The sequence below is a fragment of the Rhodococcus wratislaviensis genome (genome assembly GCF_900455735.1).
In the GTDB taxonomy this organism is placed as follows: domain Bacteria; phylum Actinomycetota; class Actinomycetes; order Mycobacteriales; family Mycobacteriaceae; genus Rhodococcus_F; species Rhodococcus_F wratislaviensis.
Genome location: NZ_UAUI01000011.1, coordinates 458,547 through 514,194, shown reverse-complemented (window position 1 = coordinate 514,194; position 55,648 = coordinate 458,547). Strand labels below are relative to the sequence as shown.

Here is a 55,648-nt window from a genome sequence, read left to right as displayed (position 1 = left end):
ACTCGCCGATCCTCGTCCGTGAAGGCCGCGCCGACGACCCCGGCGACGTCCGTAAGTACCTGGACTCGATCGTCGGCGACAGCGTGCCGGCCGAGCGCCTCGACGCGTACATCGAGCAGGGGCCGGCCATGATGCGGTTCTTCGAACAGAACTGCCCGCATCTCCGGTTCTCTTGGTGCGAGGACTATTCCGACTACCACCCCGAGAACGTGGGCGGACGGCCGAAGGGGCGGACGGTCGAGCCGTTGCCGTTCGACATGAACCAGCTCGGCGCCGACGGCGACCTGCAGCGGCCGAACTCGCTCGCGATGCCGGGTGGGCTGTACATGACGTCCACCGAGTTCCGCCACCTCAACATGGTCTTCCGCACCTGGGCCGGACGCAGGACCGCGCTCGGTGTCGGCTGGCGGTCGGTCGTGGCGATGCTGCGGCGCAGGCGGATGGAGACCCTGGGGCAGGCCCTCGTCGGCCGGCTGCGGCTCACGCTCCAGGAGGCGGGGGTTCCGCTGTGGCTGAACTCCCCGCTGAAGGGTCTGATCACGGACGAATCAGGAGCTGTCACGGGCGCGGTCGTCGAGTCCGGGGGACGGGAACTGCGTATCCGCGCCCGCCGCGGCGTCATGATGGCCACCGGCGGATTCGAGCAGAGCGAGGAGATGCGGAAGCAGTACCTCCGGGAAGGCGGCAAGGACAACTACAGCGCCGGCTCACCCGACAACACCGGAGACGGAATCGTCGCGGGGGAGCAGGTCGGCGCCGCCGTCGATCTGATGGACGACGCCTGGTGGATGCCGTCGTTCCGGCGGCCGGACGGCGTCATGCACGTCCTCGTGTCGGAGCGCTCGATCCCGCCGTCGCTGATCGTCGACCAGCACGGCAAGAGGTTCACCAACGAGGCGTCCCCGTACGTGTCGTTCGTCCACGACCAGATCGCCGGTGGCCACGACCCCGTGTGGTTCGTGTTCGACTCGAAGGCCAAGAGCCGCTACCAGTTCGGTGGTGTGATGCCCGGGCAGAAGTTCCCCGCGGAATGGTTCGAGACGGGGCTGATGCAGCGAGCCGCATCCCTCGGCGAACTCGCGCAGAAGATGGGCGTTCCCGCGGACTCGCTGTCCGCGGAGATCACCCGGTTCAACGGTTTCGCTCGGGCGGGAGTCGACGCCGACTTCGGTCGCGGCGACAGCGCCTACGACCGGTACTACGGCGACCCGCGACTGCCCAACCCGACCATGGACGAGGTCGACAGGGCCCCGTACTACGCGGTGCGGATGGAAGCCGGCGACCTCGGCACCAAGGGCGGGCTCGTGTGCAACGAACACAGCCAGGTGTGCCGCAGCAGCGGCGAACCGATCCCCGGGCTCTACGCCACCGGCAACACGTCCGCGTCCGTGATGGGCAACGACTATGCCGGTGCGGGCGCGACGATCGGTCCCGCGATGGTGTTCGGCTGGGTCGGCGCTCGGCATGCGGCCGGGGCGGGGCCCCGCAATGTGACCGGGGCGGTGAGCTGAGTGCTTCCCGTCGAATGCCGGCGCTGCGGTAACGCGGTGCTCGTGGAGAAATACAGCGAGGCGCACACGAGCGTGCAGTGGCTGGGCGACGCCGAGCAGACCTGCCCGGAGTTCGCCCGGCGCGCGCAGGAGGGGGAGCACTCGATGTTCGTCCCCACCTGCGGTGCGCTCCGCGGATCGATCGACGATGCGGTGGAGGACGGGCGGGTGGGGCTCTCCCTGCGCAGTTACCCGACTCCCGGCCGCCTGGATTAGAGGGGACAACCGATGTCACGGATGGCAGGCAAGGTCGCCTTCATCACCGGTGCCGGGAACGGCATGGGACGCAGTCACGCGGTCCGGCTCGCGGAGGAGGGCGCCGATGTCGTCGTCGTCGATCTGCCGTCGGCCGAGGCGGATCTCGCCGAAACCGGAAGGCTGGTCGGCGGACTCGGCCGGCGGGCGGTCACCGCCCACGCCGATGTGCGCGACCCGTCCGCGTTGCGGGCGGCCGTCGATGCCGGAGTCGCGGAACTGGGCCCTCTCGACGTCGTCGTCGCGAACGCGGGTGTCTGCGACAACCCCGGCCCGGCGTGGACGATCGACGACGCGGTCTGGCACCGATCGCTCGATGTCAACCTCACCGGCGTCTGGAACACGGCGAAGGCCGCGGTGCCGGCGATGCGGGACGGCGGCGGTTCCGTCGTGATCGTCAGTTCGACCGCAGGCATCAAGGCGGTGGCCGGGGCCGCCCACTATTCGGCGTCCAAGACCGCTGTGGTCGGGCTGGCCCGGACCCTCGCCAACGAACTCGGACCGCAGTTCATCCGGGTGAACGTGCTGCATCCCGGTGCCGTCGGCACCCGCATGACCCTGAACCCGGAGACGATGGCACGGCTGCGGCCGGACCTCGAGAATCCGACCCCGGACGACGTCGTCCCCGTCCTCGCGGCGAACCACGTGCTGCCCGTTCCGTGGCTGGACTCGCGGGACGTCAGCAATGCGCTGCTGTTCCTGGCCTCGGACGAATCGCGATACATCACCGGCACACAACTCGTGGTCGACGCCGGACTGACCCAGAAGGTGTAGAGATGACAGGTCGAGTGAACGGAAGAGTCGTCCTGGTCACCGGTGCCGCACGCGGGATCGGCCGGGCGCAGGCGTTGCGGTTCGCACAGGAGGGTGCGGACGTCGTCGCCGTCGACTTGTGCGGCCCGGTCGGCACGGTGGTGACGCCACCGGCGAGCCCGGAGGATCTCGAGGAGACCGCGAAACTGGTCCGGGACACCGGCCGCCGGATCGTGACCGCGCAGGTGGACGTGCGTGACGGAACGCCGCTCGCCGAGGCGGTCACCGCGGCGGCCGGCGAGCTGGGCGGCCTGGACTTCGTGTGCGCCACGGCAGGCATCACATCCTCGGGTGCCGCGCTGGACCTCGACTCCGAGGCATGGCAGACGATGCTCGACGTCAATCTGACGGGGGTGTGGCAGACGTGCAGGGCGGCGGCCCCGCACCTGATCGAGCGGGGCGGCGGGGCGATGGTCCTGACGAGCTCCATCGCCGGTCTGCGCGGGCTCGTCGGCGTCGCCCACTACACCGCGGCCAAGCACGGGGTGGTGGGTCTGATGCGGTCGCTGGCCAACGAACTCGCGCCGCACCGGGTGCGGGTCAACAGCGTGCATCCCACGAACGTGGACACGGACATGATCCAGAACGACATGGTGCGGCGGGCGTTCCGGCCCGACCTCGAGCACCCCACCCGGGAAGAGTTCGCGGCGGCCGCCGTGACGATGAACATGCTGCCGATTCCGTGGATCGAGCCGGTCGACGTGGCCAACGCCGCACTGTTCCTGGCCTCGGACGAGGCGCGGTACATCACGTCCGTCGCCCTGCCGGTCGACGCGGGCAGCGTCAGCCGATGACCGCCTCGGGCAGCGTCGGCCGGTAATCCCCGAGTCCGCCCCCACGCCTGGCGATCCGTGGTAGAACAGGTGTCAGTTTCGGGGGCGGACGAAGGGTGAATTCCGTGGATCTCGAGGCCGTCGCCGCGATCAGCAGGCTCAAATACGCGTATCTGCGGGCCCTGGACACGAAATGCTGGGACGAGTTCGCCGACACGCTCCTTCCCGACGCGACCGCGAACTACGGTGAGCATCTCGCGTTCGAGTCGCGGGACGCGCTGGTCGACTTCATGAAGTCGAATCTGGGGCCGCAGACCATCACCGAACACCACTGCGGTCACCCGGAGATCGACGTCGACGGCGACACGGCGACCGGACGCTGGTACCTGTCCGACACCGTGCTGATCCCGGAACACGGCATGGTGCTGCGCGGGGCGGCGTTCTACTCCGACCGCTACGTCCGCGGACCGGACGGCCGATGGCGGATCGCCCACACCGGATACGAGCGCACCTACGAGGCGGTGATGTCGCTGTCCGACATTCCCAGCTTCCGGCTCACGTCCAACCGGTGGGCAGCGGACACGGAACCCGGCAAAGGAGACTCGTGATGGGAACGTTGGACGGCAAGGTCGCACTGATCACCGGCGCCGGTCAGGGCGTCGGCGCCGGTATGGCGTTCGCACTGGCCAAGGAGGGCGCCCGGATCGCGGTGGTCGGGCGAACGGAGGCGAAACTCGTCGACACGTGCACCGCCATCGCCGACTTCGGCGGCGACGCCGAGCCGATCGTCTGCGACGTCAGCAAACGCGATCAGCTGGGCCCGATGGTCGACCGGGTCGTGGACCGGTTCGGCGGCATCGACATCCTCGTCAACAATGCCAACGCGAGCGCGCTCGGACCGCTCCTCGACATCACTCCGAAACTATTGGACCGTGCCATGGCCGTCGGCCCGGTGGCGACCCTGTTCCTCATGCAGCTGTGCTACCCGCACCTGAAGGCGCGCGGCGGCGGCTCGATCATCAACCTCGTCAGTTCCTCGGCGGTGCGGTGGGACACCAGCGGATACGGGCTCTACGCGGCCACCAAGGAGGCGATGCGCTCGCTCACCCGGACCGCGGCCAGCGAATGGGGACCCGACGGAATCCGCGTCAACGCGATTGCGCCGCATGCACTGTCCCCAGGTCTGAAATGGTGGACGGAGAACAACCCCGAGGAGGCCGCCGAGTTCGTGAAGTCGATCCCGCTCGGCCGGATCGGTGATTGCGAGCAGGACATCGGGCGTGCCGTCGTCTTCCTCGTGGGCGCCGACGCCGGTTACCTGTCGGGTGCCACCATCCCGCTCGACGGTGGTCAGGCGCGCTGGAGCTGATCGCCGCCGATTGCCCCGAGCTTGCTCATTTCCCTCCCATCCGGTAGGAATTGCTTCGTGCATACGACTCACCTGGTGCGACGCCTCACCGTCGACCTGTGCCGTACGTGCGCCAACATCTGTTGTTGCTGATGGTCCGGCGCGCGTACCGCGTGCTGTCCACTCCTCGGTAGCCTCCGGCATCCGGTCATTCCTCACGCATTCTCCGCGTTCGCAGGTCCGGGCCGGTGCGCCCGTCTCCAGGCTCGATCACCTTCGCGGAAAGACACCATGAGCACTGCATTCGAAACCAGAACGGCGTCGCTGACGCTCGACAAGTTCGGCCCCCACTTCGGCGCCGAGATCATCGGCCTGGACCTCGCGTCCGCCACCGACGACGAGGTGGCCGCGATCCGTTCGGCGTTGACCGAACACAAGGTGCTGGTCCTGCGGGGTCAGTCACTCGACGACACGAGCCACATCGAGTTCGGTCGCCGTCTCGGCCGGCTGACCGCCGGGCACCCCGTCCACGACAGCGGCGACGTCGCGCAGGAGGTGTACGCACTCGACAGCCAGGACAACGGTTTCGCCGACGTGTGGCACACCGACGTGACGTTCATGAAGCGACCGCCGCTGGGGTCGATCCTCCGCCCCGTCGTCCTCCCACCGCACGGCGGCGACACCAACTGGGCCGACAGCCAACTGGCGTACGAGTCGCTGTCGCTGCCGATCCGACAGATGATCGATCAGCTGACCGCGGTGCACGACGGCAACCGCGAGTTCGGGTACTACCTCGCGCAGAAGCGGGGCGGCAAGGGAAACGTCTGGGACGGTGAGGAAGTCACCGCGCTCGTGCCCGTCGAGCATCCCGTCGTCCGGGTTCACCCGGAGACGGGACGCAAGGGCATCTTCGTGAACCCGGGCTTCACGTCCCACATCGCCGGAGTGTCCGAGGCGGAGAGCCGCGGAATCCTCGACTTCCTGTATGCGCACCTGACCAAACCCGAGCACATCGTGCGGCACCGCTGGCGTCTCGGCGACCTCGTGCTGTGGGACAACCGCAGCACCGCGCACTACGCCAACCGCGACTACGGAACCCAGCACCGCGTCATGCACCGCATCACGTTGGAAGGTGACGTGCCTTTCGGCCCGCAGTAGAGCAACCTCCGCATTCGCCGGGCGGGCGGAGTCCGCAGCGACTACCGTCACGATCCGTGACCCCGGCATCGGACATCTCACGACGCAAGTTCCTCGCCTCCGCCGCAGCGGCCGGCGGCGCCGCCTTCCTCAGCTCGTGGGCGGGCCCGGTGATCGACCGCGCCTACGCACAGGACCCGGGCGGTAGCGGGTCGCTGAACGACATCGAGCACTTCGTCTACCTCATGCAGGAGAACCGCTCGTTCGACCACTACTACGGCACGCTGTCGGGGGTGCGCGGCTTCGACGACCCGTCACCGGCGTGGCAGCAGTACGGTTGGACGCCGGGTGCCGGGCCCACCCCGACCGGGTTCCTCAACCCGTTCCGGCTCGACACCACGCAGGGCACGCACCTCGACGGCGAATGCATCAACGACCCCACCCATTCGTGGGGTCCGCAGCACGACGCGTGGAACGGCGGCGCGATGGACCGGTGGATGCCGGTGCACATCGCGCACGAGGGGCCGCTCAACGGCCCCGCGACGATGGGCTACTACACGCGAGCCGACATCCCGGTGCACTACGACCTCGCCGACGCCTTCACGATCTGCGATCACTACTTCTGCTCGGTTCTCGGACCGACGGACCCGAACCGGCTGTACTGGATGACGGGCACGATCGACCCGGACGGGCTGGCCGGCGGGCCGCTGGTCGAGACGCCGACGGTGATCCCCAAGTTCGTCTACTCGTGGCGCACCTATCCGGAGAACCTGCAGGAGGCCGGCGTCAGCTGGAAGGTGTACGCCAACAAGGACCTCGGCCCCGTGTCGAGTGTCGCGCTCGACGGGATGCTCGGCTGCTTCACGCAGTACAGCGACCCGAACTCGGAACTCGCTCGCCGCGGTCTCGATCCGACGTACCCCAACGACTTCCGGGCCGATGTCGCGAACGGCACCCTGCCCGCGGTGTCCTGGATCGTGCCCAACATCTTCACCTGTGAGCATCCGGCGCTGCCCCCGGCCGCGGGCGCGGTCGGGATCGTCGAGGTACTCGACATCCTCACGTCGAACCCGGCGATCTGGGAGAAGACGGCGCTGATCATCAGTTACGACGAGAACGGCGGCTTCTTCGACCACGTCACCCCGCCCACACCGCCGCCGGGCACCCCGGGCGAATATCTGACGGTTCCGCTGAACACGGTGTCGGAGAGCGAGAACAATCCGGGTCCGATCGGCCTCGGTTTCCGGGTGCCGTCGCTGATCGTCTCGCCGTACAGTCGCGGCGGCCTCGTCGCGTCCGACACGTTCGACCACACGTCGCAGCTCCGGCTGCTGGAGAAGCGGTTCGGCGTGCCCGTCCCCAATCTCACCGACTGGCGCCGCGGCGCCGTCGGCGACATGACGTCCGCGTTCGACTTCTCGTCCGCACCTAACGCCGGCGTTCCCGCGATGACCGACCCCGGGCCACGCCTGCAGGCGGCGATCGCGCAGTGCGGGCCGAACGTGGCCGCGGGGACGCTGAACGCCGGTGCACCCTACCCTGTCCCGCCGAATTCGATGCCCGCGCAGGAACAGTCCCCGCTGCGGCGTCGCCCCAGCGGGCTGATCATGTAGCGGCCTCTCCTCAGAGGCACACCGTCCGGCCCTCGTCGATCGACTGCAGGACGGCCAGTGCGGCGGTCACCGACCGCAGTCCGTCGTGTCCGGTCGCCACGGGCGTACCGTCTCCATTGACGGCGTCGACGAACGCCCGGATCCCCGGTGCGTACAGATTGTCGACGGGCTCGAGCGGGACGGTCGTGTCCTGACCGTCCGCAACGATCCGCAGCGTTCCGGTGGGATCCGGGCGCATGCAGTCGCCTGCGACGAGAGTGCCCGTGGTTCCGTGGATCTCGAAACCGGTCACGGCGCCCGGGACCGTGTACGCGTCGTGGAGGGAGAACAGGGTGGAACTGCCGAGGACGCCGCTCGTCATCACGGCGTCCGCCGGACCCTCGCTGAGTCCCTGGCACACCCCCACCGCCGTCACCGTGGTCGGTTCCATTCCGGTGACGAAGCGGAGCGTGTCGAGGTCGTGCACCGCGAGGTCGAGGACGACTCCGCCGCCGACCCCGTCGAGACGCCACCCGCGCAGGGCCTGGCGCAGCAGAATCGCGTTGCTGACGCGCACCGACAGGATGTCGCCGATCGCGCCCTCCGCCAGCATCTTTCGCGCCGCACGGTGAACGGGGTGATTGCGGAGATGATGGTTGGTCGCGAAGACCACCCCCGCTGCCGCGGCCGCGTCGACCATCTTCTGCGCCTGCGTGACGTCGAAGGAGAGCGGCTTCTCGCACAGCACGTGCAGACCCGCGTCGATCGCGGCCATGGCGTGGTCGAAGTGCTTGTCGTTGGTCGAGGAGATGTAGGCCGCCTGGACGTCTCCGTCCACCGCGTCGTGCAGGTCACCGGTGGCGGCCTCGATGTCGTGGGTCCGCCGGTAGTCCTCCGCGCGTGCCGCGTCGCCGCTGAGCACGACTGCCGCGGTCTGCCCGCACTCGCGCAACGCGGGGATCACGCGTGTGGCAGCGATGTTGCTCGCGCCCAGAATCGCCCACCTCATGAGCTTCGGTCCTTCCTCGGGCCGGTGGGTCCGGCCTTTCCTCGGCGGGACTGTACGCCGAGTTCCGAGAGCGCACTACTGTTCGATATGCGAACAGCACGGCGTGGGGTCCGAGCTCAGGGGCGGAGGGCGTCGACCTCTTCGCCGGAGGTCGAGGGGTCCGGCGTCTCGTCGACGGCCCCTCGCGTGCGCTGACGGTAGATCCCGATTCCGACCACGACCACGGCGAGTCCCATCGAGACGTACATCTGGCTCCTGGTCTCCGGCAGCACGAGCATGCCGACGCAGAGCGCGATGATGGCGGCGATGGTGCACCACGTCAGGTACGGGAACAGCCACATCTTCAGCGACAGGTCCTTGCCCTCCGCCTCGAGGCTGCGCCGCATGCGCAGCTGCGACACCGAGATCGCCAGCCACACGAACAGGGCGATCGCGCCCGAGGAGTTGACGAGGAACAGGAACACGGTGTCCGGGTACAGGTAGTTGAGGCCGACGGTCAGGAATCCCACGACCGTCGAGACGAGCACGGCCTGGCGTGGAACGCCGGACGATCCGATCTTCGACAACGAGGCCGGGGCGTCGCCGCGGCGGGAGAGCGAGAAGATCATCCGGCTCGCCGTGTACAGGCCGGAGTTCAGGCAGGACAGCACGGACGTGAGCACGACGACGTCCATGATGTTGCCGGCCGCGGGAATGCCGAAGGAGTCCATGACGGCGACATACGGGCTCAGCGCGACGGAGGCGTCGTCCCAGGGGAGCAGCGTCACGACGACGGCGATGGAGCCGATGTAGAAGATGAGGATCCGCCACACGACCGAGCGCACGGCGTTGCGCACGGCGGCCACGGGGTTCGCGGATTCGCCGGCGGCGATGGTCGCGATCTCGGCGCCGAAGAACGAGAACACGACGACGAGCACTGCCGCGAATACGGCACCTGCCCCGTTGGGGAAGAACCCGCCGTGACCGGTGAGGTTGGTGAGTCCGGGTGCTTCGACGCCGGGCAGGGCTCCGCAGATCGCGAGGACACCCAGCACCAGGAAGATGACGATCGCTGCGACCTTGATCGATGCGAACCAGAACTCGAACTCGCCGAACGACTTCACGGACGCGATGTTCGTCAGCGTGAGCAGCACCATCAGGATCAGTGCCCAACTCCACTGCGGGACGTCGGGGATCCAGCGGTTCATGATGACGGCACCGGCCGTCGCCTCGATGCCGAGGACGATGATCCAGAACCAGGCGTAGAGCCAGCCGATGCTGAAGCCGGCCCAGCGGCCGATCGCGCGGTCGGCGTACGCCGAGAACGATCCCGTCTCGGGGTTGGCGGTCGACATTTCGCCGAGCATGCGCATCACCAGGATGACGACGATGCCTGCGAGTGCGTATGCCACGAGAACGCCGGGGCCCGTCTCGCGGATCGCGACCCCGGAGCCCACGAAGAGGCCTGCGCCGATCACCCCCGCGATAGCGATCATCGAGAGGTGCCGCTTCTTCAGCGTGTGCTGAAGCTGCGGATCGGTGGTTCCAGACATGGAGAAATCCCTTCGGCGCTACTCCGGGTGTGATGTGCGTCGCTGATCCGGAAAGTGTGTACGAGCCGAGGGGGCCGGGGTACCGCCGATTCGGTGAAATTCGCGCGGCCGGGATAGACGAAACGGCAGTACCACGCATCTGCACGGTCTCGACTGTCTGCCTTGACAACGCGGAAACGCTATGGCTACCGTCACATTATTCAACCAGCGGACACGCGTTCGGTATGCGAACAGAGCGTGTCCGGCACCAACGTAGGACGGGACATCGGAATGAGCGATCACGCCTTCACCCCGGCAGCCGAGAAGCAGGCGCGACGAGCAGCGCTGAGCAGTTTCGTCGGCGCGGTCATCGACTGGTACGACTTCCTGCTCTACGGGTTGGTCGCGGCTCTGGTCTTCAACTCGGAGTTCTTCCCGAACGTCAGCCCGGCGATCGGCACGCTCGCCGCGTTCGCGACGTTCGGCGTCGGATTCCTGTTCCGGCCGCTCGGCGGCGTGGTGTTCGGCCACTACGGCGACCGCATCGGACGCAAGCGGATGCTGATCCTCACCGTGCTGATCATGGGCACGAGCACGGCCCTGATCGGACTGCTGCCGTCGTTCGGGTCGATCGGCTGGTGGGCACCGGTCCTGCTCGTCACACTGCGCGCCATCCAGGGCTTCGCCGTCGGCGGCGAGTGGGGTGGGGCCGCGCTGATGGCCGTCGAGAGCGCGCCGCCGAAGAAGAAGGCGTTCTACAGCAGCGGAGTGCAGGTCGGCTACTCGGTGGGGCTCATCCTCGCCACCGGATTCGTCATGCTCATGAGCAACCTGACCACCGAGGACGCATTCAGCCAGTGGGGTTGGCGGGTTCCGTTCGTCGCCAGCGTCGTCCTGGTCGGTATCGGTCTGTGGATCCGCGCCGGAGTCCAGGAGAGCCCCGAATTCGTCGAGAAGGTCGAGAAGATCGAGGAGGAGCAGACCGCGCAGGACAAGAAGCGGATTCCGCTCGTCGAGGCACTGCGCAACCACCCGAAGGCATTCCTCCAGATCATCGGTCTGCGGTTCGCCGAACTGTTCTCCATGTACATCGTGACCACGTTCGCGCTGAGCTACTCCACTCAGGAACTGGGGATGGAGCGCAACTTCATGCTCAACGTCGGCCTGCTCGTCGGTGCGGTGGGAATCGGCACCATCCCGCTGTTCGCGTGGCTGTCCGACAAGCACGGCCGGCGACGCGTCTACATCCTCGGCGCACTGATCGGCGCGGTGTGCGCGTTCCCGTTCTTCGTCTTCCTCGAGAACGGGTCGATGATCGGCACCGTCATCCTCGCCGTGCTCCTCGTCAACATCTCCCACGACATGGTCGTCAGCGTCCAGCAGCCGCTGTTCACCGAGATGTTCGGGGCCGAGTACCGGTACAGCGGCGCGGGCGTCGGGTACCAGGTGGCCAGCGCGATCGGCGGCGGCTTCACCCCGTTCATCGCGGCGGCCCTGGTCACCGCCAGCGGCGGGTCCTGGCACCTCGTGGCCGTGTACCTCGCCGGTGGTTGCATCGTCAGCGCGCTCATCGCCTGGCGACTGCAGCCCGATTCGAGTGCCGACACGTCGGATGCCGTCACTCGAGCCAAGCTCGAGAACGCGCACTGAATATTGCTGCCGCAGTTGGTGTGGCCCGGCAGTGGGGCTAAACAGAGCGGACGCGCCGCGTAGGCGGTCAGCCGAGGGACAGGTCGGAACCGATCCGCTCCGCGGTCGCGACAAGCTTCGGCACCACCGACACAGCGACGTCGTCCCGCGTGTACTGGGTGCCCTGCAGCGACGAGTTGAGGGCGGCGACCACGGCGCCCGTCCGATCCCGGATGGGAACGGCCGCGCCGCGGATGCCGATCTCGAGCTCGTTCTCCGACATCGACCAGCCGTCCGCGGCAACCTTCCGGACCTCGGCGCGCAATTGTTCGGCGTCGGAGATCGTGTGCTGGGTGAAGGACTGGAATTCGGTGGTCTTCAGGTAGTCGTCGAGCGCGTCGGCCGAAAGTCCCGCCAGCAGAACCCGTCCCGTCGATGTCGCGTACGCGGGGAACCGCATGCCCACCGTGATGGAGATGCGAATGATCCTCGGCGAGCGGACCCGCGCCACGTACACCACGTCGGGACCGTCGAGGATGGTGACGGAGATGGTCTCGCCCAGTTCCTTCGCGAGAGCCTCGATGTGCGGGTCGGCGACCTGCGGCAGTCGCAGCGCGGCGAGGTACGAGAAGCCGAACCGCAGCACCCGGGGTGTGAGCGAGAAGTTGCGTCCGTCGAGACGCAGGAAACCCTTGTCCACCAGGGTGAGCAGAATCCGGCGCGCCGTGGACCGGGTGATCCCGACAGCCTGCGCCACCTCACTCAGTGTGCGTTCCCGGTGCTGCTCGTCGAAGCATTCGAGAACGCTCAGGCCGCGGTCCAGGGACTCGAGGAAATACCGTTCCCCCGACGCGGGCTGCTCGGCCACCTCAGCAGCCACCTGTTTCACACACGCCGTCATGGTACCGGGCGACTAGGTGTGCCGGAGCCGGCCGAACGCCGCACCCAGTGACGGCAGTCCGCTCGTGTCGATGAGGAAATCGGTCTCGAGGCTGTCCCGGAGTTCGTCGACGGACGCCAGTTCGCGCCTCTCGGATGCACCGCCGAGGTGGTGCACCGTCAGTCGCGTACCGGCCAGGGCGTAGCGGCGGTCCTCCGTGGCCCGCGCCGCCATCAGTCCGGTCACGAAATGCGATCCGGGCCAGGTCGACAGGTACCAGTTGGGCGCCTCGTAGTCGACGGGGAACTGCCTGGTGAGATCGAACCGGTAGACGGTCCGCCACTCGTCGCCGACGAGCGCCTGCATCGCGTAATCGCCGTCGACGTCGACCAGCCGGAACGGTTCCAGCGGAGTGTCCTGCACGGTGCCCAGTTCGAGGCGCAACGTGGTGTTGAGGGTCATGCCGCCGAACCCGACGTCGATGAGCCGTCGCTCGCCTGCGACGTCGACGAGCAACAGCATGTGCGAGCGCGGAGTAACCGCATCGATCGGAGATCCCCACAGAACCCGCGCGGCGAGCGGCGTGACGTCGAATCCGATTTCGAGCAGGACCGCCCGCAGCAGGAGATTCTGTTCGAAGCAGTAACCGCCTCTTCGTGATTCGACCAATTTGTGTTGAAGCGAGGGCAGATCGAGCCGATTCGGTGTGCCGAGGAACGGGTCGAGGTTCTCGAACGGGATCGACCGGGCGTGATGTGCGGCAAGCTGGTTCAGTGTCGCGGTGGTCGCGGATCGGTCGCCGTCGTACCCGATCCGTTCGAAATACCGCTCGAGGTTCAGATCGCCCGCAGTGGCCATGGAGCACAGTGTAAGCGCGGCGAATGACCGATCAGGCGTCGTCGGGCGCGGTTGCCGCGAGGTAGGCGGCGCCGCGCGGCGAGATCCGGTACCCGACGTCGAGGCTGTGCGTCAACCCCAGGTTCTTCAGCTTCCGGACGTCCCGCTTGAACGGTTGCGTCTCACGGCCGAGGCTCTCCGCGAGATCGGGTGCGCGGCGGCCCGGGTTGTCGGCGACGAGCTGCAGAATCGTGCGCGTCCACGGGCCGTGACTGCTCCGCGTGTCCAGGCGCTCCAGACTCTGCCCGATCTCCGCGATCGTGTCGTCCGCGAGGTCGTCGTCGCTGCTCAGCACGACGCGGGGGTCCTCGCCGACCCACTCGAGTCCGATGCGATACACCGGCTGTCCGGGGGCGCCGCGCAGCGCGGCCAGCGCCTCGGCGACGGAGGCGGCACCGGCGCGGCGGGCGTCGTCCTCGGTGATTCCGTCCGGGTCGACAGTCGTGACCGAGCTGATCCGGACCATTCCCGAGACCGTGTGGAATTCCGAGCCCTCGAGCACCCGAGGTGCGGCCCAGCGGCGGAAGGCGACCGTGACGGTGCCGTCCGCCACCCCCTGCGCGACCTTCTGCGGAAGGATCACCCGCCGTCACCTCCTCATGTGAGTGGCGATGCGTGGTCGAGGATACTTTGCCACTCACCTGGGGGAGGATGGACAGGGTGCGGTCGTGCGACGGGAGGACACCCATGGGACGGCGACTTTTCTCGGCTGCGGCGTTGCTGGTGGTCGTCACGTGCGCGGCGGCATGCCAGTCCGAGGGGAGTTCCGCGCAGCCGTCGACGACCACCGCGGTCGCCGCACCGGCAGACACCGAGCCCACGGTGATCGCCGCCGACCTCGACGTGCCGTGGGGGATCGCGCTCCTGCCGGACGGGACGGCGCTGATCGCGGAACGGGACAGCGGCGCGATCCGGCACCGGCAGGCGAACGGGGACACGACCGTGATCGGTGAGGTGCCCGGTGTGGCGGCGCAGGGTGAATCGGGGCTGCTGGGGCTGGCCGTCTCACCGGCCTACGCAACGGACCAGACGATCTATGCGTACCTCACCACGAACGACGACAACCGGGTGGTCGCCCTGCGTTTCGACGGTCGCAGCCTCGGCGAGCCGGCCCCGATCCTGGCGGGGATCCCCGCCGGATCGATCCACGACGGCGGCCGGATCGCGTTCGGCCCGGACGACAAGCTGTACGTCGCCACCGGTGAAGCCGGCGACCGGCCACGCGCCCAGGACCCGTCCTCGCTCGGCGGCAAGATCCTGCGGATCAACCCCGACGGGTCCATCCCGGCCGACAATCCCACCCCCGGATCACCCGTGTGGTCGCTCGGCCACCGCAACGTGCAGGGCCTCGCGTGGGACGACGCGGGCCGGCTGTGGGCCACCGAGTTCGGGGCGAACACCTGGGACGAGGTGAACCTGATCGAACCCGGCGGCAACTACGGATGGCCGGAAGTCGAGGGGCAGTCGGACGAGGCGGGCTTCGTCGACCCGGTGGTCCAATGGTCCACCGGCGAGGCGTCCCCGTCCGGGCTCGCGTTCCAGGACGGTGCGCTGTGGGTCGCGGCGCTGCGCGGCGAACGGCTGTGGCGGATCCCGGTGGCCGGAGACGGCTCACTCGGCGAACCGCAGTCGCTGTTCGAAGGCGAGTACGGGCGACTGCGTACCGTCGTCGCGACACCCGACGGTGCCGTCTGGTTCAGCACCAGCAACCGCGACGGTCGCGGCGATCCGGCGGAGGGCGACGACCGCATCCTCATGCTGCGCCCGTGAGTACTTATTAACCGCCCGCGGTTAATAAGTACTCACGGGCGTGGAGCGCACCGGACGGTACGTGACGGTGGGGTGGCCGGTGACAGGATCTATGGTGACCCCCGCCCGCACCCGGTACACCTGTTCGACGAGGGCCTCGGTGATCACGTCGGCGGGACGGCCGGCGGCGACGATGCGGCCGGCCTCCAGCACCACCACGCGATCGCAGAACATCGCGGCGAGGTTGAGGTCGTGCAGGGCGATGTAGCTGGTGAGGGGCAGTTCGGCGACCAGGGACAGGATGTCGAGCTGATGGCGGATGTCGAGGTGGTTTGTCGGTTCGTCGAGTAGTAGTTCGTCCGGTTCCTGCGCGAGGGCCCGCGCGATCTGGGCGCGCTGCCGTTCACCGCCGGACAGGGTGTGCCACGGACGATGTGCTTTCGATGTCATGCCGGTGTGCTCGAGTGCGCGCTCGACAGCAACGGCGTCGGCGGTCTCGTCGCCGCTGAATACGCCGCGGTGCGGGATGCGCCCGAGCCGCACGATGTCGCCGGCGGTGATGTCGACCTCGGTGTCGGAATGCTGATCGACCATCGCCACCCGGCGGGCGATCTGCCGTCGCCGGAGGGTCCTGATGTCGGTGTCGTCGAGGAGGACCCTGCCGGTGTCGGGCTCGGCGATCCCGCTGAGCAGTCGCAGGAGCGAGGACTTGCCCGACCCGTTGGGGCCGAGAAGCCCGATGGTCTCACCTGCTGCCGGGTCGAGGGACACCCCGTCGAGCACGAGATGTCCGCCGCGGCTCCAGCCGACGTTCTTTGTGCGCAGGGTCATGGGCTGGTCCTCATGCGGAAGAGGATGACGGCGAACGCCGGGACGCCGATCAGGGCGGTGACGACACCGACCGGAACTTCCTGGGGCGCGAAGACTGTGCGGGCGATCGCGTCGACCCACACCATGAAGATGGCGCCGACCACCGCGGTGGTGGGCAGCAACCGGCTGTGCCGGGGGCCGACGAGGAATCGGGCGGCGTGCGGCAGGACCAGTCCCACGAACCCGATCGCGCCCGCCGCGCTGACGAGCGCCGCCGTGACCAGCGCGGTCACAGTGAGCAGCAGGAGGCGGATCCACCGCACGGACACTCCCAGTGAGGCGGCCGCGGTGTTCCCGAACGTGAACGCGTCCAGTGCCGAGGACGTGAGGAGGCAGACACCGATCCCGATCGCGGTGACGGCCCCGCAGAGCGCCACGTCGGCCCAGTCGGCCCCGGACAGCGAACCGAGCAGCCAGAACAGCACCCCGCGGGTCTGCTCGGCGTCGGCGGACGAGATCACGATGAACGACGTCAACGCGGAGAAGAGTTGCGTGCCGGCCACCCCGGCGAGCACCACCCGGGATGTGCCGCCGCCGGCACCGGTCGCCAGCAGTATCACCAGGGTGAACGAGAGCACCGCCCCGGCGAAGGCGCCCGCAGACAACGACACCGCCCCGGCGCCGAGACCGAGGACGACGACGAGCACCGCCCCGGTGGACGCGCCCGACGAGATGCCGAGCACGAACGGGTCGGCGAGCGGGTTGCGCAGCAGCGACTGCATGATCGTCCCGCACAATGCCAGGCCCGCGCCGCACACCGCCGCGAGGAGGGTCCGCGGCAGGCGCAGTTCCCACACGATGCCGTCCTTGATCCGGCTCACCCCCGAACTGCCCAGACCGAAGTGCTCGAGGACCACCGCGTACACGTCGCCCACCGACAGGCTCGCCGGACCGAGGGTGATGACGACCGCGATCGACGCCGCGAGCACCACCACACCGCCGAGGAGGAGCGCGGCGAGCAGCGACCTGGAGTCGAACCGTGTTGCCGCCAACGTCAGTTCGCCGGTCCCCACTGCTTCAGTGCGGCCGCCGTCTTCTCCACGCCGTCGACGGTACGGATCGACGGATTGAGGTCGGCGCCGTTGACGACGATGTACCGCTTGTTCCGGACTGCGGTGAGTCGCTGCGTCACCGGGTTCGACTCGAGGAACGCGATCTTGCTGTCGAGGGCGTCGCCGTCGATGCTGCGGCGACTGAGGTCCGCGAGGACGAGGGCGGTCGGGTCGCGGTCGAGCACGCTCTCCCAGCTGACTTGCGGCCACTCGTTGGTGGTGTCGGAGAAGATGTTCTGGGCGCCCACGGAGTTGGTGATGATGCCCGAGGATCCGCAGCAGCCCGCCATGTACGGGGTCTTGGTGTCGGCGAACCAGTACGCCAGCGACACCCCGGAGGCCTCGACCTCACGCGAGGCGGCGTCGAACCGCTGCTGCAATTTTGCGACGAACGCCTCGCCGCGGTCGCGGACGTCGAAGATGGCGGCGAGTTCGCGGATCTCCTCGTAGACCGTGTCGATGCGCAGCGGTTCGGTGCGCGCCCCGTCGGCGTTGACGCTCTCGTCCGTCTTGCCTTCGCAGTCGGTCGGCGACAGGTAGCTGGGGACACCGAGTTGGTCGAACTGGTCGCGATCGGCCACACCGCCCGGCCCGAGGGTGCCGCCGAACGACGCCGACACGAAATCGGGTTCGGTGTCGAGGACCACCTCGAGGGACGGTTTGTTGTCGGCGAGTCGCGGAACCTTCGCATTGTCGGCGGCCAGGTTGTCGCGGACGGGGTCGGTCCAGGTGGCGGTGCCAACCATCCGGTCCGCCAGACCGAGGGAGAGCAGGATCTCGGTGGAGCCCTGATTCATGGAGACCGCACGTTGCGGCGGCGCGTCCACGGTGACCGTGTGCCCGCAGTTCTCCAGGGTCATCGGATAGCTGGAGGAATCCGAGGCGGCGGTCTCCCCGGTGGCGGGGGAGTCGCCGGCCGACGAACAACCGGAAACGAGTAGCACGGATGCCGCGGAAAGGACGGCAGAAGTCTGCCGGAACGAGATGCGCATGGCGCGGGAACTCCTTGATCAGGGCCCAGTCGCGGAGCCGAGAATTCACCGAACTCAATCGGGAGTATTCGGGCTCCGGCCCTCGGGGGACCGTTACCGTTGCGCGTCAGCCCCGGATTCACACCGGGTTCCCTCGCCGATCGTGGCCGCACGGACGGCCTCGGACACCATATACGCCCGTGAGTACTTGTTAACCGCCCGCGGTTAACAAGTACTCACGGGTCAGGAGTTCCAGGGGACGATCGGCGGCTTGACCCACATGATCTTCTCGTCCCGGTGCGCCGGGGTGGCGGCGGGATGGTCGGGGTGGCGTTCCGCCCATGCCGATTTCTGCTCGAGCAACTCGACCACGGTCAGCCACGTCTCCATGGTGCTGGGCGGGTTCGACCCGGCCTCCCGGGCGAGTTTCCGCAGCGTGCCGTCGGTGAGGTCGAGGAGTTCCTGACCGCTGATTCCGCGATCCCACACATACCGCGCGAGTCCCATCGCCTTCTCGCGACGTCGCTTCGCAGCGCCTTCGGTGTGCGCGAAGTCGACTTCCTGAGGTTCCATCGTCTTCCCTTCTCGTGCGCGTCACCACGGTAGGTCACCCGTGTCTCGTCCCGGTATCGTGGGAGGACGATTCTCGCAGCAGACGCGAGCGGACGGTGCGAGCAGTAGGGAAGACGGTCGATGGGCAGGCAGCGCGGCGGTCGGGCTGCCCGGACAACGGACGGGGGTCCCGTCGCCGGCGTGTACCCGATCGACACGGGCACGTGCGAACTCACCGAGGATCACCTCAATCCGCACGGCTGGGTGCTGAAGGTGAACGGGGTCGAGAGTTCCCACATCGACCTGTCGGATCCCACGCACCTCGATTTCGAGTACATGCGGTGGATCGCCGAACTGGTCGCGTCGCACTGGGGAACGGACCAGCGGGTGCGGGCTCTGCACCTCGGTGGCGGCGCCTGCTCACTGGCCCGCCATCTCGCCGCGACGTATCCGGACGCCCGGCAGGTGGTGGTCGAACTCGACGGCAGACTCGCGGAGTTGGTGCGCGACTGGTTCGACCTGCCCCGGGCCCCACTGCTGCGACTGCGGGTGGGTGAGGCGCGGGCGGTCACCGAGACGCTGACGGAGTCCACCCGCGACCTGATCGTGCGCGACGTGTTCGCGGGCAACACGACCCCGGCGCCGCTGACGACGTCGGAGTTCACCGGCCACGTGCGACGAGTGCTGGCACCCGGCGGGATCTACGCGGTCAACTGCGGCGACACCCGCGACCTCGTCCTGGCGCGCCGGGAGGCGGCGACCATCGGCAGCGTGTTTCCGCACACCACGGTGATCGCCGACCCGGCCATGCTCAAGGGCCGCCGTTACGGCAACATCGTGATCGCGGGCAGCGACGTGCCGATCGGCGACGACCCCGCGCTCGTCCGCACACTGCTGGGCGGTGGTGTGCCTGCCCATGTCTGGGACGACCGGCAGGTGCGGACGTTCGCCGGTGCGGCGCGGGTGCTGCGCGATGCGGACTCCGGGAGCTAGACGAGCACCCAGATCAGCGAGGCCATCGCGAAGCCCACCACCGACAGGATGGTTTCGAGCACCGTCCACGTCTTCAGGGTGTCTTTCACCGACATGTTGAAATACCGTGACACGATCCAGAATCCGCCGTCGTTGACGTGGCTGGCGATGATGGATCCGGCCGACACGGCGATCACGATCAGGGCGATCTGCGGGGAGGAGTAATTCCCGGCAGCGATCGACGGTTCGATGACGCCTGCGGTGGTGACGATGGCGACGGTCGCCGAACCCTGGGCGATGCGGAGTGCGCAGCTGATCAGGTACGCGGACAGGATGATCGGGAGACCGAGCGCGTCCATCGAGTCGGCCAGGGCCTGCCCGACTCCGGTGGCCCGCAGCACCGCGCCGAAGAACGCTCCGGCACCGACGACCAGCAGGATCATGCCGACCGGCTTCAACGCCGCCGCGGACATCGCACCGATCTCCTGCGCCGTGATTCCGCGCCGGGTACCGAGCAGGTACAGCGCCAGCAGGACGGCGATGGTCAGTGCGATCGTGGGTGTGCCGAGGAAGATGAGGACCGACAGCAGTGTCGAGCCTTCTTCGAGGACCACGTTGCCGACCGTCGCACCGAGGATCAGCACCATCGGCACGAGGATGATGAACGAGATCAGCCAGAGTGGCGGCGGGTTCTTGTCGGCTTCCTTCTCCTCCGGGATGAACTCGTCCGGGACCTCGATGATCACGCGCTTGCCGATCCAGCTACCCCAGACGACGCCACTGACGAACCAGGCGGGGATGCCGCAGGCGAGGCCCATGATGATGATCCAGCCCATGTCGACGTGCAGCAGACCGGCCGCGGCGACGGGTCCGGGGTGCGGGGGCAGGAACGCGTGCGTCATGGACAGGCCGGCGAGCATCGGCATCGCGTACATCACCAGCGACTTGCCGCCGCGCTTCGCCGCCACGTACACGAGCGGGGCGAGGATGAAGATGCCGATGTCGAAGAAGACCGGGATGCCCAGCACCAGGCCGGTGACACCCATCGCCAGCGGAGCGCCTTTGGGGCCGAACAGCTTCAGTAGACGTTCGGTCAGGACGTCGGCTCCGCCGGAGCGTTCCATCATCGCGCCGAGAACGGTGCCCAGGCCGATGATCGGGGTGATGTGCCCCAGGATGCCGCCGAAGCCCTTCTCCAGAATCGAGTCGGCCGCCGACGTCGGTGTGCCGACCAGTTCGACCACCGACACTCCCGCGATGAGCGCGACGCCGACACCGACGACGATCAGTGCGATGAACGGCTCGAGCTTCAGCTTGATGATGAGGATCAACAGCACGGCGATGGATACCGCTGCGAGAGTGAGTAGTCCGGCTGTGTCGTGCTGCAGCCAGTCGACGAACGACGTCATTGCGTCTCCAGGGGAGGTGGGTGGGGTCGGGCGAGAGTGGTGCTAGTTCGAGAGCGCGGTGACGAACGATCGTGCGCGGTCGGTGATGTCGGTCCAGTTGCCTGCCGCGACGCTGGACGGTGGGACGACGCTGGTGCCTGCGCACACGGCCAGCGCGCCGGCGTCGAGGAACTGGCGGGCGTTGGAATCGTTGATCCCGCCCGACGGGAGGAGTTCCACGCCGGGATACGGTCCGTGCAGGTCCGACAGGTAGTCGGGGCCGAGCCGCTTGGCGGGGAAGATCTTGACCGCGGCAGAGCCGAGGTCGACGGCCATGGCCACCTCGGTGGGGGTGAAGGCACCGAGGAAAACGGGAATCGACCTTCCCGTAGCGACTTTCGCGACGTCGGGACGGATGCCGGGGGTGACGAGGAACCGGGCGCCTGCGTCGATCGCGGCGGCCGCCTGATCGCCGGTCATCACGGTTCCGACGCCGAGGACGCTGCCTGCCGCGGCTGCGGCGTCGGCGGCGCGGCCGAGATGATGGAGCACGTCGGGCGTGGTGAACGTCAGCTCGACCGTCCGGATTCCGCCCTCGGCGAGGGCGTGGCACAGGTCCGCGGCGTCGGGGATGGTCTCCGCTCGCACCACCGTCAATACCCGGTCGGCACGCAGAATGTCGATCTCGGTCATCGAACTGCTCCTCCTTCTTCGCGGCGCAATGATCTTCCGGCGGTCGCGCCGGTGAGGCGGCCGTCCTCGAGGGCGAGGCGGCCGCGGACGAATACGTGGGTGATTCCGGCCGCCGCCTGGCGCGGCTGCGCGTAGGTCGCGGTGTCGCTGACCGTGTCCGGATCGAAGAGCACGAGGTCAGCGGCGTAGCCGCGGCGGACGAATCCGCGGTCGACGAGTCGCAACCGGGTCGCGGCTCGGCCGCTGAGGTGACCGACGCACTCTTCGAGGGACATCAGACCCAGGTCGCGGCTGTAGTGCCCGAGGTAGCGCGCGAACGTTCCCCATCCGCGTGGGTGCGGTTTCGCGCCGACCAGCAGTCCGTCGCTGCCGCCGGTGTGCCGGGGGTGCTGCATGATCGCGCGCACGTTCTCCTCGTGGCCGACGTGTTGCAGGATGCCGCTTCCGAGCTGGTCGCGGATCAGGATGTCGATGCACACGTCGAAGGGGTCGCGGTTCTCGGCGACGGCGATGTCCGCGACGGTCTTCCCGACGTAGTCGTCGAGTTCCGCGTTCTGCACGCCGCTGATCTCGAGCGTGTGCCACTCGGCGATCACCCCGTGGCAGCCGTCGGAGCCGGTGACCTCGAGATGTTCCCGGATACGTTCGAGTGCAACCGGATCCCGGAGACGATCGAGCGTCTGTTCCATGCTCCCCGCCGACGCCCAGCTGGGCAGGATCGCCGACAGCGTGGTGGCGCCGGGAAGGTAGGGGTAGGTGTCGAGGCTGATGTCCGCGCCGGCGGCTTCGGCCGTGTCGAGCAGGGCCAGCAGTTCCGGGGCGCGGCCCTTGTTGGGTCCGAAGTTCAGTGTGGCGTGGGCGAGATGCAGAGCGCACCCGGCCCGCGACGTCAGGTCGACCATCTCGGCGTAGGCCTCCATGGCGCCGGCGCCGTAGGACCGGTGGTGCGGGGAGAAGTAGCCGCCGTACTCGGCGACGGTCCGGCACAGTGCCAGCAACTCCTCGTTGTCCGCGTACATCCCCGGCGTGTAGGTCAGCCCCGCGGACAACCCGACGGCGCCCTCCGCCATGGACTGCGCCACGATCCGCTGCATCTCCTCGATCTCCGACGGCGTCGCCGGCCGGTCGTCCCAGCCGACCACCAGCGCCCGGACGACCCCGTGCGGGACGAGATACGCGACGTTGGTGGCGATGCCGCGATCGAGCCGGTCGAGGTATTCGCCCACGCTCCGCCAGGAGAAGTCGAAATCCTCGGGATCGGTGTTCCACCCCGCGATCTTGCGCCGGACCACCGCGAGCACGTCGTCGGTGACGGGCGCGTAGGAGAGCCCGTCCTGTCCGAGTACCTCGGTGGTGACGCCCTGGGTGATCCGCGACGGGTGTTCGGGGTTCAGCAGGATCTGCAGGTCCGAGTGGGCGTGCATGTCGATGAAACCGGGCGCGAGCACCAGGCCGTCGGCGTCGATCACCTGATCCGCGCGGGGGCGTCCGGTCTCGGAGTGATCTGTTTCGGGCCAGATTTCGGCGATCCGGTCTCCGTCGACGAGCACGTCGGCGCGGTACCTCGGCGCCTCCGAACCGTCGACGACGGTGGCGGAACGGATCAGAGTGGTCATGATGTGAGTCCTCGGCCGGGGATCAGAAGAAGGTGCGGATCAGGTCGACGACGACAGGATCGTCGGAGTCGTCACCGACGACGGGAATCCAGCGCCACTTGTCGAACGCGGTGCACGGGTGGGAGAGACCGAGCCGGACGACGTCCCCGACACGCAGATCGTGTTCCGGCCGTGCGGGATCGAGCCGGAGGAACGCGTGCTGGTCGTTGACGGCGGTCACTTCGGTGCCGACGAGGGGCCGCGGCGCCGCCCCGAGTTGGCCGGCGACGGCCTGCGCGGTGGGGAGTCCTTCGTCGAACGGGACGTCGCGCTTGCCGGCGTCCAGCAGGGCGAGGCCAGGCTCGGGGCGGGACACCACCCGGGCCCATGTGTGCATCGCCGACGTGAGACGACGTGCCTGCCTGTCTTCGCCGCGGCCGAACGGTGAGATCCCGGTGTAGAAGCCGTCGTCGTGGATGATGTACGCGCCGGCGCGGACCACCACTTTGGTTCTGCCACCGGCAAGTTCGGCGAGCACCTCGGCGACCACGTCGAAGTAGGCACTGCCGCCCGCGGTCACGTACACGTCCCGACCCTCGGGGTAGCGCCCCTCGGCCTCGAGCCGGCGATGCAGTTCGGCCATCGACCGGAGGTATGTGCGGACCCGTGCGAGGGACTCCTCGGAGGCGTCGTGTGCGAGGGCCCCCTCGTAGCCGGAGACGCCGGCCAACCGGAGTGCGGGGCTTTCACCGATCCGTTCGGCCACCTTCACTGCCTCGGCCACGGATCGTGCGCCGGTGCGTCCTCCCTCTCCGCCGAGTTCGACGAGCACGGGCAGTGGACGGACCACCGTGACGTCCGCGAGCGCCTCGGTCATCGCGTCGACCGTCTGCGGGGAGTCGGCCCACATGAGGACTTCGAGTTCCGGGTTCGCGTCCATCTGCTCGGCCAGCCACCGCAGTGCGGTCGGGTCGACGAGCGAGTTCGCTATCTGCACCCGGCGCGCGCCGAATCGCACCGCCACCCGGAGCTGACCGAAGTTCGCCAGCGTGATCCCCCAGGCGCCGCTGCGGATCTGCCGGTCCCACAGCACCGGGGACATCGTCGTCTTCCCGTGCGGAGCGAGGTCGACTCCGTGCGCCTCGCACCAGGCCGCCATCGTGTCGAGGTTGCCGGCGATGGCCGTCTCGTCGAGGACCATCACGGGGGTGCTGAAGGCGGACAGCCTCGGCTGCGTTCCGAGGAACTCGGTCTTGGTGAGGCCGTTCGCCGCGGAGGGGAGGGCTTTGTCCACGTCGGACAAGCGCAGCTCGTCGAGCTCCGCCAAGGCGCCGGAATCGAGTGTGTCCGGTCCGCTGAGCGTCATCGTCGATCCTGTCGTTCGGGTTTTGTGGGGCAGGCCTTCATCGGAGGAATGGCCGTGAAGTGCTACGTTGCGCTCTATGCAACGTTGATTGCGTTTTTGAGTCACCTATGTCTAGCATTGGCCTGGGTCATCGTCAACGGTCCGGTGTGGCATGCATCGCAGGGGCGAGGGCTCTCGAAACGCAACTCCAGTGCCCGTCCGAGCAGTCGTAGAGGTAACAAGTGCAGGAATCGACCCCCACCCCCGAGTCCGGTGTCGCGTGCCTCGGTGAGGCGATGGTTCTGGTGGCCCCGGACTCGACACTCCACCTCGCCGGCGCCGAGGCGAACGTCGCCGCCGGCCTCGCCGCGCTGGGTGTCCCGGCCGCCTGGGTCGGACGGCTCGGCGACGACGAGTTCGGCGTCCTCATCCGCACCGAACTGCAGGCCCGGGGTGTCGACGTCCGCGCGATCGAGGTCGACCCCGGCAGGCCCACCGGGCACTACTCGAAATCCACCGCCCTCGACGACCACGGCGAGCCGAGGACCGACAGCCTGTATTCCCGGGCGGGTTCGGCGGCATCGGCCATGGATCCCGGATTCCTCGACAGGCCGGCGGTCGCGGACCTGTTCGGCCGCGCCGCCGTGGTCCACTGCAGCGGAATCACACCTGCCCTGTCCGATTCGTGCCTCGCGCTGATGCGGAGGCTTCTCCGCGACCGGCCGGGAATCTCCGGTGTGGTCAGCTTCGACGTCAACTGGCGTGAGCAACTGTGGCCGGACGGCGACCCGCGGATGGTCGTGGAACTGGCGAATCTCGCCGATCTGGTTCTCGTCGGCGCGGACGAGGCCCTGCGCGTTCTCGGAACCGCGGATCCACACGAGTTGCGGCTCATCCTGCCCGCCCCGGCCACCGTCGTCGTCAAGGACGGAGCGCACCGGGCGCTGGCCGTCGACCGAAGTGGACGCAGTGTTGCGGTTCCCGCGCTCCGCGTCGACGTCGTCGAACCCGTCGGCGCGGGCGATGCCTTCGCCGCCGGATATCTCAGCGGTGTGGTGCGCGGCGACGATCAGGCACGGTGCCTGCGCCGCGGGCACATCGGTGCCGCCGCCACCCTGACGGTGGCCGCGGACTCGGCGCCCCCGCCGCCCGCCGAACTGCTGGACGAGCTGCTCCGGTGCTCCGAATCGGACTGGGCGGCAACGAGCGTCACCGCCGACGGCTTCTCCCCCCGAGAAAGTGGAGTGAACGGATGAGTCAGAGTGTCTCCCGCGCCCTGCACCTGCTGGTGCAACTCGGCAACGGTCCCGCCAATCTCGACCAGCTGGCCGAATCCACCGGTGTCCACAAGACCACCGTTCTCCGGCTGCTGCGAACCCTGTCCGACGAGCGGTTCACGTTCCGCGACAACAGTAACCAGTACCACCTCGGTTCCCGCATCTTCGAGCTCGCCGCGCAGGCCACCGATCAGCGGGAAGTCCGTCGCATCGCGTCACCGCACCTCGTCGCGTTCAACCGCGAATACGGGCGCACCACGCACCTCGCGGCGATGGAAGGAGGTGACGTGGTGTACATCGACAAACTCGAATCGCACGATCAGATCAGGATGTACTCGCGAATCGGACTGCGCGCCAACCTCAATTCCACCGCGGTCGCGAAGGTGATCCTCGCCGACCTGCCGGATTCGGAACTGCGGCCCCTCGTCGATTCGATGGACTTCTCCGCCCGCACCGCCAACACGATCACGACGCCCGAACGCTACCTCGACGAGATCCGCACGGTCCGGGAGCAGGGCTGGGCGCACGACCAGGAGGAGAACGAGCCGTCCGTCAACTGCATCGGGGTGCCCATCCGCGGCGCGTCCGGCCGCGTCGTCGCCGCCGTCTCCGTCTCGGTGCCCGACGTCGTGCTCAGCTACGAACGCGTCCTCGACCTGCTCGAACCCCTTCAGGCCGTGGGGGCGCGGATCTCCCGCGACTGCGGATACCGCGCCCAGCCCTGACCGTCCCGTCCACCCGAAAAGTAACCACACACAGGAGAATCGATATGTCCGACACCACCGTCATCCGCACCGAAGGCGCCCCCGCCCCCGCACACACGTTCAGCCAGGGCATCAAGAAGGGAAACATGCTCCAGGTGTCGGGGCAGGGACCGATGGACCCCGTCACCAACAAGTACATCGCGGAGGGCGACGTGCGCGAGCAGACCCGTCGCACTCTCGAGAACGTCAAGGCGATCCTCGAAGCCGGCGGCGCGAGCGTGGAGGACGTGCTGATGTTCCGCGTCTACCTCACCACCCGCGACGACTTCGCCGCGATGAACGACGTGTACGGCGAGTTCATCGCGGAGAACGTGCCGAGCGGACAGCTGCCGTGCCGGACCACGGTGTTCGTCGACCTCCCACACGAGGTCATGCTCGTCGAGATCGACGCGCTGGCAGTGACCGGCTAGGTCGCTACGTGGTGACGAGGTGCCGGCAGCTCATCCGCGGCGACACGGGCAGCTCGGTGAACACGGGCTCGGACGATTCCGCCGTCGGTACCTCCAGGTAGAGGTGGCTGCCGTCCGCCACGACCCCCTGCGGTTGCAGGCCGATCAGCTTGGCCACCACGTACGTGGCGCTCAGGCTGGTGACGTCGCGGATGATTCCGAGCCGCAGCAGCGACCGCGTCTCGGCGATCGCCTCCTGCTCGCCGGCCCGCAGGACCAGCCGCAGCCCGGGGGACAGGGCCTGCGCGGCCACCGACACCGCGATGTTGTCCAGGTCGTCGGATCCGACGGCGGCCAGCGCCAGGGCGCGGCCGACGCCCAGTCGCTCGAGGAGTTCACGGTCGCCGCCGTGCCCGACGACGGTCGGGATGTTCATCGCCCGCACGAGCCGCAAGTTCTTGGCGTGGGGGTCGCGTTCGACGCCCACCACCGCGACACCGAGAGCCTGTAGCTCCCGGCAGAGCCGGAGCCCGACCTGGCCGAGGCCCACCACGATGACGTGGCCGGAGCGGGGCAGAACCCGGCTGCCCACCAGGCCGACCAGCCGGGGGCCGAGCAGGCGCTCGATGATCCCGGCGGTGAACATGGCCGTGAACACCACGGTGAGCAGCATCGCCACCGAGGCGAACACCGCGTAGGCGGGGCTGCCGTGGGTGTCGGTTCCCGGGCCCACAGTGGTCACCACCCGCACCGCCTCGTTGAACGCGTCGAGCGGTGCCACGTGCTGACCGAGCATCAGCCACAACCAGTCGGCGAACAGGACCGCGAGAAGTCCGGCGAGCCCACCGAGCAGGATGCGCGTGCCGATGTCGTGCGACCGCAACAGTCCGGTCGCGCCGGTCGCCGCGGTGCGCCACCAGTTCCGCCGGGGCAGGTCGACGTGCGCGCCCTCGGGGTGTCCGTCGATCATCCGGACAGTCAGCATGTGCTCGCCCGCGTGCCGGGCCGCGACGAGTTCCGGTTCCAGGCACGGACCGGCGAGCGTGGGTGCGGCGAGATCTGCCGGTGACGTCACCTCGCACTGCGGAAGCAGCTGGGACAGCTGGTCCGCGACCGTGCGGTCGAAGATCGTCACCACCAACGGGATCGACGCCGAGATGTGCGCGGCGGCCAGCGCGTAACGCAGGGCGACGACGTCGTCGCGCACCAGTACGGCCATCCCGCAAGGTTCGTCCGCCATTGCCAGGCGGAGTTCGTCGTCGTCGGGGGCGACGAGATGACGTACGTGAAAGTCCCTTTCGCGGAGGGACGCACAGACCCGTCGGGCCACGGTGGTTTCGCCGATGACGAGATATGAGTCGTTCACGTGTGGTCCTTCCGGCTCGGGGTCACGAGAGCGTACCCGAGAAAAACCGCAGATCCCACACGGGAAGGCCTACCGATGAGTAGTCGGAACGCGTTATCGGCCAATGATTTTGCGACTCCACCGCCCTACTCGTCGGTAGGGGCGCCCTGATCGCGACCGGGGGCAGCCGCGCCCCCCGCGCGGGAACACCGCGCCGGCGTCAGTGGTTGGGTGAGTCATGAGCCTCGATGCGAATGACGACCGGCGCCCCCTTCTCGACCTCGTCGCCGCACACAACCGTGCGGTCCTCGCGACGATCAAACGCGACGGGCGCCCGCAATTGTCCAACGTGATCTATGCCTGGGACCCCGGCACGCAGACCGCGAGGGTGTCGGTGACGGCGGATCGGGCCAAGACCCGGAACGCCGCGCGCGACCCGAGGGTGTCGCTGCACGTCAGCGCGACCGACTTCTGGAGCTACGCGGTCGTGGAGGGAGATGCGGAGCTGAGTGCGGTCGCGGCGGATCCGCACGACGCGGCGGCGGACGAACTCGTCGACGTGTTCCGGCTCGCGTCCGGAAAGGAGCACGACGACTGGGAGGAGTTCCGCCGCGCGATGGTGTCCGAGCACCGGCAGGTACTCCGGGTCCGCGCGACGAACGTGTACGGCATGGCCCAGTTGCCCTGAGTGTGCGAAACGTAGCTGTGGCAGCCGGTCGGAGCCGGTGGGACGATTGAGTCATGCGCAGGAGACGGTGGCCGGCGGCACCGCCGCCTGCCACGGAGGGAATCGTGGTGCACGGGCCGGTGGAGCTCGTGACGAGCCGCGACCTGAGCCTGCGCCTGTCGGAGGTCGTCGCGCACCCGACGGGCATGCTGCTGCGCGTCGAGCTGACGGCGAGAGGCAGATCCGCTGATCTGGCGCGCCACGAGACGCGTCCCCTGGACGATCCCGACGACCCGTCGGCGCGGTGGTCGTATCTCGCAGTGAACGTGCAGGTCGACGACATGGAGGGTGTCGCCGATCCCCGGCACCCGCATTCGACGTCGAAGTCCGATGCCGAGGACGCGTCCGAATATCATTCCGCGCCGCACTACTGGATCAGCGACTACCCGGAGTCGGGAACGATCACGCTGACCGCGGGGTGGAAGGAAATAGGACTGCTGCCGAGAACCCGGACGATCACTCTCGGCCCGAATCCGAGTATGCGACCCGCCCGCTAGTCATCGCGGGTAGACAGACGAAGGTGCCCTTCGGCGCCGTGGGAGCGTCGAAGGGCACCTTCGCCCTGCGAGGGGAACGCAGATCAGGGCAGGGGAACCCAGGTCCCGAAGAACCAGAATCCGTGCGGGCTCGGCGCGGGTGCCTGCTGCTGCGGAGCGTGCTGCTGCTGCTGAGGCTGCGGGGCCTGCTGCTGTTGCTGGGCGGGGGCGGGGTTGTTGTGGCCCACCGGGTCGGCGCTGGCAACGCCGGCTCCGATGCCGAGGGCTGCGAGGGCGATACCACCGGTTGCGACGGCCTTGGTCACGACGGACTTCATGCGGTTCCTCCTGGAACGTATCGGATGCGGTGTCAGAACTTCCTGACACAGATCAGATTGCTCCCCGTCCCTGCCACAACTCTTCGCTCAGCCTGTCAATCTCCTGGATGTCAGCGAGGCTGCTCCGCCAGCTTGGCGGCGATCACTCCGTTGAGCCGTTGCAGACCGCTGGGGGTGATGCCGTGGATCTGACCCTCGATGCTGCGCACGACATGCGTGTCGCTGAGGACCTTCTCGCTCGACTGGATCAGAACCGTTCCGGCGCCGGTGAAGTCGAACTGCCGTTCCTCCCCGGAGTTGATTCCCATCATGTGGGCGCCTGCCGCGAGGAAGTTGCTGATCCACCCCTGGTCGTAATGGTGACTCGGGGACGGGCAGTCGGCCCACCCGACGAGCGCCTCGGGGTCGATCCGCAGCGGCGGCTCGGCGAACATCACCGGGCCGTTGGACGACGCCAGGAACTTGCCCGTCCCGATGAGTGTCAGGAAGCCGGGGACGATGGACTGGTTCAGGGCCAGACCCGGTTCGAACGCAAGGAGATTCGACGCCCGGATGGTGAGGTTGCCGTCGTCGAGGTCGTACGAGTTGATGTCGTAACCGCGGTCGCCGATGATCAGTTTCCCGAATCCTTCGGCCACCGCGTAGTCGCCCATGTACAGCGGCGCCGAGAATTGGTTGGCGACCATGTGCAGTGCGGCGCCGTGCAATCCGTGGGTCAGTGCCTGAAACTGCATCTGCCCGTAGTAGGCGATCATCGCACCCTTGCGGATGAACCAGGGCGCGGTGAGGTCGATGCAGAACGCGTAGCTGTTGTCGGGAATGTTGTCGCTGGCGCCGAGAGTCGACGGATTGTGGATGGCGGTCACAGTTTCTCCTCCGAAGCCTGAACGTAGACGATGCCCTGACCCGTGCACTGCAATTGCATCGCTTCCCCGACACCGCGGCCCATGGCCTCACGCCAGCCGACGGCGGATTTCAGTTCCACCTGGACGCTCCCGTACGTGCCGACGAACGCGTCGGGGTCGACGAACACCGGATTCGGGCCGCCCACAGGCAGTTCGATGAAGCCGCCGTGCGCGAGGAGGACCGCCGACCCGTACCCGGACAGCTGCGTCGTGAACATTCCGGTACCGGAGAGGGCGCCTGCAGCGGCGCCGCGCAGGGCGCCGAGCATGCCGCGTCCGCCGCCAGCGCCCTGACTGGTCACGGAGATCACCGAACTCTGCAGTCCCGCATTGTGCGCGAGCAGCCGGGACGCCTCGACGCACAGCGCGCCGCCCTGCGACATGTCGACGACGTGCACCTCGAGTCCGGCGTGACCGTAGTGCACCTCGCCCTGCCCCTGCGCAAGCATCGTGCGTTCGTGCTCGCCCTGCATCATGCGTCCGGCCATCCGGGTGAATCCACCCATGCCCGCCATCGACTGGGAACCCGGCACCTGATGCGGCGAGAACTGGACCTGGCCTGTGTAGAACAGCATCGCACCCGTGCGCGCCACCACGCCGCCGGCGGCGCCGACGTCGACCTTGACGACCTTCGAGTTCACTTTCGAGAAGACCATGGGGCTCACCGCTCTGCCGGTTGAATGGAGACGACGCCGTGACCGTCCCATTTGAGGGAGAAGGCCTCGCCGTTGCCCTGGCCGACGGCGTTACGCCACGACACGTCGGTCACGAACGACTGCGTGACCTGCCCGCGCGCCGAGACGAATGCGTCGGGGTCGACCACCAGCGGGTACTGCGGCGACACCTCGAGGTGAATGAGTGGCCCGCCCGCCGACAGCAGTGCCACCTGCCCCTGGCCGGAGACGGTCGTGGTGAACAGGCCCTGACCGCCGACCCCGCCGCGCAGTCCGGTGAACGTGACGTTGGTGTTCAGGTTGCCGCTCAAGGCGAGCAGCTGCTGCGACTCCACCTGCAGGGTCTCGTTCGCCAGGTCGACGACGGAGACGTACTGACCGCCCACCGCGAGGTACACGACACCGTGACCGGAGCATTCCATCAACGACAGCGCCTCGCCGGTGGCACGCCGCTTCATGCCGGCGAGCACACCGTCACCGCCGCCGAAACCCGCCGACTTGAAGTTGACGTTGCCCTCATAGGCGATCATCGAACCCTGTATCGCCCGGATGGTGGTTCCGGCGAGTTGCGCCTCCACCACCTTCGTGGACTTCTCGAGCAGCCGCCCCATGGGTGCCCTTTCCAGTGTCGAGCGGCAGTGCTCGTGACCGAGTCACGAGCACTGCCGCTGGATGTGAGTACAGGCAGAACCTAGCCGACGGACACCGGGTTCTGCTCGTCCACGTCGTCTTCCGCTTTGCCGGCCGCCGCGACGGCCTTGCGGTTGCGGACGATGCTGGAGATGAAGGCGGCACCGATGAGGGCGACGCCGACGAGTCCGGTGACGTTCTCGTTGACGTGGTAGCCGATGGACACCAGCAGGATCACGGCCAGTGCGCCGATGGCCCAGTGGGCGCCGTGCTCGAGGTACACGTAGTCCGACAGGGTGCCCTTGCGGACGAGGAACACCGTGATGGAACGGACGAACATCGCGCCGACGAAGCCGAGGCCGAGGGCGATGATGATCGGGTCGGACGTGATCGCGAACGCGCCGATCACACCGTCGAAGGAGAACGACGCGTCGAGGACCTCGAGGTAGAGGAACAGGAAGAACCCGGCCTTACCGGTGGCTTTGGCCAGCTCGGTCGGTCCGCCCGTGGACCCTGCGACCGGTTCGCCGCCTTCGTCTTCCTCGGGTGTGTTGAACAGCTCACCGAGACCGTTGACGGCGATGTAGGTGACCATGCCGAGGACGCCGGCGATCATCACCGTGGAGACCGTGTCCTCGGGGGCGATGTACGCGGCGGTGATCAGCAGCAGGGCGCCGGCGATGATGACGGCCAGCTGGTCGAGCTTGCCGGCGCGGGCGAGGGGCTTCTCCAGCCAGGACAGCCAGGTGATCTCGCGCTCTTCCAGGATGAAGCCGAGGAACAGCATCAGCAGGAACATGCCACCGAACGCCGCGATCTGCGGGTGCGCGTCGGTGAGCAGGGTTTCGTAGCTGGCGCTGCCGTCGGGGAAGTACGCGGCGCCGTCGGCAGGCGGGTTCAGGGCCAGGTCGAGGGCGGCGACGGGGCCGAGGCCGGACGCGAGCCACACGATGACGAGGGGGAAGACCAGGCGCATGCCGAACACCGCGATGACGATGCCGACGGTGAGGAAGATCTTCTGCCAGAACTCGCTCATGCGGCGCAGCACGGTGGCGTTGATGACGGCGTTGTCGAAGGACAGCGAGATCTCGAGGATCGACAGGATCACCACGAGGAGGACGGCCTGGGGGCCTCCGTAGATCGCCGCGATGATGAGGGAGATCACCGTCACGGCGAAGGAGAGACCGAATATTCGCAGAACCACGAAGCGTGGCCTTTCTCTAGTGGGCATGCAGGGTGGCTACTGCAGGTGGACGAACACCGGGGGAGGGTTTCACGTCAGGGCCGTGAAACCCTCCCCCGGCTGGAGAACGAAACGACTGTCAGACGTTGACGCCGTAGTCCCGGGCGATACCGGCCAGCCCGGACGCGTAGCCCTGGCCGATGGCGCGGAACTTCCACTCCGCACCGTTGCGGTACAGCTCGCCGAAGACCATAGCGGTCTCGGTCGACGCATCCTCGGACAGGTCGTAGCGGGCGAGCTCGTTGCCGTTGGCCTGGTCGACGACGCGGATGTAGGCGTTGCGCACCTGACCGAACGACTGCGAACGCGTCTCCGCATCGTAGATCGAGACGGGGAACAGGATGCTCTCGATGTTCGCGGGGACCGCCGCCAGGTTGACGTTGATCACCTCGTCGTCGCCCTCGCCCGCACCGGTGGTGTTGTCGCCGATGTGCTCGATCGAGCCGTCAGGGGAACGCAGGTTGTTGAAGAACACGAAGTGCTGGTCCGACACGACCTTCTTGTCGGCACCCGCACCGATGGCGCTGGCGTCGAGGTCGAAGTCGGTGCCGGTGGTCGAGCGGGCATCCCATCCGAGTCCGACAGCCACCGCGGTCAGGTTCGGCGCCTCCTTCGTGAGAGAAACATTGCCGCCCTTGGTCAAGCTGACGCCCATTCAGGGGTCCTTTCGAGAGGAGGTGGGTGGACCCTCGACAGCTGTCGAAGTTCCGGGTTCGTCGTGCAACACCACGATAATGAATTTGTCCGACTTGTCCCATCCCGCGAACTGTCCACAGGTTTGTGCACAGGCAATTCCGGACCACTCGGTGTTGTCGGCCCGACCAGTACGATTCAGGACGTGACGAGCGGATGGGCGGGACGCTTCCGAGGAAGAGCCCGGGGCGACGACTCGGCTCGTCGCGCCCACGACACGATGGTCGCAGCGTTTCTCGATATGGACAACCGGCAGAGCATCGCCGCCGCGGCTGTGGACGCCTCGGACCAGCTGACTCCGGAACGCGGAATTCGGCGGGCCTGGGAACCGGTTCGCGACGGGTGCTACCAGGCCGCGACGGCGTATCTGGCGGCGGAAGACCAGTTCGAGAACGTGCAGTCACCCGCGGCGGCCGCCGCGTACGAGCAGGTGACGCGGCAGTTGGTGGCGGCGACGCAGTCCCTCGACGAGTTCTATCGCACACATCGGGGCCATCTCGAGGAGTCGACCGCGATGCTGGCGGCCGTGCCCCAGCTCGCCCAGCAGGCGCTTCAGGTCGCCTCCGCGGCGCAGCAGCGGGTGCAGACCGAGGGCGCCGCGTACGCCGGCTACCCGTCGGTGCGCAACCGGGGAGCGGCACTCGACGCCGCGGTCGTGGCGCTGCAGGGCGCCCGAGGAGCCAACCCGGTCCGCGAAGCGGCAGCGCGTGTGCGGGAGGAGTCGGCGGCGCTCGAGAAGGCGCTGGCCGCGGCCCCGTCCAAGGAACTGGACGCCGCTCACGCCGTGTCGTCGGTGACGACGAGGATCGCCGCGGTGCAGACGCGGGCGGAACGGCTCGCGCCCGCCTACTCCGCCCTGCTGCGCGAGTTCAACGCGGCCAGTTCGGCGGATCTCGTCCACAACGACCGCGAGAGCCGCAGGCACATCGAGCAGGCGCAAACCGATCTGCAGCAGGCGCAGAACGCTCTGACCGCGGGAAATCCGGAGGGGGCGCTGGATCTGACCGCCGCCGCGCGGACCCATCTGGTCGACGCCGAGGCGAACGTCGACGGCGTCACCGATCGCCTGCTGTTGCTGCGGGAGGTCCGCGAGAACCCACGGGCCAAGGAGAACGAGATCAGATTTCGCCTCCGCGACGCCCAGATGTTGGCTGTCAATCGTGGTCTCGTGCGGGAATGGGGGTCGGTCCTCGACGCTCAGCTCGAGCGGATCGACCGGATTGCAGGGACACTGACCGGGAGGCATCCCGACTACTGGGCGTACGTCGCCCAGCTCGATGCCGTGTCGGCCTTCATTGCCGAGGTGGTTCAGAAGATGAGAGGACACACAGGACAGCGATGACACGGGGGGACGATGAGCATTAGCGAAGAGATCATGTCGGCGGCGGTGCCGCCAGGTGAGACGGCGGCGGTGCGGCACGTGCGGCACTTCCACCACCTCGATCCCGAGACGCACGGCCGGCTGTTCCTGCACGCTCCGCAGGCTCTCGGGCCCGACGAGGATCGAACGGTGCTGGCCGTGGCGCTGGGCGCGACGCTGTACGTGCCTGCGACGAGGTCCGACCTCGCGGACACCATCCTCCGCCGGTCCGGTGACGGTGTGTGCTCGATGGTCCTGGACCTCGAGGACGCGGTGGCCGACGACCAGGTGGAAGCGGCGCTGCTCAACGCCGTCGACGCGCTCGATCGACTCGCGGTCCACGGTGGTGCGCGGATGCAGTTGTTCGTCCGGGTACGGGCCGCCGAGGACCTTCGGCGAATCGCCGACCTGCTGACCACCGGCGTCGAGGTGTTGTCCGGATTCGTGATTCCGAAGTTCGGTAGTGCGACGGGACGTGCCTTCCTCGACGAGCTGGCCGCAGCGTCGGAGCGGCTCGGCAAACACCTGTACGCGATGCCGGTGCTCGAATCGCCGGCACTGGTGCACCGGGAGACCCGCGACGACGAACTCGCGAAGATCGGCGAACTGCTCGTCGAACACCGCGAGCGGATCCTCGCCGTGCGCATCGGCGCCACCGACATGTGTGCCACGTTCGGCATCCGCCGCGACCGCGACCTGACGATCTACGACGTGCGGGTGGTCGCGGACGCGATTGCCGGCATCGTCAACTTCCTGGGCCGGGCCGACGACACCGGACACGTCATCACCGGTCCGGTGTGGGAGTACTTCGCCGACCACGAGCGGATGTTCCGGCCGACCCTGCGCGCCACGCCGTTCGAGGAACACAACGAGGTGCGGTTCCGTCAGCAGCTGGTCAGCCGGGATCTGGACGGCCTGCTGCGGGAGATCGCCCTCGACCGTGCCAACGGCATCCAGGGGAAGACGGTCATCCACCCGACGCACGTCGCGGCCGTACACGCCCTATCCGCGGTGACGCACGAGGAGTACCACGATGCGCTCGACATTCTCGGCGCCGAGAGCGTCGGCGGCGTCCAGGCGTCGGGCTATCGCAACAAGATGAACGAAATGCGCCCGCACCGCAGCTGGGCCGAGAAGACACTCGTCCGGGCGAAGGTGTTCGGCGTGACAAACGAGGGAATCACGTTCGTGGATCTTCTGACCGCACTGGCCGTCCGATGAGCTCACCCACCGCCGTGCGCGCGGTGCCCTGGGCCACGGAACACCTGGGGCTGACGCTCGCCCACGTGGGTTCGGACACGGGGTTGACCATCCCCGAACTCGTCGAGCCCGGCCTGCGTCGCAACCCGCGCCGCGCCCACCTGCTCGTCTCGACGGTCCTCGGCAAGCACGTGCCCACCGACCCGGGTGCCGTGATCGGTGCGGGCGACCGCCTCGGCGATCTGGTCGCCGACGTTCTCGGGCCGGATGCGGATCCCGTCGTGCTCGGATTCGCCGAGACCGCAACAGGTCTGGGGCATTGTGTCGCGGCCCGGCTGCGCGCCCGGTGTTACCTGCACTCCACACGGAGGGACGTCCCCGAGATCGGAACGTCCGCCGGGTTCGAGGAGGGGCACTCGCACGCGACCAGTCACCAGTTGCAGCCGACGTCCGTCGAGTTGTTCACGGGCGATCGTCCACTCGTCCTCGTGGACGACGAGATCTCCACCGGCGCCACTGCGGTCGACGCGATCCGCGCGCTCCACCGGCAGAATCCGCGCAGCCGTTACGTCGTGGCCTCGCTCGTCGACATGCGCGAGCAGGGTCACCGGGACACCGTCGACGCCGCGGCCGCCGAACTGGGTGTGCAGATCGACAGCGTGAGTCTGGCGGTGGGGCGCACCGAGCTTCCCGGCGGACTGATCGACTCGGTCGGTGCCCTTCCCGAACCGGTGCTCAACCCCGTCGGTGAGCGGACCGGGACCGTCGAGCGCGCCGACATACCCTGGCCCGCAACGGTTCCGGAAGGTGGTCGGCACGGGTTCCTGCGGGAAGACACCGAGGAGTTCGATGCGGCCGTCACGTCGGCGGCCGCGGTGCTCCTCGACCGACTCGACCCGCAGCGCCCGGTGATCGTCGTCGGACACGAAGAGCTGATGTACCTCCCGCTGCGACTCGCGGACGCGCTCGCCACGTCCGGCTTCCGGGTTCGATTCCAGACGACGACGCGGTCACCCGCCTACGTGCTCGACCGGCCGGGATACCCGCTGCGCCGCGGATTCCGGTTCACGGCACCCGAGAACGGTGAACAGCAGCCGCGTTTCGTCTACAACGCACAGTGGCCGGACGAGGACGCCGTCGTGGTCGCGGTGATCGACGCCGCGGCCGACACCGAGCGGCTCACGGCAGCAGGCGGACTCCTCGACGTGCTCACCGCGTCGGGAACGGATGTGCTCCTGGCCGTCGTGTCCGGCTTCGACCCGCTGTCGCTGCGCGCCGCCCGAGCCGCGACGGCGGCGCCGCCGAAGACGACCCGGCCGGGAGCGCCGACGTGACGGCGCCGCTGACCGGCCCGGCGTTCGGTTCGTACACGGCCGACGAGGTGGGCTGGCTGCTCACAGACCTGTCGCACGTGGACCTCGAAGCCGATGTCGCCGAGCGGGAGCACCGCATCCAGTCGGGCGAGGCCCACTACGCGGAGACGCTGCCCATCGAGTACCAGCCCGACGCGGAGTATCGCGAGCTGTTCGAGAAGGTTCTGCAGGACAGCTCCATCCGGCTGGCACGCGCCGTGGGGACGGTCACCGACCTCGTGCTGGCCGAGCGGGGCCGCGACGTCACACTCGTGTCGCTGGCGCGGGCGGGAACCCCGGTGGGTGTGCTCATGCGCCGCTGGGCGCGCGACGTCCACGGGTTGACGCTGCCGCACTACGCCGTCTCCATCGTCCGCGACCGGGGGATCGACGCCGTCGCGCTCGACTACCTCGCGCAGCATCACGACCCGGCGAACGTGGTGTTCGTCGACGGCTGGACGGGCAAGGGTGCCATCGCCCGCGAGTTGTCGCAGGCACTCGTCGAGTACCGCGACGCCGGTGGCGCCCAGTTCGACGACGACCTCGCCGTCCTCGCCGATCCGGGGCACTGCGTCCGCACGTTCGGCACCCGCGACGACTTCCTGATCGCCTCCGCGTGCCTGAACTCCACCGTGTCGGGTCTGGTGTCGCGGACCGTCCTCAACGACACGCTGATCGGACCCGGCGACTTCCACGGCGCCAAGTTCTACGCCCACCTGGCGGGCGAGGACGTGTCCAATCACCTCCTCGATTCCGTCAGCGCGTCCTTCGGGGATGTGCGCGAGCACGTTCCCGGCGACGTCCAGGACTTGCTGCGGTCGGACCGCACCCCCACCTGGGACGGCTGGAAGTCCGTCGAGGAGGTCCGGGAGCAGTACGGCATCTCGAGTGTGAACTTCGTGAAGCCCGGTGTCGGCGAGACCACCCGGGTGCTGCTGCGCCGGGTGCCGTGGCGGGTGCTGGTCCGCGACCTCGAGGCGCCGGAGCACGCGCACATCCGGCTACTCGCCGCCGCGCGTTCGGTCCCCGTCGAAGAGGTTCCCGCCCTGGCGTATTCGTGCATGGGCCTGATCAAGGATGTGACATGACCGCGCTGATCGCGACCGACCTCGACCGCACCATGATCTATTCGCGCGGGGCCATGGAACTCGCCGTGACCGAGAGCGACGTGGCCGAGCGGCCCGGCGACGAGGACCTGCTGTGCGTCGAGGTGTACGACGGCAAACCGCTGTCCTATGTCACGTCGGCCGCCGAGGCGATGCTGCGGAAGCTCACCGCGTCCGCCGTGGTCGTGCCCGCCACCACGCGCACCGTCGCGCAGTTCCAGCGCATCGACCTGCCGGGGGCGCCGTGGCGGTACGCGATCACGACCAACGGCGGGAACATCCTCGTCGACGGTGTCCCCGACAGCGGATGGCGGTCGGGTGTCGACATCGCGATGGCCGACGGTGGAGCCTCGCTGGTGGAGGTCGGCGCCGAGCTGAGCCGCCGGATCGACGACAGCTGGGTCCGCTCGTCCCGGGTGGCCGACGAACTGTTCTCCTACCTGGTCGTGGACCTCGACGCGATGCCGGTGGGCTTCGTGGAGGAGTGGAACGACTGGTGCGTGGACCGGGGATGGGGGGCGTCCCGGCAGGGCCGCAAGATCTATACGATGCCCGACGCGGTGTGCAAGAGCCGTGCGGTCGCGGAGGTCCGTTCGAGGCTCGTCGACGACGGAGTGCTCGCGCCGGAAGCCCCCGTGCTGGCGGCAGGGGACGGGGCCCTCGACGCCAACATGCTCAGTGCGGCCGACGCCGCCATCCGTCCCCGGCACGGCGAACTCGAAACGCTCGACTGGCAGCACCCGACCCTGTCGGTCACCGGTAGCAGCGGTATCGCCGCTGGTGAGGAGATCCTGCACTGGTTCGTGGACCGCGTCGCGCGGGGTGCGGGGACGACGGCCGTCGGCGCTCTTTTGTAGGTTGTAGGCAAACAGGCCAAACGGGACAAACCCGACGCTCCCACAGTGAAGGAACCACCGCAGTGTCCACTCCGCTAGCCAAGGGTCAGAACGGCCCGCTGAGCGTCGACGACGTCATCGTCTCCCTCGAACTGACCGCCGCCGCCGACCTGTCCGCGCTGCTCGTCACCGACTCGGGGAAGGTCCGCTCGGACGCCGACTTCGTCTTCTTCAACCAGCCGACCGGTCCCGGGGTACAGCTCGTCCCCGGAGCCACCGGACAGGCGGCCTCGCTGAAGGTGTCGCTCGGCGCGGTGCCTGCCGACATCGCCCAGGTGCGCGCGGTCATCACGCTCGACGACGCCACCAGTAACTTCGGCCGCTCCGCGCCGCCGACCGCCCGCATCGCCGACGGCGCCGGAAACTCGCTGTACGAGTACAAGATCGAGGGACTGAACTCCGAGTCGATCGTCATCGCGCTCGAGCTGTACCGACGCCAGGGCGCCTGGAAGGTGCGGGCCGTCGGGCAGGGCTACGCCGGCGGGTTCGCCGCTCTCGTCACCGATCACGGCGTGTCCGTCGACGACGCTCCCGCACCCGCCGCCGCTCCCGTCCAGCAGCCGCCCGCTCCCGCACCGGCACCGGCACCGCAGGCTGCCTACCCGCCGCCGGTCGCGCCCGCCGCACCCCCGGCTCCCGCGGCACCTCCCACGCCCGCTGCTCCGGCCGAGGTCAGTCTCACCAAGGCGCGACCGGTCAGCCTGTCCAAGGGTCAGAAGGTCACGCTCCGCAAGGACGGTGGCGTTGCGCTGACGTACATCCAGATGGGACTCGGCTGGGACCCGATCGAGAAGCGCGGCATGTTCGGAAACCGTTCCGCCAACGTCGACCTCGATGCGTCGGCGGTCCTGTTCGCGGACAACAACATGGTCGACGTCGCCTACTACGGTCAGCTGGCGTCGAAGGACGGATCGATTCGGCACCAGGGCGACAACCTCACCGGTGAGGGCGCCGGCGACGACGAGGTGATCCTCGTCGATCTCACCCGCATTCCGCCGCACATCTCGACCATCGTGTTCATCGTGACGTCGTACCGCGGGCACACGTTCGAGCAGGTGAAGAACGCCTTCTGCCGCCTGGTGGACACCACGTCGTCGGCCGAACTCGCCCGGTTCACGCTGCAGGGCGGGATGCCGTTCACCGGAATGGTGATGGCCAAGGTGTACCGGGTCGGCGGCGAGTGGAAGCTGCAGGCCATCGGTGAGGGCATTCAGGCCAAGCACGCGGGTGAGGCCGCGCCTCAACTCGGCCGCTTCCTCGGCGTCTAGGGGCGGCGGTGACAGTCCACCTCGTTCCGGGGCAGAACGCCCCGCTGCCGTCGCGCGTACTGCGTTTCCGCGCGGTCGATGCGACGCCGATCGACGTCTCCGCGTTGATCGTGGACGGCGATCTCCGCGCGCTGTCCTCGGACCACTTCGTGTTCTACAACCAGCGGCGCGCCGCCGGGGTGGAACTCGACGCGGACGGAACGGTCCGGCTGCGGCTGGACGAGGTGGACGCCGCTGCGGCGGGCGTGCTCTGCGTGGTCAGTGCCGATCCGGCGTCCCCGAACGGTTCGTCGACGCTGGCCCGAGAGGGTCTGTCGGCCACACTCGCCGACGAAAATGACCGTGTCCTGGTCGTTTTCGACGTCCCGCTGGTCGGTTCCGAGGCGGCCGCGATCTGCCTCGAGATCTACCGCCGCGGCACCGAATGGAGGGTGCGGGCCGTCGGGCAGGGATACGACGGCGGCCTCGCCGAACTCGTCACCAGGCACGGCGTCGAGGTGGACGAACCCGCACACCCGGTCGTCGAGGAGATTCCGGCGATACCCGGTCCGGCGGGCATACCGCTCGACCCTGCCCACTCGTTCGAGAGGGCGTGGATGATCTTCGAGGACGCCGCCAGGTCAGCGGCCTCGTTCCGATCCTCGCGCGACTACGCGCAGGCGCGGCTGGACGACGAACTGTCCGAGTCGGTGGCCGCCCCGTCCACGCGCAACAGTCCGGCGGTCGTGCACTCGCAGGCCAGGGCTCAGGAGCGATGCGATGCCCTCGTCGCCGAGGCGCAGCGCAAATTCGACGGTGAGACTTCTCAACTGGCCGACGAACTCCGCGCCGTCGATCCGCTGCTGCCGCGGTCGCTGGCCACCTTCGAATCCGCCGCCTGGACGAAGCCGGTCACCGGCAGCGCAGTGACGGACGGGCTCAGGCTCGGCGAGTTGTCCGCACCCGATCTCGGTGAGCTGCGGGTCCCGTTCTGTGTCCACTACCCGGTGGGGCGTCCGCTGTGGATCGTCGGCGATCCGGCCGAAGCCGCACCGGTGGTGGCGGCGCTGGCGGCGCGCATGCTGGTCGCGTCTCCAGGGGCGGCACAACGGTTGGAGGTGGTCGACCTCAGCGGCTCGCTGCGCACATTCACCGAACCCCTCGGCACACTGCTGGCTGCGCCGGTCGTGTCCTCGGCTTCCGACATCACCGCCCGCCTCACCGCGCTGTCCGAGAGCGTCGACCTCGCAGAAATGGCGGCCCGCAGCGGAATCCGCGACAACGTGCCGGAGCCGCGGCTGGTGATCCTGGGCGACTTCCCACACGGGTACGGCGCCGAGGACGCCGCGCGCATCGTGCACCTCGCCGATCACGGCCCCGCGGTCGGTACATCGCTGATCATCGTCGGCGACGGCGCCGCCGCGGATTCGGATCCGGGCGTCGCGGTACTCGAACGCATCGCGCAACAGGTTCCGACGTCGGGGGTCCTCACCGTCTCCGACCCGTGGACGGGCAACGACTGGATCCTCACACCCGACCGGCTCCCGGACCACCCCCTCCACCGGGCGTCAGTGCTGGATTCTTTGACCGGGCAATAGATCTCTCGCCGCGAGTACGCGTCACTCGTCGGGCAGCTCGACCCCGAGTTCGAGGGCCTTCGCGGCGACGGCGTCCGGGAAGACGTTGCGGAACAGGAACAGGTCCTGCCCGATCACCCAGCCGGGTGCGAGTTCGGTGGCGTACCGCTCGAAGTAGCCGAGCTGCTTCCCGAACAGGACGAGTTCCTCGGGGCTGGCGACGCCCCATTTCTTGCCGATGCCGATCAGGGCCATGATGAGTTCGCTGAGCCGCAGCTCACCGAGGTCCCGGCCCAGCAGGGGCGCGAGGGCGGCGGCCACCTGGAGGCCGATCTCGTCGTCGGTGGCGTCGTTGTCCGTCGCATAGCCGAGGCTGCGGATTCCGCGGGCCATGCGGGAGAAGTCGCCGTCGATCAGGGTGGCGTAGAACATGTCGCGCAGGATCTGCCGCCACGACTCGGGGAGCTCACCGACGATGCCGAAGTCGAGCATCGCGATGCGTCCGTCGTCGAGGACCCACAGGTTCCCCGCGTGCACGTCGCCGTGGAACGGGCCGTGGAGGATGACGGACTCGATCCACACCTTGACGCCGCGGCGGATCAGCATCCGGGTGTCCATGTGGACGAGGTCGGGGAACCGGTCGAGTGGCAGCCCGTACATGCGTTCCATGCAGATGACGTGTGGACCGCAGTAGTCCCAGTACACCTCCGGGGTGGTGACGCCCTTGTTGTCGCCGAACGCCCCGATGTTCGTCCTGAACCGGGCCTGCCGGTCGGCCTCGACCGCGCTGTTGAGTTCGGTCATCGTCGCCGCGTGGAGGTCGCGGATGATGGCGGTGGCGTTGGCGATGCGGAAGAACTCGAAGAGTTTCTCGAGGATCCGTGCGCCCCAGTACGCGGTGCGCAGGTCCACCACCATGCGGCGGAAGATGTCGGGGCGTTGGACCTTGATGACGGCTTCCCTGCCGTCGGGGAGAACGCAGCCGTGCACCTGCGCGACGGAGGCGGCGGCGAGGGGGACGTCGTCGAACGACGCGAACAGTGCGTCGACGGGATGCCCCAGGTCGGCTTCGATGACCCGGCGGGCCTCCTCGGCGGGCACCGGCGGCACGTCGTCGAGACATCGCAGACACGCGTTGGCCAGCGGGGCGGGGAACACGCCGGAAGACGACGCCATCAGCTGCCCGACCTTGACGAACGTCGGACCCAGCACCTCGAAACCGTTGACCAGGCCCTCCGACGCCGCGTCCGCAAGGGTGCGGCCACGACGTCGGACAGGCCAGGTGATCAGCGCGAACAGTGTGTAGGCGACGACGACCACGCCGATGACCAGCGCCCGCCACAACTCCGCGGCGCGGAAATGGTCGAGGCTCGCGGAGTGCACGGTCAGGGCTGCAGGTGGCGGCCCCGAAGCGTACGGGCCGACCGGACGTGCCGTTGGCTCTTGCACAGTTCCTACCTTGCGTTCAGTCCTGCCTGCCGTTCAGAAGGGGACCATACCCCGACCGTTTCGGCGAACCCCTTTCAGTATGCGGTACCTGCCATCACACATTTCGTTAGCAGAACTCAGAGTCCCAGCGCGCCTGCGAGTTCCCGCAGGGCAGGCACCGGATCGTCGCCTGCCGGGAGTACCTGGATGGCGACGTGATCGGCGCCCGCGTCCAGGTGTTCCCGGAGGCGGCCGGCGACGTACTGCGTGTCACCGTGGGCGGCGAGCGCGTCGATCAGATCGTCGCTGCCGCCGTCCGCGATTTGCTCGTCGGTGTACCCGAGCCGTTTCAGGTTGTTGACGTAATTGCGTAGGTGCAGGTACGGATTCTCGACGGCCGAACGTCCGATGGGGCGAGCGCGTTCCGGATCGGTGTCCAGCACGACCTTCTGCTCCGGTGCGATCACCGGACCGGGGCCGAGCAGCTCACGCGCTTCACGGGTGTGCTGCGGCGTGGTCAGGTACGGATGGGCGCCGGCGGCGCGGGCAGCGGAGAGTTCGAGAACCTTCGGTCCGAGCGCGGCGAGGACGCGTCGTCCCGCCGGGACACCGGCGGCGTCGAGGGCGTCGAGATACTCCACGAGGGCGGCGTACGGCTTGCTGTAGTTCAGTCCGGGCTGCTCGGGATGGCCGACACCGATGCCGAGGAGGAAGCGCCCCGGATGACGGGCCTCGAGCCGGTGGAACGAGGTCGCGATCTCGTCGGCGGGCGCGGTCCAGATGTTCACGATTCCGGTCGCGACGGTGATGGTGGATGTCGCGTCGAGGAGGCGTTCGGCGACGTCGAGGTCGGCAGGCGGGGAGCCGCCGATCCAGATCGCGCCGTAGCCTGCCGATTCGATCGCCGCACCCACCTCGGGGGCCAATCCGCCTGCGTGACGCCAGACGCCGAACTGTCCGAGCTGCGGGGTTTCTGCTGTGGTCTCCGTCATGTGGCGTGCAACCTTCCCTCGTGGTCATTCATTCCGGTGTTCTCGAGTACGTGGTCTCAGGCCTGGTGCAGCCAGGAGCGGAACAGGAGCGCGCCCGCGGCGGCGAGCACGAGCGCGACGGGAACGGCCCACACCGGACCGCCGTCGCCGAGTAGACGCCGGGTGAGTCCGGCCAGTAGGGACGCGATGGCCGTCAGGATCCACAGGACAACCGGCACGAGTAAGAGTCCGAGGACGAGATGCACCAGCCAGGCGCCGGCAAGCGTCGGGCCACCCCAGCTGTACTCGTAGGAACCGTCGGTGATCAGCCCGTAGAACAGGCCCCGGACCGCGGCGATCAGACCGAGAAACGCGACGAACCACGCCACCATCCCGACCAGGAGCGACAGCACCGAATGCGCGACAACGCGCAGCCACGACGGCGACCGCACGTCGATCCGCGCCGGCCCGTTCGAGTCGGCGGCAGCGATTTGCCACCGCTCGGCCCGGCGGTGCCGTCCGGTCGCCGCGGCGCCGAGTGAGACGAGGCCGGCAGGAAAGGCCCTGAGCGCGAACAGGGCACGGCGAACGGACTCGGTGGTGAACGGGTTCACGGACGTCGAGTTGGCCTGGTCGGTTGACATGGCTCGACGCTATCGGCCGATTCCGCCGCCGCACATCATCCTGCAGAACGATATTCGCTACCGCAGGGGTAGACGATCAGCTGCCGGGCGCACGGTACTCGGCGTCCCGGCGCACCGCGTCGTCCACCTGCTCCGGCGTCAGCAGCGCCACCGATTCGGACCTCGCCGCACCGGACGCGGTGGTGCGGATGCCGAGCGCGGCGGCCGCGACGTCGTCCGGCACGTCACCGATCACGAACAGATCCCGGCCACCCAGCGCGAAGTAGCAGGATTCGACTGTGCCCCCGACGCTTTCGACCATCTGTGTGATCGCGTCGCGTCGTGCGGTGCCGCCTTCGGCGAGTAGTCCCTTCGCGCCTTCGGGTGAGTACGTGACCTGCCAGAGATATCTCGGCATCAGTGCCTCCTCGATTGTGGGGTCCCCTCATGGTTCTCCCGGGACGGGCCACATGCAATAGGTTCCGGCGCTAGGGTCGTGAGATGGCCGAGGCCCGCGTAGGTATCTCCGGCTGGACGTATCCCGGTTGGCGCGGCGACTTCTACCCGGACGGTCTGGCCCATCGCAAGGAGTTGGCGTACGCCGCGGGGCGATTGACGTCGATCGAGATCAACGGGTCCTTCTATTCGTTGCAGCGGCCGACGAGCTATACGAAGTGGCGTGACGAGACCCCGGAGGGTTTCGTGTTCGCCGTCAAGGGCGGTCGCTACATCACGCACATGAAGAGGCTGGTCGGCGCCGAGTCGGCGCTGGCGAACTTCTTCGCATCCGGGGTGCTCGCGTTGGGCGCCAAGCTGGGACCGCTGCTGTGGCAACTGCCCCCGACGCTCGCGTTCGATTCGACGAGTCTCGCGGCGTTCTTCGAGCAGTTGCCGCGGACGACCACCGACGCCGCGGCGCTCGCTTCTCGGCACGACGACAAGCTCTCCGGCGACAGGGCGTGGACCGAAACGGATGCCGCTCGTCCCGTCCGCCACGCGCTCGAAGTCCGCCACCCCAGTTTCGACACGGAGGAGGCGAGGGAGTTGCTCCGCGCGCACGACGTCGCGTTCGTCGTCGCCGACACGGCAGGCCGGTTCCCGTACGTGGAGGCGGTGACGAGCGATTTCGTCTACGCCCGGTTGCACGGCGACAAGGAGTTGTACGCCAGTGGCTACACCGACGAGGCGCTGGACGAGTGGGCCCGCAAGGTCGAGCGGTGGCTCGGGCAGGGCCTCGACTGTTTCGCGTACTTCGACAACGACATGAAGGGGTACGCGCCGTTCGACGCGCTGCGGCTGATCGAGCGGCTGCACTGAGTGCGCCGCTTGTCGGTGTCCCATGGCACAGTGAGCTTCGGTTCGACGAAGACGAGAAGAGGATCTACCGGATGTGGCCCACTCATTGGCCTGCTGTCGCACGTGACATCGCCGAAGCACTCGATGCCGCCATCGTCGCGGCGCGTGCGTCGGATGCGGCGGCGCTGACCGAGGCGACGGAGGAACTGGCGGCCCTGCCCGCGGAGCAGGTGGGTGCGGTGCTGTCGGGAGTGGTCCGGGAACTGCTCGAGACGCTGCACCCGGACGGTTTGACGGGTGAGGACGTGCAGGACGTTCTCACCCGGTGCGCGCGGGCGGCGGCTCTGTGGTTTCCGGCCGTCGACGTCGATTCGCTGGTCACCGTGCTGACCGGTGCACTCGGCGTGGCCGATGTCGAGGAGAACCCGCGCAGACCGGAGCGTGCCGTGGAGGCCGCGATTTTGGTGATCGCCGATCTGCTGAGTGCGGCGGAGGTTCCCGCCGACGGGTACGTCCGCCGGGCGCTCGACGAGATCGCGCGCGCCGAAACCGTCGAGATGCCCTGATTCGTTCAGAGTTCGGTGCGGATGTGATCGGCCAGCCGGGCGATCCGGTCTTCGTCGCGGCGGTAGTGGGTCCACTGCCCGATCCGATGGCTGGTGACGAGTCCGGCGCTCTGTAGGGCGGCCATGTACTGCGAGGCCGTCGACTGGGAGACCTCGGCCCTCGCCTGAATGTGCTTCAGGCACACGCCCACCTCTTCCGCGGGTTCGAGCTGTGGGGGAAAGCTGCCGGGGTCTTTCAGCCACTGCAGGATGCGCACGCGGGTCGGGTTCGACAGCGCTTTGAAGACCAGGGCCAGGTCGGTTGAGTCCGGAAGTTCACTCACGGGCCCATCGTACCGTCATATCGCGATTTTCCGATATGTATGGTTCACTCGACATATCGCAACTTCGCGATATACCGATAGGAGTGAGTGATGGCCAAGCGCAGAGTGGCAGTGGTCGTCGGTGCGCGCGGGGTGATCGGCGGCAATCTGATCGACCACCTCGAGGCGACCGGGGAGTGGGACGTCGTCGGACTGTCGCGCCGAGGCGGACCCGACACCGATCGGGTGCGGCACATCGCGGTCGATCTGCTCGACGAGCGCGACGCCGCCGAGAAGCTGGCCGAACTGCGCGACGTGACCCACATCTTCTACGCCGCCTACCAGGACCGTCCGTCGTGGGCGGAGCTCGTCGCGCCCAACGTCGCGATGCTCGTCAACACGGTGAACGCGCTCGAACCCGTGGCTGAGGGGCTCGAGCACATCAGCCTGATGCAGGGTTACAAGGTCTACGGCGCCCACCTCGGACCGTTCAAGACGCCGGCGCGAGAGAGCGACCCGCCGCACATGCCGCCCGAGTTCAACGTGGACCAGCAGCAATTCCTCGAGGACCGCCAGCGCGGCAAGCGCTGGACGTGGTCCGCGATCCGCCCCTCGGTCGTCTGCGGATTCGCTCTCGGCAATCCGATGAATCTTGCACTGGTGATTGCCGTCTACGCCACGATGTCGAAGGAACTCGGAGTGCCGCTGCGGTTTCCGGGGAAGCCCGGCGCGTATACGAGTCTGATCGAGATGACCGACGCCGGGCTGCTGGCGGAGGCGACCGTCTGGGCCGCGACCACCCCCGAGTGCGCCAACCAGGCGTTCAACATCAACAACGGAGATCTTTTCCGCTGGGATGAGATGCTGCCGAAGATCGCGGATTTCTTCGAACTGGACGTCGCACCGCCGCTGCCGATGTCGATGGACGTCGTCATGGCCGACAAGGCGCCGGTGTGGGACCGCCTCGTCGCGAAGTACGGACTGGAACCCACGCCGTACTCGGACGTCTCGTCGTGGGCGTTCGGCGATTTCGTCTTCGGCTGGGACTACGACGTCATCGCCGACGGTTCCAAGGCGCGCCGGCTGGGTTTCCACCGACACGTCGAGACCGAGCGGATGTTCCTCGACATCTTCCGCGATCTTCGGGCCCGGAAGATCATTCCCTGAGGGTGGGAGCTACCGGCGAATCCCGGATTCGACGTTGGCGGCGATCCGCCGGAGCAGCCCGGCCAGCACCGCGCATTCGTCCTCGTCGAGTCCGGCGAGGAATTGCCGGTCCCGTTCGACGCGTTGCGGGAACTCGGTGTCGACGAGTTGCCGCCCGGGCTCGGTCAGATGGAGCAACACGACGCGCCCGTCGCGTTCGAACGGCAGTCGTTCCACGAGGCCCAGTCGGGCCAGCCGGTCGACGTGCTTGGTGGTGGATGCGCCGCTGAGCATCGTCACGGCGGTGACCTCGCTGGCCCGTAGTGGCCGATCGCTGCGGGCGAGTACACACAGGACGTCGAACTCGGCGCGCGAGACCCCGCTCGCGTCCAGGGCGCGGTCGAGTTGCTGCAGGGCCTGGGATCCGATCCGGGTGATGCGGCCCATCACTTCGATCGGTGACGTGTCCACTTCGGGATGGGTCTCGGCCCATTCGCGTCGATCGCGTCGTACTCGACGTCGGCCTCGGCCAGCAGCACGTTCATGTGCCCGGGCATCCGGCCGGCGACCGGGTGGATGGCGTACTTGACCTCCACCCCCTTCGACTCGAGCAGCTTGGCCATGTCCTTGACCGCGTGCTGGGCCTGCGCGACGGCCAACCCGTAGCCGGGGACCACGATCACCTGGTTGGCGTACGCCATCTGGATCGCCGCGTCCGCCGCCGAGGTGGACTTCGCCGTCTTGGCGGCGCCGTCCCCGACCGCCGCCGCGACGCCGCCGCCACCGAACCCGCCGGCCACGATCGCCGGGATGGACCGGTTCATCGCCTTCGCCATCAGGTTGGTCAGGATCGAACCCGACGCACCGACGATCATGCCGGCCACGATCATCGCCTGATTGTTCAAAGCCAGGCCGGCGGCCGCCGCGGACAGACCGGTGAGCGCGTTGAGCAGGGAGATCACCACGGGCATGTCGGCGCCGCCGATCGGCAGCACCACCATCAACCCGAGCACCGCCGCCAGCACCAGCACCCCCACGATCCACCACTGGCTGGTGGGTCCGGTCGGGTCGATCGCCTTGATCCCGATGATCACCGCGAGCGCGACGGCCCCGATCAGCAGCACCGCATTGAGCGGCTGCTGCAACCGGCCGATGCCGATCGGCCGGCCGGGCAGGGTTTCCTGCAGCTTCAAGAACGCGATCACCGAACCCCAGAACGAGATCGACCCGATGATCGCCGCGAACAGCGACGCGATGACGATGTGCACCGTCGGCGACTCACCGTGCGCGAAGGCGGTGAACCCGTCCGAGTCGAGGAATTCGGCGTACGCGATCAGGGCGACGGTGCCGCCGCCGACCCCGTTGAACAGGGCCACCAGCTGCGGCATCGCGGTCATCTTCGTCCGCAACGCCGGCGGCACCCCCAACACCACACCGATCACCAGACCGGCGACGATCAGCACCCAGTTGGAGGTGTCCCGGATCGCGATCAACGTGGCGACCACCGCGACACCCATCCCGACCGCGGCGATCTGGTTGCCGCGGACCGCGGTCTTCGGGCCGGTCAGGCCCATCAGACCGTAGATGAACATCGCGAACGCCACGATGTACAAAACGTTGACGAGGTATTCCATTACTTGTCCCCACCCTTCTCAACAGCAACAGCGGTGGGGGTGGGCTTGGACTTGAACATCGCCAGCATCCGGTCGGTGACCACGAAACCACCGACCACGTTGATCGTTCCGAACACCAGGGCCACGAACAGGATCACCTGCAGACCCCACGGCGGGTTCTCGACCTTGCCGAGCACCACCAGCGCGCCGAGCACGACGATGCCGTGGATGGCGTTCGTGCCCGACATCAGCGGGGTGTGCAACGTGTTCGGGACCTTGGAGATCACCGCGAACCCCACGAACCCGGACAACACCAGGATCGCGATGTTCGCCAACAATTCGGTGTACATTACCGATCTCCCTCTTCGATTTTCGTGTCCAGTTCGATCGGCGTGCCATACGAGAAATCGAAGTGGGCGTAGTTGTCGCATGGTGTGAAGATTCGGTGCAGGAACGCCGTCACGGACGTTGTGCACCTCTCGAGGATCATCGACAACATCAGTGTCCCTCCGGGTCTCGGGTGACGCAGGACGCGGCGAGGACCTCGTCCGAGAAATCGGGGGCCAGCGCCCCGTCGACGAGCATCAGCTCGAGCAGCGCGGAGATGTTCTTCGAGTACAGCTCCGAGGCGTGCTCGGGCATGCTCGCGGGCAGGTTCAGCGGCGAGCAGATCGTCACCCCGTGCTTGACCACGGTCCGGCCGGGCTCGGTGAGCTCGCAGTTGCCGCCGGTCTCCCCGGCCAGGTCGACCACCACCGATCCGGGCTTCATACCCTCCACCGCGGCCGCGGTGACCAGGCGCGGTGCCGGACGGCCCGGCACCAGGGCGGTGGTGATGACCACGTCGAAGCCCTTGATCGCATCCTCGAGCGCCTGCTGCTGCTGCGCCCGCTCCTGTTCGGTGAGCTCGCGGGCGTAGCCGCCCTCACCGGCGGCGTCGATCCCCAGATCGAGCCACTGGGCACCGACCGAGCGGACCTGGTCGGCGACCTCCGGGCGCACGTCGTAGCCGGTGGCCCGGCCGCCGAGCCGCTTCGCCGTGGCCAGGGCCTGCAGGCCGGCGACACCGACCCCGAGCACCAGCACCGTCGCCGGCTTGACGGTGCCCGCGGCGGTGGTGAGCATCGGGAAGAACCGGGTCGACTCCGACGCCGCGAGCAGCACCGACTTGTACCCGGACACGTTCGCCTGCGACGACAACGCGTCCATCACCTGGGCGCGGGAGATCCGCGGGATCGCCTCGACCGCGAACGCCGCCACCCCGGCCGCCTTCAGCGCGGCGACCTGATTGTCCTGATTGCGGGGGGCGAGGAACCCGATCAGGGTCTGCCCGGCATGCAACCGGCCCACTTCCTCGTCCGACGGCGGCGCGACCTTGACGATCACGTCCGCCGACCACGGGTCGGCGATCTTCGCCCCCGCCTCGGTGTACAACTCGTCCGGGATCAGCGCGCCCAACCCGGCACCCGACTCGACCACCACGTCGACGCCCTTGGCGATCAACGACGCCACGATCTTCGGCACCAACGCCACCCGACGCTCACCGTCGTTCGACTCCCGAACGACGCCGATCGTCGGGGGTGGCAATGCCACACTTCGCGATATATCCATGTGTCGACTTCCTGCGGTAGATGGTGTGTGTGCCGCGACGAGCGACACCGATGTGCGAGATCCACTCCGACGCTGCTGCTTTCCGTTCTGCGGCCTCTAGATCGGCAGGCGTACGAGTTCGCTCAAGACTGTGCGATGCACGCTCGGCGTGCCGAATGCGATCTGGTCGGCCTTGGCGCGCTTGAGGTAGAGGTGTGCCGGATACTCCCACGTCATACCAGGCCGAGGCCGCCGAGCCCGAGGGGGAAGTGCACCCAGGAAAGCCCGGCGTCGAAGCGGGCCCTCTGGAACTCGCGAGGTTCGGTGGACCGAGGGGGAAAGGCTGTGGCGAGCTCCGCGATTCGTGCGCGGACCTCACGGTGAGTGGTGCTCTCAGCGGTCATGCCCGTGGCCCGCCGGCGACGTAGACTACCTGACCGGAGACGAACCCGGATTCCTCGCGGGCGAAGAACGACACGGTCGCCGCGATGTCCTCCGGTTGGCCGACCCGGCCCACCGGGATGTCCGCGACGCCCATCGCCTTGAAGTCTTCGAACGACATACCCATCCGCTCCGCGGTGGCGACGGTCATCTCGGTCTCGATGAACCCGGGAGCAATCGCGTTCGCGGTCACGCCGAACTTGCCGAGCTCGAGCGCCAGCGTCTTGGTCAAACCCTGCATACCGGCCTTGGCCGCCGCGTAGTTGGCTTGGCCCCGGTTGCCCAGCGCCGACGTGCTCGAGAGGTTGACGATCCGGCCCCACCCGGCGTCGACCATGTATTTCTGCGTCGCGCGGGTCATCAGGAATGCGCCGCGCAGGTGAACGGTCATCACCGCATCCCAGTCCTGGGTCGTCATTTTGAACAGTAGATTGTCGCGGGTGATGCCGGCGTTGTTCACCAGCACCGTCGGGGCACCCAGCTCCTCGACAACCCGGTCGACGGCCTGCGTCACCCCCTGCTCGTCACCGACGTCGACGCCGACTGCGAGGGCGCGACCCCCGGCCTTCTCGATCTCCTCCACCACCGGTTTACCGGCAGCTTCCTCGAGGTCGAATATGGCGACGGCAAATCCGTCGCGGCTCAGCCGTTTCGCCACGCCGGCGCCGATTCCGCGCGCGGCTCCCGTCACGATGGCGGTGCGCTGATCAGACATGTCTCGCTCCTTGTCATTGCTGAAGAAATGTGGGAGCCGGAAGGCTCGCGAGGGTGGGAACAGACGTTGTGACGCAGTACTATTCGGCTCCGGCGGTCAACGTCAGGCCGCCGTCGACGACGATGGTCTGCCCGGTGATCCACGCGGCATCGTCGGAGAGCAGGAAGGCGACTGCGCTACCGATGTCCTGCGGCACACCGAGCCGTTTGAGCGGGTAGGCGGCGATGACCTCGTTTTCCCTGCCCTCGTACAGGGCCGTCGCGAACTGGGTCTTGACCACCGCCGGAGCGACCGCGTTGACGCGTAGATCCGGGCCGAGTTCGACGGCCAGCTGGGCGGTGAGATGTGCCAGCATCGCCTTGGTGGCGCCGTAGAACCCGATGCCCGGCGCGGGCTGTATTCCGGCCACCGACGAAATGTTCACCACGGACCCACCGTGTTCGCCCATCCAGGCGTTGTGGGCCTGCTGCACCCAGGACAGTGCCGCGAGGCAGTTGACCTCGACGATCTTGCGGGCCGCGTCCAAGTCCAGTTCGACCATAGGCCCGTATACGGGGTTGATTCCGGTGTTGTTGACGAGCAGGTCGACACTCCCGAACGTGTCCATCGCCCGCTTGACGGTCTCTGTCTGGTGATCGATGTCGTCGCTCCTGCCCGCCACCGCGAGCGCGTACTCGGGGCCGCCCAGTGCCGCGACTGCCTCGACGAGCGCATCCTGTTTGCGGGCGGTGATCACCACCTTCGCGCCCTCTGCCACGAGTCGCTCGGCGATGCCGAGTCCGATTCCCCGGCTCGCTCCGGTGACGATCGCGACCTTGTTGCCCAATCGTGTGTTCATCTCGCATGCTCCGGTTCTCTGGAATTCGCGTTCGCCTCGGCGCGCGAACTGGTTCTGTTGTCGGGTTCAGCTCAGCCGCTCGAGCGCCATCGCCATACCTCGACCGCCGCCGACGCACACTGGCGTGATGCAGAACTGTTTAATTTGGTGGACAAGGGAATTGATCGATGTTCCGGTAACTCGTGTGCCGGTCATGCCGAAGGGGTGGCCGAGGCGGACGCGCCGCCACCGGTCGAGACGATCCGCGCAAGCGGGGTGAGATCTCGTTGCTGTGCCTTGGTGTCGCTCATCACCGCCGCGGCGCCGGCTCCGTCGTTGAGTGGGCAGACGCGATCCGATGCCCGCCTGTGTGCCCGAGTGGCCGCACAGGCGGGCATCGGAAGGGTCACGCCCCGACGTTGACGAGCTGTTTGCCGAAGTTTCCGCCGGTGAGCATCGCGATGAATGCCTTGGGTGCGCTGTCCAGGCCTTCCGCGATGTCCTCCTGGTACTTGATCTTTCCCTCTGCAAGCCAGCCGGACAGTTCGGCGATCGCGGTGGGCCAGTAGTCGCGGTGCTCGGCGATCACGAAGGAATGGACCGTGACCCGATGCATCAACAGGTGGCGTAGGCCCCTGAGACCGTACGGCTCGTCGGCGTTGTAGTCACTGATGTTGCCGCACAGCGAGATGCGTGCATGGTCGTTGATACGCCCGAGCACGGCGTCGAGTACGGGACCCCCGACGTTCTCGAACAGGACGTCGACGTAGTCGGGCGTCGCGGCCGCGAGCTGCTTCTCGAAGTCTGGGGACTTGTAATCGATGCAGGCATCGAAGCCGAGTTCGTCGACGACGTACCGGCACTTCTCGGCCCCGCCGGCGATACCGACCACTCGGCAGCCCTTGATCTTGGCGATCTGTCCGACGACACCGCCGACCGCACCGGAGGCCGCCGTCACGACGACGGTCTCGCCGGGCGTGGGCTTGGCGAGCTCGAGGAGACCATAATGCGCTGTGGCTCCGGTCATTCCGAGAACGCTGAGCGCGGCCGACGCGGGGCCGGCGTTCCGGTCGATGACACGGACCACGTCCTTGGTCACCACACCGTGGGTCTGCCACCCGAGAGAGCACGCCACGACGGTGCCCTGTGGCAGCTCGGGTTCGTTGCTCTCGATCACCTCGGCGATGGTGGCACCCGGCATGACGTCGCCTGGGTTCAGGTGCGGTACGTAGGAGCGCACCGGGTCCATCATCGGCCGCATGTACGGGTCCAGCGACAGGTACAGAACCTTCACGAGGGCCTGCCCGTCGCCGGGCCGCGGCAGGTCCGTCTCCTCGACGGCGAAGTCGTCCTCGCTGAC

At 68.0% G+C, this 55,648-nt stretch carries 57 protein-coding genes, 3 pseudogenes and 1 riboswitch (2 of these 61 only partly in view); of the genes and pseudogenes, 26 read left to right on the top strand and 34 right to left on the bottom strand.

Annotated elements, in window-relative coordinates:
• From DTA22_RS16055 to DTA22_RS16020, 8 genes are all read left to right on the top strand, one after another.
• On the top strand, positions 1 to 1,511 hold the 3' portion of the coding sequence (locus tag DTA22_RS16055) for an FAD-binding protein (protein ID WP_112300069.1). Its footprint begins 181 nt before the window's first position; the window shows 1,511 of its 1,692 coding nt (coding positions 182-1,692); its start codon lies off the left edge, out of view; its stop codon occupies positions 1,509 to 1,511.
• Complete coding sequence (locus DTA22_RS16050; protein ID WP_005258959.1) at positions 1,512 to 1,766, top strand: hypothetical protein; 255 nt, start codon at positions 1,512 to 1,514, stop codon at positions 1,764 to 1,766.
• A gap of 12 nt (positions 1,767 to 1,778) precedes the next feature.
• Positions 1,779 to 2,579 carry a mycofactocin-coupled SDR family oxidoreductase gene (locus tag DTA22_RS16045; RefSeq protein WP_112300068.1) on the top strand — a complete coding sequence of 267 codons (801 nt, stop codon included), beginning with the start codon at positions 1,779 to 1,781 and terminating at the stop codon, positions 2,577 to 2,579.
• Between the two features lie 2 nt (positions 2,580 to 2,581).
• Positions 2,582 to 3,412, top strand: coding sequence for a mycofactocin-coupled SDR family oxidoreductase (locus tag DTA22_RS16040; protein ID WP_112300067.1), 831 nt, complete (start codon positions 2,582 to 2,584; stop codon positions 3,410 to 3,412).
• A 104-nt stretch (positions 3,413 to 3,516) separates the two neighbouring features.
• Positions 3,517 to 3,999 (top strand): nuclear transport factor 2 family protein, encoded by a 483-nt coding sequence (locus DTA22_RS16035; protein WP_037225917.1) that lies wholly within the window; start codon positions 3,517 to 3,519, stop codon positions 3,997 to 3,999.
• Positions 3,999 to 4,760 carry an SDR family NAD(P)-dependent oxidoreductase gene (locus tag DTA22_RS16030; protein WP_037225914.1) on the top strand — a complete coding sequence of 254 codons (762 nt, stop codon included), beginning with the start codon at positions 3,999 to 4,001 and terminating at the stop codon, positions 4,758 to 4,760. Before DTA22_RS16035 ends, DTA22_RS16030 begins: the two co-directional genes overlap by 1 nt.
• 270 nt (positions 4,761 to 5,030) lie before the next feature.
• Positions 5,031 to 5,897, top strand: a complete 867-nt coding sequence (locus DTA22_RS16025; RefSeq protein ID WP_112300066.1) for a TauD/TfdA dioxygenase family protein — start codon at positions 5,031 to 5,033, stop codon at positions 5,895 to 5,897.
• 56 nt (positions 5,898 to 5,953) lie between these two features.
• The gene (locus DTA22_RS16020; protein ID WP_112300065.1) at positions 5,954 to 7,489 is read left to right on the top strand and encodes a phospholipase C; all 1,536 of its coding nucleotides are present in this window, start codon (positions 5,954 to 5,956) and stop codon (positions 7,487 to 7,489) included.
• Positions 7,490 to 7,499: 10 nt separating this feature from the next.
• Here DTA22_RS16020 and DTA22_RS16015 read toward each other — a convergent pair whose 3' ends face one another.
• Positions 7,500 to 8,477 (bottom strand): Gfo/Idh/MocA family protein, encoded by a 978-nt coding sequence (locus tag DTA22_RS16015; RefSeq protein ID WP_112300064.1) that lies wholly within the window; start codon positions 8,475 to 8,477, stop codon positions 7,500 to 7,502.
• Between the two features lie 116 nt (positions 8,478 to 8,593).
• Positions 8,594 to 10,009, bottom strand: a complete 1,416-nt coding sequence (locus tag DTA22_RS16010) for an amino acid permease (RefSeq protein WP_037225908.1) — start codon at positions 10,007 to 10,009, stop codon at positions 8,594 to 8,596.
• A 270-nt stretch (positions 10,010 to 10,279) separates the two neighbouring features.
• On the opposite strand from DTA22_RS16010, the gene shiA reads away from it, so the two are divergent.
• Positions 10,280 to 11,638 carry a shikimate transporter gene (gene shiA, locus DTA22_RS16005; RefSeq protein WP_112300374.1) on the top strand — a complete coding sequence of 453 codons (1,359 nt, stop codon included), beginning with the start codon at positions 10,280 to 10,282 and terminating at the stop codon, positions 11,636 to 11,638.
• A 67-nt stretch (positions 11,639 to 11,705) separates the two neighbouring features.
• Here the strand turns inward: shiA and DTA22_RS16000 are convergent, their stop codons facing one another.
• Genes DTA22_RS16000 through DTA22_RS15990 form a run of 3 tightly spaced genes read right to left on the bottom strand, consistent with a single transcriptional unit; the run spans position 11,706 to position 13,977 of the window.
• Positions 11,706 to 12,485 carry an IclR family transcriptional regulator domain-containing protein gene (locus DTA22_RS16000; RefSeq protein WP_112300063.1) on the bottom strand — a complete coding sequence of 260 codons (780 nt, stop codon included), beginning with the start codon at positions 12,483 to 12,485 and terminating at the stop codon, positions 11,706 to 11,708.
• A 45-nt stretch (positions 12,486 to 12,530) separates the two neighbouring features.
• Entirely contained in the window at positions 12,531 to 13,355 is an 825-nt protein-coding gene (locus DTA22_RS15995; protein WP_112300062.1) for an arylamine N-acetyltransferase family protein, read from the bottom strand.
• 31 nt (positions 13,356 to 13,386) lie between these two features.
• Positions 13,387 to 13,977, bottom strand: coding sequence for a hypothetical protein (locus DTA22_RS15990; RefSeq protein WP_112300061.1), 591 nt, complete (start codon positions 13,975 to 13,977; stop codon positions 13,387 to 13,389).
• Positions 13,978 to 14,081: 104 nt separating this feature from the next.
• Here DTA22_RS15990 and DTA22_RS15985 point away from each other — a divergent pair, with 104 nt between their 5' ends.
• Positions 14,082 to 15,164, top strand: coding sequence for a PQQ-dependent sugar dehydrogenase (locus tag DTA22_RS15985; protein WP_112300060.1), 1,083 nt, complete (start codon positions 14,082 to 14,084; stop codon positions 15,162 to 15,164).
• A 21-nt stretch (positions 15,165 to 15,185) separates the two neighbouring features.
• Here the strand turns inward: DTA22_RS15985 and DTA22_RS15980 are convergent, their stop codons facing one another.
• The 4 genes from DTA22_RS15980 to DTA22_RS15965 form a co-directional block, all read right to left on the bottom strand.
• Positions 15,186 to 15,974 carry an ABC transporter ATP-binding protein gene (locus DTA22_RS15980; protein WP_112300059.1) on the bottom strand — a complete coding sequence of 263 codons (789 nt, stop codon included), beginning with the start codon at positions 15,972 to 15,974 and terminating at the stop codon, positions 15,186 to 15,188.
• Positions 15,971 to 17,026, bottom strand: coding sequence for a FecCD family ABC transporter permease (locus DTA22_RS15975; protein ID WP_409372709.1), 1,056 nt, complete (start codon positions 17,024 to 17,026; stop codon positions 15,971 to 15,973). Before DTA22_RS15975 ends, DTA22_RS15980 begins: the two co-directional genes overlap by 4 nt.
• Positions 17,008 to 18,057, bottom strand: coding sequence for an ABC transporter substrate-binding protein (locus DTA22_RS15970; protein WP_112300058.1), 1,050 nt, complete (start codon positions 18,055 to 18,057; stop codon positions 17,008 to 17,010). Before DTA22_RS15970 ends, DTA22_RS15975 begins: the two co-directional genes overlap by 19 nt.
• A 52-nt stretch (positions 18,058 to 18,109) precedes the next feature.
• Positions 18,110 to 18,245, bottom strand: a riboswitch (cobalamin riboswitch).
• Positions 18,246 to 18,279: 34 nt separating this feature from the next.
• On the bottom strand, positions 18,280 to 18,609 hold the full coding sequence (locus tag DTA22_RS15965) for a hypothetical protein (RefSeq protein ID WP_037225897.1): 330 nt from the start codon (positions 18,607 to 18,609) through the stop codon (positions 18,280 to 18,282).
• Positions 18,610 to 18,729: 120 nt separating this feature from the next.
• Here DTA22_RS15965 and DTA22_RS15960 point away from each other — a divergent pair, with 120 nt between their 5' ends.
• Positions 18,730 to 19,581 (top strand): spermidine synthase, encoded by an 852-nt coding sequence (locus DTA22_RS15960; protein WP_112300057.1) that lies wholly within the window; start codon positions 18,730 to 18,732, stop codon positions 19,579 to 19,581.
• Here DTA22_RS15960 and DTA22_RS15955 read toward each other — a convergent pair.
• The 4 genes from DTA22_RS15955 to DTA22_RS15940 are packed head-to-tail and all read right to left on the bottom strand — an operon-like array spanning position 19,578 to position 24,602.
• The gene (locus DTA22_RS15955; RefSeq protein ID WP_112300056.1) at positions 19,578 to 20,969 is read right to left on the bottom strand and encodes a GntP family permease; all 1,392 of its coding nucleotides are present in this window, start codon (positions 20,967 to 20,969) and stop codon (positions 19,578 to 19,580) included. The genes DTA22_RS15960 and DTA22_RS15955 overlap by 4 nt on opposite strands.
• Positions 20,970 to 21,011: 42 nt before the next feature.
• Positions 21,012 to 21,641 (bottom strand): bifunctional 4-hydroxy-2-oxoglutarate aldolase/2-dehydro-3-deoxy-phosphogluconate aldolase, encoded by a 630-nt coding sequence (locus DTA22_RS15950; protein WP_037225894.1) that lies wholly within the window; start codon positions 21,639 to 21,641, stop codon positions 21,012 to 21,014.
• Entirely contained in the window at positions 21,638 to 23,257 is a 1,620-nt protein-coding gene (locus tag DTA22_RS15945) for an N-acyl-D-amino-acid deacylase family protein (protein WP_112300055.1), read from the bottom strand. The genes DTA22_RS15950 and DTA22_RS15945 overlap by 4 nt, the downstream gene beginning before the upstream one ends.
• A 22-nt stretch (positions 23,258 to 23,279) precedes the next feature.
• Positions 23,280 to 24,602 (bottom strand): amino acid deaminase, encoded by a 1,323-nt coding sequence (locus DTA22_RS15940; protein ID WP_112300054.1) that lies wholly within the window; start codon positions 24,600 to 24,602, stop codon positions 23,280 to 23,282.
• A gap of 221 nt (positions 24,603 to 24,823) precedes the next feature.
• Between DTA22_RS15940 and DTA22_RS15935 the strand changes: the two genes are divergently transcribed.
• From DTA22_RS15935 to DTA22_RS15925, 3 genes are read left to right on the top strand one after another with little or no spacing between them, the layout of a single operon-like run.
• Positions 24,824 to 25,837, top strand: a complete 1,014-nt coding sequence (locus tag DTA22_RS15935; protein WP_112300053.1) for a sugar kinase — start codon at positions 24,824 to 24,826, stop codon at positions 25,835 to 25,837.
• On the top strand, positions 25,834 to 26,583 hold the full coding sequence (locus DTA22_RS15930; protein WP_037225888.1) for an IclR family transcriptional regulator: 750 nt from the start codon (positions 25,834 to 25,836) through the stop codon (positions 26,581 to 26,583). Before DTA22_RS15935 ends, DTA22_RS15930 begins: the two co-directional genes overlap by 4 nt.
• 44 nt (positions 26,584 to 26,627) lie before the next feature.
• The gene (locus tag DTA22_RS15925; RefSeq protein ID WP_005251231.1) at positions 26,628 to 27,032 is read left to right on the top strand and encodes a RidA family protein; all 405 of its coding nucleotides are present in this window, start codon (positions 26,628 to 26,630) and stop codon (positions 27,030 to 27,032) included.
• 4 nt (positions 27,033 to 27,036) lie between these two features.
• Here the strand turns inward: DTA22_RS15925 and DTA22_RS15920 are convergent, their stop codons facing one another.
• Positions 27,037 to 28,377, bottom strand: coding sequence for a potassium channel family protein (locus DTA22_RS15920; RefSeq protein WP_112300052.1), 1,341 nt, complete (start codon positions 28,375 to 28,377; stop codon positions 27,037 to 27,039).
• 217 nt (positions 28,378 to 28,594) lie between these two features.
• Here DTA22_RS15920 and DTA22_RS15915 point away from each other — a divergent pair, with 217 nt between their 5' ends.
• The gene (locus tag DTA22_RS15915; protein ID WP_037225885.1) at positions 28,595 to 29,044 is read left to right on the top strand and encodes a PPOX class F420-dependent oxidoreductase; all 450 of its coding nucleotides are present in this window, start codon (positions 28,595 to 28,597) and stop codon (positions 29,042 to 29,044) included.
• 53 nt (positions 29,045 to 29,097) lie between these two features.
• The gene (locus DTA22_RS15910; protein WP_037225883.1) at positions 29,098 to 29,580 is read left to right on the top strand and encodes a hypothetical protein; all 483 of its coding nucleotides are present in this window, start codon (positions 29,098 to 29,100) and stop codon (positions 29,578 to 29,580) included.
• An 83-nt stretch (positions 29,581 to 29,663) separates the two neighbouring features.
• Here the strand turns inward: DTA22_RS15910 and DTA22_RS15905 are convergent, their stop codons facing one another.
• From DTA22_RS15905 to DTA22_RS15880, 6 genes are all read right to left on the bottom strand, one after another.
• Positions 29,664 to 29,897, bottom strand: a complete 234-nt coding sequence (locus DTA22_RS15905) for a hypothetical protein (RefSeq protein ID WP_037225881.1) — start codon at positions 29,895 to 29,897, stop codon at positions 29,664 to 29,666.
• Between the two features lie 110 nt (positions 29,898 to 30,007).
• A complete protein-coding gene (locus DTA22_RS15900) occupies positions 30,008 to 30,763 on the bottom strand; it encodes an AIM24 family protein (RefSeq protein ID WP_011595185.1) in 756 nt (251 codons plus the stop codon).
• Positions 30,760 to 31,458 (bottom strand): AIM24 family protein, encoded by a 699-nt coding sequence (locus DTA22_RS15895; RefSeq protein ID WP_112300051.1) that lies wholly within the window; start codon positions 31,456 to 31,458, stop codon positions 30,760 to 30,762. The genes DTA22_RS15900 and DTA22_RS15895 overlap by 4 nt, the downstream gene beginning before the upstream one ends.
• A 5-nt stretch (positions 31,459 to 31,463) precedes the next feature.
• Entirely contained in the window at positions 31,464 to 32,087 is a 624-nt protein-coding gene (locus tag DTA22_RS15890) for an AIM24 family protein (RefSeq protein WP_037225874.1), read from the bottom strand.
• 80 nt (positions 32,088 to 32,167) lie between these two features.
• The gene (locus DTA22_RS15885) at positions 32,168 to 33,310 is read right to left on the bottom strand and encodes a DUF475 domain-containing protein (RefSeq protein ID WP_112300050.1); all 1,143 of its coding nucleotides are present in this window, start codon (positions 33,308 to 33,310) and stop codon (positions 32,168 to 32,170) included.
• 118 nt (positions 33,311 to 33,428) lie between these two features.
• Positions 33,429 to 34,004, bottom strand: coding sequence for a TerD family protein (locus DTA22_RS15880; RefSeq protein ID WP_009475137.1), 576 nt, complete (start codon positions 34,002 to 34,004; stop codon positions 33,429 to 33,431).
• A 258-nt stretch (positions 34,005 to 34,262) separates the two neighbouring features.
• On the opposite strand from DTA22_RS15880, the gene DTA22_RS15875 reads away from it, so the two are divergent.
• The 7 genes from DTA22_RS15875 to DTA22_RS15845 all read left to right on the top strand — a co-directional run bounded on the left by DTA22_RS15875 (position 34,263) and on the right by DTA22_RS15845 (position 42,801).
• Positions 34,263 to 35,384 carry a hypothetical protein gene (locus tag DTA22_RS15875; protein WP_112300049.1) on the top strand — a complete coding sequence of 374 codons (1,122 nt, stop codon included), beginning with the start codon at positions 34,263 to 34,265 and terminating at the stop codon, positions 35,382 to 35,384.
• Between the two features lie 12 nt (positions 35,385 to 35,396).
• The gene (locus DTA22_RS15870) at positions 35,397 to 36,623 is read left to right on the top strand and encodes an HpcH/HpaI aldolase/citrate lyase family protein (protein ID WP_081792170.1); all 1,227 of its coding nucleotides are present in this window, start codon (positions 35,397 to 35,399) and stop codon (positions 36,621 to 36,623) included.
• Positions 36,620 to 37,936 (top strand): phosphoribosyltransferase family protein, encoded by a 1,317-nt coding sequence (locus DTA22_RS15865; RefSeq protein ID WP_112300048.1) that lies wholly within the window; start codon positions 36,620 to 36,622, stop codon positions 37,934 to 37,936. The genes DTA22_RS15870 and DTA22_RS15865 overlap by 4 nt, the downstream gene beginning before the upstream one ends.
• Positions 37,933 to 39,042 carry a cysteine protease StiP family protein gene (locus DTA22_RS15860; protein WP_112300047.1) on the top strand — a complete coding sequence of 370 codons (1,110 nt, stop codon included), beginning with the start codon at positions 37,933 to 37,935 and terminating at the stop codon, positions 39,040 to 39,042. The genes DTA22_RS15865 and DTA22_RS15860 overlap by 4 nt, the downstream gene beginning before the upstream one ends.
• A complete protein-coding gene (locus DTA22_RS15855) occupies positions 39,039 to 39,917 on the top strand; it encodes an HAD family hydrolase (protein ID WP_112300046.1) in 879 nt (292 codons plus the stop codon). The genes DTA22_RS15860 and DTA22_RS15855 overlap by 4 nt, the downstream gene beginning before the upstream one ends.
• Before the next feature lie 62 nt (positions 39,918 to 39,979).
• A complete protein-coding gene (locus DTA22_RS15850) occupies positions 39,980 to 41,224 on the top strand; it encodes a TerD family protein (protein WP_112300045.1) in 1,245 nt (414 codons plus the stop codon).
• An 8-nt stretch (positions 41,225 to 41,232) separates the two neighbouring features.
• Positions 41,233 to 42,801, top strand: a complete 1,569-nt coding sequence (locus DTA22_RS15845; RefSeq protein ID WP_112300044.1) for a TerD family protein — start codon at positions 41,233 to 41,235, stop codon at positions 42,799 to 42,801.
• A gap of 21 nt (positions 42,802 to 42,822) precedes the next feature.
• Here DTA22_RS15845 and DTA22_RS15840 read toward each other — a convergent pair whose 3' ends face one another.
• From DTA22_RS15840 to DTA22_RS15825, 4 genes are all read right to left on the bottom strand, one after another.
• Positions 42,823 to 44,229 (bottom strand): ABC1 kinase family protein, encoded by a 1,407-nt coding sequence (locus DTA22_RS15840; protein WP_112300043.1) that lies wholly within the window; start codon positions 44,227 to 44,229, stop codon positions 42,823 to 42,825.
• A 116-nt stretch (positions 44,230 to 44,345) separates the two neighbouring features.
• Entirely contained in the window at positions 44,346 to 45,200 is an 855-nt protein-coding gene (locus DTA22_RS15835) for an LLM class F420-dependent oxidoreductase (protein WP_112300042.1), read from the bottom strand.
• Between the two features lie 56 nt (positions 45,201 to 45,256).
• Positions 45,257 to 45,823, bottom strand: a complete 567-nt coding sequence (locus tag DTA22_RS15830; RefSeq protein ID WP_112300041.1) for a hypothetical protein — start codon at positions 45,821 to 45,823, stop codon at positions 45,257 to 45,259.
• 76 nt (positions 45,824 to 45,899) lie between these two features.
• On the bottom strand, positions 45,900 to 46,220 hold the full coding sequence (locus DTA22_RS15825) for a GYD domain-containing protein (RefSeq protein ID WP_005251258.1): 321 nt from the start codon (positions 46,218 to 46,220) through the stop codon (positions 45,900 to 45,902).
• Between the two features lie 83 nt (positions 46,221 to 46,303).
• Between DTA22_RS15825 and DTA22_RS15820 the strand changes: the two genes are divergently transcribed.
• Both DTA22_RS15820 and DTA22_RS15815 read left to right on the top strand, forming a co-directional pair.
• Positions 46,304 to 47,119, top strand: a complete 816-nt coding sequence (locus DTA22_RS15820) for a DUF72 domain-containing protein (RefSeq protein WP_112300040.1) — start codon at positions 46,304 to 46,306, stop codon at positions 47,117 to 47,119.
• A gap of 71 nt (positions 47,120 to 47,190) precedes the next feature.
• Positions 47,191 to 47,664 (top strand): hypothetical protein, encoded by a 474-nt coding sequence (locus DTA22_RS15815; protein WP_112300039.1) that lies wholly within the window; start codon positions 47,191 to 47,193, stop codon positions 47,662 to 47,664.
• 5 nt (positions 47,665 to 47,669) lie between these two features.
• Here DTA22_RS15815 and DTA22_RS15810 read toward each other — a convergent pair whose 3' ends face one another.
• A complete protein-coding gene (locus DTA22_RS15810) occupies positions 47,670 to 47,987 on the bottom strand; it encodes an ArsR/SmtB family transcription factor (protein WP_037225846.1) in 318 nt (105 codons plus the stop codon).
• Between the two features lie 90 nt (positions 47,988 to 48,077).
• On the opposite strand from DTA22_RS15810, the gene DTA22_RS15805 reads away from it, so the two are divergent.
• A complete protein-coding gene (locus DTA22_RS15805; RefSeq protein WP_409372708.1) occupies positions 48,078 to 49,133 on the top strand; it encodes an SDR family oxidoreductase in 1,056 nt (351 codons plus the stop codon).
• Between the two features lie 9 nt (positions 49,134 to 49,142).
• Here the strand turns inward: DTA22_RS15805 and DTA22_RS15800 are convergent, their stop codons facing one another.
• The 9 genes and pseudogenes from DTA22_RS15800 to DTA22_RS15755 form a co-directional block, all read right to left on the bottom strand.
• Positions 49,143 to 49,559, bottom strand: coding sequence for a MarR family winged helix-turn-helix transcriptional regulator (locus tag DTA22_RS15800; protein WP_245973523.1), 417 nt, complete (start codon positions 49,557 to 49,559; stop codon positions 49,143 to 49,145).
• 53 nt (positions 49,560 to 49,612) lie between these two features.
• Positions 49,613 to 50,746: pseudogene (locus tag DTA22_RS15795) on the bottom strand (NAD(P)(+) transhydrogenase (Re/Si-specific) subunit beta); the annotation flags it as partial.
• The gene (locus DTA22_RS15790; RefSeq protein WP_112300037.1) at positions 50,746 to 51,075 is read right to left on the bottom strand and encodes an NAD(P) transhydrogenase subunit alpha part 2; all 330 of its coding nucleotides are present in this window, start codon (positions 51,073 to 51,075) and stop codon (positions 50,746 to 50,748) included. The gene DTA22_RS15790 and the pseudogene DTA22_RS15795, both read right to left, overlap by 1 nt.
• A gap of 148 nt (positions 51,076 to 51,223) precedes the next feature.
• On the bottom strand, positions 51,224 to 52,336 hold the full coding sequence (locus DTA22_RS15785; protein ID WP_112300036.1) for a Re/Si-specific NAD(P)(+) transhydrogenase subunit alpha: 1,113 nt from the start codon (positions 52,334 to 52,336) through the stop codon (positions 51,224 to 51,226).
• A gap of 96 nt (positions 52,337 to 52,432) precedes the next feature.
• A pseudogene (locus tag DTA22_RS36760) lies at positions 52,433 to 52,555 on the bottom strand (acyl-CoA dehydrogenase family protein); the annotation flags it as partial.
• Positions 52,556 to 52,715: 160 nt separating this feature from the next.
• Positions 52,716 to 53,471, bottom strand: a complete 756-nt coding sequence (gene fabG, locus DTA22_RS15770) for a 3-oxoacyl-ACP reductase FabG (protein ID WP_037241141.1) — start codon at positions 53,469 to 53,471, stop codon at positions 52,716 to 52,718.
• Between the two features lie 79 nt (positions 53,472 to 53,550).
• Positions 53,551 to 54,309: an SDR family oxidoreductase gene (locus DTA22_RS15765; RefSeq protein WP_112300035.1), complete on the bottom strand. Its 759-nt coding sequence runs from the start codon at positions 54,307 to 54,309 to the stop codon at positions 53,551 to 53,553.
• Positions 54,310 to 54,375: 66 nt separating this feature from the next.
• Positions 54,376 to 54,635 (bottom strand): annotated as a pseudogene (locus DTA22_RS15760) (hypothetical protein); the annotation flags it as partial.
• A 59-nt stretch (positions 54,636 to 54,694) separates the two neighbouring features.
• A protein-coding gene (locus DTA22_RS15755; RefSeq protein ID WP_112300034.1) for an NADP-dependent oxidoreductase crosses the window boundary here: on the bottom strand, positions 54,695 to 55,648 show its 3' portion. 51 nt of this gene lie beyond the right edge of the window; the window shows 954 of its 1,005 coding nt (coding positions 52-1,005); the start codon falls outside the window, past its right edge; the stop codon is at positions 54,695 to 54,697.

Excerpts from the sequence above, each read along its gene's own strand:
- DTA22_RS16045 (WP_112300068.1), top strand. The coding sequence starts at position 1,779 with ATGTCACGGATGGCAGGCAAGGTCGCCTTCATCACCGGTGCCGGGAAC.
- DTA22_RS16040 (WP_112300067.1), top strand. The coding sequence starts at position 2,582 with ATGACAGGTCGAGTGAACGGAAGAGTCGTCCTGGTCACCGGTGCCGCA.
- DTA22_RS16030 (WP_037225914.1), top strand. The coding sequence starts at position 3,999 with ATGGGAACGTTGGACGGCAAGGTCGCACTGATCACCGGCGCCGGTCAG.
- DTA22_RS16025 (WP_112300066.1), top strand. The coding sequence starts at position 5,031 with ATGAGCACTGCATTCGAAACCAGAACGGCGTCGCTGACGCTCGACAAG.
- DTA22_RS16015 (WP_112300064.1), bottom strand. The coding sequence starts at position 8,477 with ATGAGGTGGGCGATTCTGGGCGCGAGCAACATCGCTGCCACACGCGTG.
- DTA22_RS16010 (WP_037225908.1), bottom strand. The coding sequence starts at position 10,009 with ATGTCTGGAACCACCGATCCGCAGCTTCAGCACACGCTGAAGAAGCGG.
- shiA (WP_112300374.1), top strand. The coding sequence starts at position 10,280 with ATGAGCGATCACGCCTTCACCCCGGCAGCCGAGAAGCAGGCGCGACGA.
- DTA22_RS15995 (WP_112300062.1), bottom strand. The coding sequence starts at position 13,355 with ATGGCCACTGCGGGCGATCTGAACCTCGAGCGGTATTTCGAACGGATC.
- DTA22_RS15985 (WP_112300060.1), top strand. The coding sequence starts at position 14,082 with ATGGGACGGCGACTTTTCTCGGCTGCGGCGTTGCTGGTGGTCGTCACG.
- DTA22_RS15980 (WP_112300059.1), bottom strand. The coding sequence starts at position 15,974 with ATGACCCTGCGCACAAAGAACGTCGGCTGGAGCCGCGGCGGACATCTC.
- DTA22_RS15970 (WP_112300058.1), bottom strand. The coding sequence starts at position 18,057 with ATGCGCATCTCGTTCCGGCAGACTTCTGCCGTCCTTTCCGCGGCATCC.
- DTA22_RS15965 (WP_037225897.1), bottom strand. The coding sequence starts at position 18,609 with ATGGAACCTCAGGAAGTCGACTTCGCGCACACCGAAGGCGCTGCGAAG.
- DTA22_RS15960 (WP_112300057.1), top strand. The coding sequence starts at position 18,730 with ATGGGCAGGCAGCGCGGCGGTCGGGCTGCCCGGACAACGGACGGGGGT.
- DTA22_RS15955 (WP_112300056.1), bottom strand. The coding sequence starts at position 20,969 with ATGACGTCGTTCGTCGACTGGCTGCAGCACGACACAGCCGGACTACTC.
- DTA22_RS15950 (WP_037225894.1), bottom strand. The coding sequence starts at position 21,641 with ATGACCGAGATCGACATTCTGCGTGCCGACCGGGTATTGACGGTGGTG.
- DTA22_RS15945 (WP_112300055.1), bottom strand. The coding sequence starts at position 23,257 with ATGACCACTCTGATCCGTTCCGCCACCGTCGTCGACGGTTCGGAGGCG.
- DTA22_RS15940 (WP_112300054.1), bottom strand. The coding sequence starts at position 24,602 with ATGACGCTCAGCGGACCGGACACACTCGATTCCGGCGCCTTGGCGGAG.
- DTA22_RS15930 (WP_037225888.1), top strand. The coding sequence starts at position 25,834 with ATGAGTCAGAGTGTCTCCCGCGCCCTGCACCTGCTGGTGCAACTCGGC.
- DTA22_RS15925 (WP_005251231.1), top strand. The coding sequence starts at position 26,628 with ATGTCCGACACCACCGTCATCCGCACCGAAGGCGCCCCCGCCCCCGCA.
- DTA22_RS15915 (WP_037225885.1), top strand. The coding sequence starts at position 28,595 with ATGAGCCTCGATGCGAATGACGACCGGCGCCCCCTTCTCGACCTCGTC.
- DTA22_RS15910 (WP_037225883.1), top strand. The coding sequence starts at position 29,098 with ATGCGCAGGAGACGGTGGCCGGCGGCACCGCCGCCTGCCACGGAGGGA.
- DTA22_RS15905 (WP_037225881.1), bottom strand. The coding sequence starts at position 29,897 with ATGAAGTCCGTCGTGACCAAGGCCGTCGCAACCGGTGGTATCGCCCTC.
- DTA22_RS15895 (WP_112300051.1), bottom strand. The coding sequence starts at position 31,458 with ATGGTCTTCTCGAAAGTGAACTCGAAGGTCGTCAAGGTCGACGTCGGC.
- DTA22_RS15890 (WP_037225874.1), bottom strand. The coding sequence starts at position 32,087 with ATGGGGCGGCTGCTCGAGAAGTCCACGAAGGTGGTGGAGGCGCAACTC.
- DTA22_RS15880 (WP_009475137.1), bottom strand. The coding sequence starts at position 34,004 with ATGGGCGTCAGCTTGACCAAGGGCGGCAATGTTTCTCTCACGAAGGAG.
- DTA22_RS15875 (WP_112300049.1), top strand. The coding sequence starts at position 34,263 with ATGGTCGCAGCGTTTCTCGATATGGACAACCGGCAGAGCATCGCCGCC.
- DTA22_RS15870 (WP_081792170.1), top strand. The coding sequence starts at position 35,397 with ATGAGCATTAGCGAAGAGATCATGTCGGCGGCGGTGCCGCCAGGTGAG.
- DTA22_RS15865 (WP_112300048.1), top strand. The coding sequence starts at position 36,620 with ATGAGCTCACCCACCGCCGTGCGCGCGGTGCCCTGGGCCACGGAACAC.
- DTA22_RS15855 (WP_112300046.1), top strand. The coding sequence starts at position 39,039 with ATGACCGCGCTGATCGCGACCGACCTCGACCGCACCATGATCTATTCG.
- DTA22_RS15835 (WP_112300042.1), bottom strand. The coding sequence starts at position 45,200 with ATGACGGAGACCACAGCAGAAACCCCGCAGCTCGGACAGTTCGGCGTC.
- DTA22_RS15830 (WP_112300041.1), bottom strand. The coding sequence starts at position 45,823 with ATGTCAACCGACCAGGCCAACTCGACGTCCGTGAACCCGTTCACCACC.
- DTA22_RS15825 (WP_005251258.1), bottom strand. The coding sequence starts at position 46,220 with ATGCCGAGATATCTCTGGCAGGTCACGTACTCACCCGAAGGCGCGAAG.
- DTA22_RS15820 (WP_112300040.1), top strand. The coding sequence starts at position 46,304 with ATGGCCGAGGCCCGCGTAGGTATCTCCGGCTGGACGTATCCCGGTTGG.
- DTA22_RS15815 (WP_112300039.1), top strand. The coding sequence starts at position 47,191 with ATGTGGCCCACTCATTGGCCTGCTGTCGCACGTGACATCGCCGAAGCA.
- DTA22_RS15805 (WP_409372708.1), top strand. The coding sequence starts at position 48,078 with ATGGCCAAGCGCAGAGTGGCAGTGGTCGTCGGTGCGCGCGGGGTGATC.
- DTA22_RS15800 (WP_245973523.1), bottom strand. The coding sequence starts at position 49,559 with ATGGGCCGCATCACCCGGATCGGATCCCAGGCCCTGCAGCAACTCGAC.
- DTA22_RS15790 (WP_112300037.1), bottom strand. The coding sequence starts at position 51,075 with ATGTACACCGAATTGTTGGCGAACATCGCGATCCTGGTGTTGTCCGGG.
- DTA22_RS15785 (WP_112300036.1), bottom strand. The coding sequence starts at position 52,336 with ATGGATATATCGCGAAGTGTGGCATTGCCACCCCCGACGATCGGCGTC.
- fabG (WP_037241141.1), bottom strand. The coding sequence starts at position 53,471 with ATGTCTGATCAGCGCACCGCCATCGTGACGGGAGCCGCGCGCGGAATC.
- DTA22_RS15765 (WP_112300035.1), bottom strand. The coding sequence starts at position 54,309 with ATGAACACACGATTGGGCAACAAGGTCGCGATCGTCACCGGAGCGAGC.